This window comes from Falsiroseomonas sp. HW251, from assembly GCF_050563545.1.
Classification (GTDB): domain Bacteria; phylum Pseudomonadota; class Alphaproteobacteria; order Acetobacterales; family Acetobacteraceae; genus Falsiroseomonas.
This window is the reverse complement of the sequence record NZ_JBNXUM010000033.1, coordinates 1-56,396: the sequence shown is the minus strand read 5'-3', so window position 1 is coordinate 56,396 and position 56,396 is coordinate 1. Positions and strand designations below refer to the sequence as shown.

Annotated in this window: 49 protein-coding genes and 1 tRNA gene (1 of these 50 running past the window's edge); 31 read left to right on the top strand and 19 right to left on the bottom strand. The window is 70.9% G+C overall.

The window, feature by feature from the left end:
• Both gltB and ACLF3M_RS28940 read left to right on the top strand, forming a co-directional pair.
• Positions 1–1,179 carry the end of a glutamate synthase large subunit gene (gene gltB / locus ACLF3M_RS28945; protein WP_430660480.1) on the top strand. Its footprint begins 3,360 nt before the window's first position, so the window shows 1,179 of its 4,539 coding nt (coding positions 3,361–4,539); its start codon lies off the left edge, out of view; the stop codon is at positions 1,177–1,179.
• A gap of 98 nt (positions 1,180–1,277) precedes the next feature.
• A complete protein-coding gene (locus ACLF3M_RS28940) occupies positions 1,278–1,946 on the top strand; it encodes a glutathione S-transferase family protein (protein WP_430660501.1) in 669 nt (222 codons plus the stop codon).
• A gap of 16 nt (positions 1,947–1,962) precedes the next feature.
• Here the strand turns inward: ACLF3M_RS28940 and ACLF3M_RS28935 are convergent, their stop codons facing one another.
• Positions 1,963–2,796, bottom strand: a complete 834-nt coding sequence (locus ACLF3M_RS28935; protein ID WP_430660479.1) for a tetratricopeptide repeat protein — start codon at positions 2,794–2,796, stop codon at positions 1,963–1,965.
• An 83-nt stretch (positions 2,797–2,879) separates the two neighbouring features.
• On the opposite strand from ACLF3M_RS28935, the gene ACLF3M_RS28930 reads away from it, so the two are divergent.
• Positions 2,880–3,743, top strand: a complete 864-nt coding sequence (locus ACLF3M_RS28930; RefSeq protein WP_430660478.1) for an SDR family oxidoreductase — start codon at positions 2,880–2,882, stop codon at positions 3,741–3,743.
• Here ACLF3M_RS28930 and ACLF3M_RS28925 read toward each other — a convergent pair.
• The gene (locus ACLF3M_RS28925; protein ID WP_430660477.1) at positions 3,733–4,500 is read right to left on the bottom strand and encodes an alpha/beta hydrolase; all 768 of its coding nucleotides are present in this window, start codon (positions 4,498–4,500) and stop codon (positions 3,733–3,735) included. The genes ACLF3M_RS28930 and ACLF3M_RS28925 overlap by 11 nt on opposite strands.
• A 22-nt stretch (positions 4,501–4,522) precedes the next feature.
• Entirely contained in the window at positions 4,523–5,674 is a 1,152-nt protein-coding gene (locus ACLF3M_RS28920; RefSeq protein WP_430660476.1) for a fumarylacetoacetate hydrolase family protein, read from the bottom strand.
• A gap of 153 nt (positions 5,675–5,827) precedes the next feature.
• Between ACLF3M_RS28920 and ACLF3M_RS28915 the strand changes: the two genes are divergently transcribed.
• The 9 genes from ACLF3M_RS28915 to infC all read left to right on the top strand — a co-directional run bounded on the left by ACLF3M_RS28915 (position 5,828) and on the right by infC (position 15,169).
• The gene (locus ACLF3M_RS28915; protein ID WP_430660475.1) at positions 5,828–7,156 is read left to right on the top strand and encodes an ABC transporter substrate-binding protein; all 1,329 of its coding nucleotides are present in this window, start codon (positions 5,828–5,830) and stop codon (positions 7,154–7,156) included.
• A 143-nt stretch (positions 7,157–7,299) separates the two neighbouring features.
• Complete coding sequence (locus tag ACLF3M_RS28910) at positions 7,300–8,217, top strand: carbohydrate ABC transporter permease (protein ID WP_430660474.1); 918 nt, start codon at positions 7,300–7,302, stop codon at positions 8,215–8,217.
• A complete protein-coding gene (locus ACLF3M_RS28905; RefSeq protein ID WP_430660473.1) occupies positions 8,217–9,044 on the top strand; it encodes a carbohydrate ABC transporter permease in 828 nt (275 codons plus the stop codon). Before ACLF3M_RS28910 ends, ACLF3M_RS28905 begins: the two co-directional genes overlap by 1 nt.
• On the top strand, positions 9,044–9,454 hold the full coding sequence (locus ACLF3M_RS28900) for a GFA family protein (protein WP_430660472.1): 411 nt from the start codon (positions 9,044–9,046) through the stop codon (positions 9,452–9,454). The genes ACLF3M_RS28905 and ACLF3M_RS28900 overlap by 1 nt, the downstream gene beginning before the upstream one ends.
• A gap of 31 nt (positions 9,455–9,485) precedes the next feature.
• Positions 9,486–10,442 (top strand): isopenicillin N synthase family dioxygenase, encoded by a 957-nt coding sequence (locus ACLF3M_RS28895; protein ID WP_430660471.1) that lies wholly within the window; start codon positions 9,486–9,488, stop codon positions 10,440–10,442.
• 33 nt (positions 10,443–10,475) lie between these two features.
• Positions 10,476–11,597 carry a glycosyltransferase family 4 protein gene (locus tag ACLF3M_RS28890; protein ID WP_430660470.1) on the top strand — a complete coding sequence of 374 codons (1,122 nt, stop codon included), beginning with the start codon at positions 10,476–10,478 and terminating at the stop codon, positions 11,595–11,597.
• A complete protein-coding gene (locus ACLF3M_RS28885) occupies positions 11,594–12,499 on the top strand; it encodes a glycosyltransferase family 9 protein (RefSeq protein WP_430660469.1) in 906 nt (301 codons plus the stop codon). Before ACLF3M_RS28890 ends, ACLF3M_RS28885 begins: the two co-directional genes overlap by 4 nt.
• A gap of 65 nt (positions 12,500–12,564) precedes the next feature.
• Positions 12,565–14,505 (top strand): threonine--tRNA ligase, encoded by a 1,941-nt coding sequence (thrS, locus tag ACLF3M_RS28880; RefSeq protein ID WP_430660468.1) that lies wholly within the window; start codon positions 12,565–12,567, stop codon positions 14,503–14,505.
• A gap of 151 nt (positions 14,506–14,656) precedes the next feature.
• A complete protein-coding gene (infC, locus tag ACLF3M_RS28875; RefSeq protein ID WP_430660467.1) occupies positions 14,657–15,169 on the top strand; it encodes a translation initiation factor IF-3 in 513 nt (170 codons plus the stop codon).
• A gap of 50 nt (positions 15,170–15,219) precedes the next feature.
• Here the strand turns inward: infC and ACLF3M_RS28870 are convergent, their stop codons facing one another.
• Genes ACLF3M_RS28870 through ACLF3M_RS28855 form a run of 4 tightly spaced genes read right to left on the bottom strand, consistent with a single transcriptional unit; the run spans position 15,220 to position 18,919 of the window.
• Positions 15,220–16,011 (bottom strand): ABC transporter permease, encoded by a 792-nt coding sequence (locus ACLF3M_RS28870; RefSeq protein WP_430660466.1) that lies wholly within the window; start codon positions 16,009–16,011, stop codon positions 15,220–15,222.
• Positions 16,011–16,832 carry an ABC transporter permease gene (locus ACLF3M_RS28865; RefSeq protein WP_430660465.1) on the bottom strand — a complete coding sequence of 274 codons (822 nt, stop codon included), beginning with the start codon at positions 16,830–16,832 and terminating at the stop codon, positions 16,011–16,013. Before ACLF3M_RS28865 ends, ACLF3M_RS28870 begins: the two co-directional genes overlap by 1 nt.
• The gene (locus ACLF3M_RS28860; RefSeq protein WP_430660464.1) at positions 16,829–17,893 is read right to left on the bottom strand and encodes an ABC transporter ATP-binding protein; all 1,065 of its coding nucleotides are present in this window, start codon (positions 17,891–17,893) and stop codon (positions 16,829–16,831) included. The genes ACLF3M_RS28865 and ACLF3M_RS28860 overlap by 4 nt, the downstream gene beginning before the upstream one ends.
• Positions 17,894–18,919, bottom strand: coding sequence for an ABC transporter substrate-binding protein (locus ACLF3M_RS28855; protein WP_430660463.1), 1,026 nt, complete (start codon positions 18,917–18,919; stop codon positions 17,894–17,896).
• A gap of 315 nt (positions 18,920–19,234) precedes the next feature.
• Here ACLF3M_RS28855 and ffh point away from each other — a divergent pair, with 315 nt between their 5' ends.
• The 15 genes from ffh to ACLF3M_RS28780 all read left to right on the top strand — a co-directional run bounded on the left by ffh (position 19,235) and on the right by ACLF3M_RS28780 (position 30,777).
• Positions 19,235–20,620, top strand: coding sequence for a signal recognition particle protein (ffh, locus tag ACLF3M_RS28850; RefSeq protein WP_430660462.1), 1,386 nt, complete (start codon positions 19,235–19,237; stop codon positions 20,618–20,620).
• Positions 20,621–20,638: 18 nt separating this feature from the next.
• Positions 20,639–20,980 (top strand): 30S ribosomal protein S16, encoded by a 342-nt coding sequence (gene rpsP, locus ACLF3M_RS28845; RefSeq protein ID WP_430660461.1) that lies wholly within the window; start codon positions 20,639–20,641, stop codon positions 20,978–20,980.
• Between the two features lie 23 nt (positions 20,981–21,003).
• The gene (rimM, locus tag ACLF3M_RS28840) at positions 21,004–21,522 is read left to right on the top strand and encodes a ribosome maturation factor RimM (RefSeq protein WP_430660460.1); all 519 of its coding nucleotides are present in this window, start codon (positions 21,004–21,006) and stop codon (positions 21,520–21,522) included.
• Between the two features lie 107 nt (positions 21,523–21,629).
• Entirely contained in the window at positions 21,630–22,334 is a 705-nt protein-coding gene (trmD, locus tag ACLF3M_RS28835; protein ID WP_430660500.1) for a tRNA (guanosine(37)-N1)-methyltransferase TrmD, read from the top strand.
• A 25-nt stretch (positions 22,335–22,359) separates the two neighbouring features.
• The gene (gene rplS / locus ACLF3M_RS28830; RefSeq protein WP_430660459.1) at positions 22,360–22,740 is read left to right on the top strand and encodes a 50S ribosomal protein L19; all 381 of its coding nucleotides are present in this window, start codon (positions 22,360–22,362) and stop codon (positions 22,738–22,740) included.
• Positions 22,741–22,868: 128 nt separating this feature from the next.
• On the top strand, positions 22,869–24,296 hold the full coding sequence (gene leuC / locus ACLF3M_RS28825) for a 3-isopropylmalate dehydratase large subunit (protein WP_430660458.1): 1,428 nt from the start codon (positions 22,869–22,871) through the stop codon (positions 24,294–24,296).
• 3 nt (positions 24,297–24,299) lie between these two features.
• Positions 24,300–24,911, top strand: coding sequence for a 3-isopropylmalate dehydratase small subunit (leuD, locus tag ACLF3M_RS28820; RefSeq protein ID WP_430660457.1), 612 nt, complete (start codon positions 24,300–24,302; stop codon positions 24,909–24,911).
• Positions 24,912–24,927: 16 nt separating this feature from the next.
• Positions 24,928–26,040: a 3-isopropylmalate dehydrogenase gene (leuB, locus tag ACLF3M_RS28815; RefSeq protein WP_430660456.1), complete on the top strand. Its 1,113-nt coding sequence runs from the start codon at positions 24,928–24,930 to the stop codon at positions 26,038–26,040.
• Between the two features lie 60 nt (positions 26,041–26,100).
• Positions 26,101–26,177 (top strand) — tRNA-Arg (locus ACLF3M_RS28810).
• Positions 26,178–26,281: 104 nt separating this feature from the next.
• Complete coding sequence (locus ACLF3M_RS28805) at positions 26,282–26,722, top strand: septal ring lytic transglycosylase RlpA family protein (protein ID WP_430660455.1); 441 nt, start codon at positions 26,282–26,284, stop codon at positions 26,720–26,722.
• 388 nt (positions 26,723–27,110) lie between these two features.
• A complete protein-coding gene (locus ACLF3M_RS28800) occupies positions 27,111–28,004 on the top strand; it encodes an amidohydrolase family protein (protein WP_430660454.1) in 894 nt (297 codons plus the stop codon).
• A gap of 120 nt (positions 28,005–28,124) precedes the next feature.
• On the top strand, positions 28,125–29,576 hold the full coding sequence (locus ACLF3M_RS28795; RefSeq protein ID WP_430660453.1) for a class I adenylate-forming enzyme family protein: 1,452 nt from the start codon (positions 28,125–28,127) through the stop codon (positions 29,574–29,576).
• The gene (locus ACLF3M_RS28790) at positions 29,566–29,841 is read left to right on the top strand and encodes an acyl-CoA dehydrogenase family protein (RefSeq protein WP_430660452.1); all 276 of its coding nucleotides are present in this window, start codon (positions 29,566–29,568) and stop codon (positions 29,839–29,841) included. Before ACLF3M_RS28795 ends, ACLF3M_RS28790 begins: the two co-directional genes overlap by 11 nt.
• Positions 29,814–29,942, top strand: coding sequence for a hypothetical protein (locus ACLF3M_RS28785; RefSeq protein WP_430660502.1), 129 nt, complete (start codon positions 29,814–29,816; stop codon positions 29,940–29,942). The genes ACLF3M_RS28790 and ACLF3M_RS28785 overlap by 28 nt, the downstream gene beginning before the upstream one ends.
• A 139-nt stretch (positions 29,943–30,081) precedes the next feature.
• Entirely contained in the window at positions 30,082–30,777 is a 696-nt protein-coding gene (locus ACLF3M_RS28780) for a GntR family transcriptional regulator (protein ID WP_430660451.1), read from the top strand.
• 17 nt (positions 30,778–30,794) lie between these two features.
• On the opposite strand, the gene ACLF3M_RS28775 is transcribed toward ACLF3M_RS28780, so the two are convergent.
• Positions 30,795–31,151, bottom strand: coding sequence for a PilZ domain-containing protein (locus tag ACLF3M_RS28775; protein ID WP_430660450.1), 357 nt, complete (start codon positions 31,149–31,151; stop codon positions 30,795–30,797).
• A 152-nt stretch (positions 31,152–31,303) separates the two neighbouring features.
• Between ACLF3M_RS28775 and ACLF3M_RS28770 the strand changes: the two genes are divergently transcribed.
• Positions 31,304–32,326 carry a GGDEF domain-containing protein gene (locus tag ACLF3M_RS28770; protein WP_430660449.1) on the top strand — a complete coding sequence of 341 codons (1,023 nt, stop codon included), beginning with the start codon at positions 31,304–31,306 and terminating at the stop codon, positions 32,324–32,326.
• Between the two features lie 13 nt (positions 32,327–32,339).
• On the opposite strand, the gene ACLF3M_RS28765 is transcribed toward ACLF3M_RS28770, so the two are convergent.
• The 10 genes from ACLF3M_RS28765 to ACLF3M_RS28720 all read right to left on the bottom strand — a co-directional run bounded on the left by ACLF3M_RS28765 (position 32,340) and on the right by ACLF3M_RS28720 (position 48,142).
• Entirely contained in the window at positions 32,340–33,446 is a 1,107-nt protein-coding gene (locus ACLF3M_RS28765) for an alpha-hydroxy acid oxidase (protein ID WP_430660448.1), read from the bottom strand.
• A gap of 83 nt (positions 33,447–33,529) precedes the next feature.
• Entirely contained in the window at positions 33,530–37,594 is a 4,065-nt protein-coding gene (glgX, locus tag ACLF3M_RS28760) for a glycogen debranching protein GlgX (RefSeq protein ID WP_430660447.1), read from the bottom strand.
• A complete protein-coding gene (gene glgA / locus ACLF3M_RS28755) occupies positions 37,584–39,008 on the bottom strand; it encodes a glycogen synthase GlgA (protein WP_430660499.1) in 1,425 nt (474 codons plus the stop codon). Before glgA ends, glgX begins: the two co-directional genes overlap by 11 nt.
• A 2-nt stretch (positions 39,009–39,010) precedes the next feature.
• A complete protein-coding gene (gene glgC / locus ACLF3M_RS28750) occupies positions 39,011–40,276 on the bottom strand; it encodes a glucose-1-phosphate adenylyltransferase (RefSeq protein ID WP_430660446.1) in 1,266 nt (421 codons plus the stop codon).
• Positions 40,266–42,527: a 1,4-alpha-glucan branching protein GlgB gene (gene glgB, locus ACLF3M_RS28745; protein ID WP_430660445.1), complete on the bottom strand. Its 2,262-nt coding sequence runs from the start codon at positions 42,525–42,527 to the stop codon at positions 40,266–40,268. Before glgB ends, glgC begins: the two co-directional genes overlap by 11 nt.
• Positions 42,524–44,980: a glycogen/starch/alpha-glucan phosphorylase gene (locus tag ACLF3M_RS28740; protein WP_430660444.1), complete on the bottom strand. Its 2,457-nt coding sequence runs from the start codon at positions 44,978–44,980 to the stop codon at positions 42,524–42,526. The genes glgB and ACLF3M_RS28740 overlap by 4 nt, the downstream gene beginning before the upstream one ends.
• Before the next feature lie 111 nt (positions 44,981–45,091).
• Positions 45,092–46,003: a glucokinase gene (locus ACLF3M_RS28735; protein ID WP_430660443.1), complete on the bottom strand. Its 912-nt coding sequence runs from the start codon at positions 46,001–46,003 to the stop codon at positions 45,092–45,094.
• Between the two features lie 171 nt (positions 46,004–46,174).
• Positions 46,175–46,477: a c-type cytochrome gene (locus ACLF3M_RS28730; protein ID WP_430660442.1), complete on the bottom strand. Its 303-nt coding sequence runs from the start codon at positions 46,475–46,477 to the stop codon at positions 46,175–46,177.
• Positions 46,478–46,488: 11 nt separating this feature from the next.
• The gene (locus ACLF3M_RS28725; protein WP_430660441.1) at positions 46,489–47,241 is read right to left on the bottom strand and encodes an SDR family NAD(P)-dependent oxidoreductase; all 753 of its coding nucleotides are present in this window, start codon (positions 47,239–47,241) and stop codon (positions 46,489–46,491) included.
• 154 nt (positions 47,242–47,395) lie between these two features.
• On the bottom strand, positions 47,396–48,142 hold the full coding sequence (locus tag ACLF3M_RS28720) for an SDR family oxidoreductase (protein WP_430660440.1): 747 nt from the start codon (positions 48,140–48,142) through the stop codon (positions 47,396–47,398).
• A gap of 203 nt (positions 48,143–48,345) precedes the next feature.
• Here ACLF3M_RS28720 and ACLF3M_RS28715 point away from each other — a divergent pair, with 203 nt between their 5' ends.
• The 3 genes from ACLF3M_RS28715 to ACLF3M_RS28705 all read left to right on the top strand — a co-directional run bounded on the left by ACLF3M_RS28715 (position 48,346) and on the right by ACLF3M_RS28705 (position 55,166).
• Positions 48,346–51,627, top strand: a complete 3,282-nt coding sequence (locus ACLF3M_RS28715) for a DUF2126 domain-containing protein (RefSeq protein ID WP_430660439.1) — start codon at positions 48,346–48,348, stop codon at positions 51,625–51,627.
• Between the two features lie 115 nt (positions 51,628–51,742).
• The gene (locus ACLF3M_RS28710) at positions 51,743–54,178 is read left to right on the top strand and encodes a circularly permuted type 2 ATP-grasp protein (RefSeq protein ID WP_430660438.1); all 2,436 of its coding nucleotides are present in this window, start codon (positions 51,743–51,745) and stop codon (positions 54,176–54,178) included.
• 118 nt (positions 54,179–54,296) lie between these two features.
• Positions 54,297–55,166 carry a transglutaminase family protein gene (locus tag ACLF3M_RS28705; protein ID WP_430660437.1) on the top strand — a complete coding sequence of 290 codons (870 nt, stop codon included), beginning with the start codon at positions 54,297–54,299 and terminating at the stop codon, positions 55,164–55,166.
• Positions 55,167–55,378: 212 nt separating this feature from the next.
• Here ACLF3M_RS28705 and ACLF3M_RS28700 read toward each other — a convergent pair whose 3' ends face one another.
• Positions 55,379–56,077, bottom strand: a complete 699-nt coding sequence (locus tag ACLF3M_RS28700) for a Bax inhibitor-1/YccA family protein (RefSeq protein WP_430660436.1) — start codon at positions 56,075–56,077, stop codon at positions 55,379–55,381.
• Positions 56,078–56,396 lie beyond the last annotated feature (319 nt).

Genomic DNA, 56,396 nt, shown 5'->3' with positions numbered 1-56,396 from the left:
GAATTCGGCATCGGGACGGCGAGCCTCGTCGCGATGGGCTGCATCATGGTCCGCCAGTGCCACTCCAACACCTGCCCCGTCGGCGTCTGCACGCAGGACGAGGCTCTGCGCGCCAAGTTCGTGGGCAGCCCCGAGAAGGTGATCAACCTCTTCTCCTTCGTCGCGGAGGAAGTGCGGGAGATCCTGGCCTCGCTCGGCTTCCGCAAGCTGACCGACGTGATCGGGCGGACCGACCTGCTGCGCCAGGTGTCGCGCGGGTCGGAGGACCTGGACGACCTCGACCTCAACCCGCTGCTGGTGAAGGCCGATGCCGGCCCCCATTCCTCGTATTGCGACATGGAAGGCCGCAACGAGGTGCCGGAGACGCTGGACGCCGACATGATCCGCGACGCCGCGGCGCTGTTCCAGCGCGGCGAGAAGATGCAGCTCGCCTACAACATCCGGAACACCCATCGCGCGATCGGGACGAAGATCAGCTCGAAGATCGTGCGCAAGTTCGGGATGAACGGGCTGCAGCGCGGGCACCTCACCGTGCGTCTGCGCGGCTCCGCCGGCCAGTCGCTCGGCGCCTTCGCCGTGCGGGGCCTGAAGCTCGAGGTCTTCGGCGACGCCAACGATTATGTCGGCAAGGGCCTGTCGGGCGGCACCATCGTCGTCCGGCCGGCGCCGTCGTCCAAGCTCGTGTGGAACGAGAACACCATCATTGGCAACACCGTGCTCTACGGCGCGACCGGCGGGGCGCTCTTCGCCGCCGGACAGGCCGGGGAGCGCTTCGCCGTCCGCAACTCCGGGGCGCTCGCCGTGGTCGAGGGCTGCGGCGCCAATGGCTGCGAATATATGACTGGTGGTTGCGTCGTGATCCTGGGCGCGGTCGGCGACAATTTCGGCGCCGGCTTCACCGGCGGCATGGCCTTCGTCCACGACGCCGATGACACCTTCGAGAAGCGGCTGAACCCCGAGACGCTGCTGTGGAAGCGCCTCGGCGGCAGCGCGCATTGGGAGGACGTGCTGAAGGACCATGTCGGCCGCCACGTGAAGGAGACGGGCAGCCCCTTCGCCGCCCGCCTGCTGAACAACTGGGAGGCCGAGCGGCAGCACTTCTGGCATGTCGTCCCGAAAGACTACGCGAAGTACCTGCCGAAGCCGGTCGAGGACATTCCGGCGGTCGCGGCGGAGTAGCGGCGACTCCGCTGACGGGTTAGCGACAACGCTTCCTCCCCGTTGGCCGCACGGCTTGCGCGTGCCATAGGGAGGAGGCTCGGAGTCGCGCCTTGTCCATGCGGATTCTCTACCACCTCCCTCTCTCGCCCTTCTCGCGGAAGGTCAGGCTTGCCCTGGCCGAGAAGCGGATCCCCTTTGACCTGCGGGTGGAGCGGGTCTGGGAACGGCGCGATGAATTCGTCGCCATGAATCCGGCCTGCGCCGTGCCGGTCCTGCAGGACGCGAACGGCCTGGTGGTCGCCGACAGCGGCGCGATCTGCGAATACCTCGACGAGGCCTATCCCGACGGCCCGCTGCTCGGCCGCACGCTGGCCGAGCGCGCGGAGGTCCGCCGCCTCGTCGCCTGGTTCGACCAGAAGTTCTACCTCGAGGTCACGCGCAACCTGCTGCACGAGAAGCAGATGAAGCGCCTGCTCGGGCAGGGCAGCGCGGATGCCACGGCGCTGCGCGCGGGCTACGCCAACATCAAGCCGCATCTCGACTACATCGGCTGGCTGGCCGAGACGCGGGCCTGGCTGGCCGGCGCGACGCTGTCCGTCGCCGACCTCGCCGCGGCGGCGCATCTCTCGGCGCTCGACTACATCGGCGACGTGGACTGGTCGATGAACGACGCCGCCAAGGACTGGTACGCCCGCATCAAGTCGCGCCCTTCCTTCCGGGGCCTGCTGACGGACCGCATCAGCGGCCTCAGCCCGCCCGCGCATTACGCCGACCTCGATTTCTGATCGACGCAGCCCGGCGTCACCGCCGCGAGGGACCGGCCTCGTTCAGCGCCAGGTTCTGCAACGCCAGGTCCGCCGTCGCCGAATTCGGCGCGAGTTCCACGGCGCGTTCCCAGTCCATCCGTGCGCCTTCGGTGTCGCCGGCGAGCTGGCGCAGGATGCCCCGCTCCAGCAACGCTTCCGGGCTGTCGGGCGTGATCTCCAGCGCGCGTTCCACGTCGCGCCGCGCGGCCTCCGCGCGATCGAGGTGCCGCCAGGCCGCGGCGCGGAAGACCAGTGCATCGGCCCGCGTCGGGTCCATCCGCAGCGCGCGGTCCAGGTCCGCCACCGCCTCCGCGAAGCGCCCGAGTGAACCCAGCGCCACGGCGCGGTCCACCAGCACGTCGGTGTCGTCCGGCGTCAGCGTCAGCGCGAGTGTCGCCGCGGCGAAGGCCCGGTTCATCTCGCCCGCCATGATCCAGGCCTGCGCGGCCTGGGTGAACACCGCCGCCCGCGCCGCGGGGCCGGCGCGGGACGCGACGCCGAGCCGCTCCAGCCGCTCCGCCGCCGGCGCGGGCTCGCCGAGCGCGAGCAGCGCCAGCGCGCCGCATTGCGCCGCGCCTTCGCCGCCCTCCGCCTCGGCCCAGCGCTGGGCGAATTCCCGCGCGCCCTCGGGATCGCCGCGCAGCATGCCGAGGCAGCGCTCCATCTCGGGACCGTCGGCAAGCCGCGGCGGCTCGGGCGGCAGGGGCAGGGCCTCCTCCGCCTCGATCTCGAGCGGGCTGGGGCCGAAGGCCAGCCAGGCGCCGCCCGCCAGCGCGGCGAGCGCCACGGCGGCGAAGGCGCCCAGCAGCAGCGGGCTTGTGGGTCGCATCGCGCCGCTATAGCCCCGCCCGCCGCGCCGGCGCCAGTTCGCGGCGCTTCCCCCTTCGGGGCCGGAAATGCCACCCTGCCCGCATGGACAGGCGGATGGTGGTGGCCGGCCTCGGCTACAGCGGCACGGCGATCGCGGCGGAGGCGCGGGAGGCCGGCTTCGCGGTCAGCGGCACCGCGCGCGACCCGTCCCGGGCGCGGCCGCCCGAGGGCGTCGTCGTGCTGAGCTTCGACGAGGCCGGCGACGCGATCCGCGACGCCACCCACCTGGTGGTGACCGCCGCGCCGGGCGAGCAGGGCGACCCCGTGCTGGCCACCTACGGGGAGGCAATCGCCGCCGCGCCGGCGCTGCGCTGGATCGGGTATCTCTCGACGACCGGCGTCTACGGCGACCGCGGCGGGGCGATGGTGGACGAATCGACCCTGCCCGCGCCGATCCAGGACCGGTCCTTCCGCCGGCTCGAGGCCGAGGAAGCCTGGCGCAAGGTCGCCGGCGCGCGCCGCGCCGCGCTCGACCTCCTCCGGGTCGGCGGGATCTACGGTCCCGGCCGCAGCGCGATCGAGGAGGTGCGGTCGGGAACCGCACGCCGCGTGATGAAGCCCGGCCATGCCTTCAGCCGCATCCACCGCGACGACATCGCGCTCGCCGTGGTCGCCGCGGCGCAGCGGCCGCCGGGGCGCGTGCGCGTCCTCCACCTCGTGGACGACGAGCCCGCGCCGAGCGCCGACGTCGTCGCCGAAGCCGCGGAGCTGCTCGGCGTCGCGCCGCCGGAACAGCTGCCCTTCCATGTCGCGCGGCTGCGCATGTCGCCGATGGCGCTGTCCTTCTGGGCGGAGAACAGGCGCGTGACCAACGACGCGACAAAGCGCGAGCTCGGCATCGCCTGGCGCTACCCGACCTATCGCGAGGGCCTGCGGCAGATCCTGGCGGAGAGCGTCACGCGCTGAGCGGCGCGGCGAGGCCCTCCACCATCTGCACCAGCAGCGCCAGGTCCTCCGGCCGCGAGAGCCGGTGGTCGCCGTCCTTGATCAGGTGCAGGCGGACATCGTCGCCCGCGATCGCGTCCACGACCCGCAGCGCGTGACGCCAGGGCACGTCGGGGTCGCGCATCCCCTGCAGGATGCGGACCGGCGCGCGCAGCGGGATCTGCGCATCCAGCACGTTGCGCGTCTTTCCGTCCTCGATCAGCTTGCGCGTGATCGGCGTGGGATCGCCATACTGGCTCGGGATGCGCAGCACGCCGTGCTCCATGATCTCGGCGCGCTGCGCGGGATCGAGCGCGGGCCAGAGCAGCGTCTCCGTGAAGTCGGGCGCCGGCGCGATGCCGACGAGGCCGGCGATGCGGCCGAGGCGCGCCTTCGCCAGCAGCAGCGCGATCCAGCCGCCCATGGAGGATCCCACCAGGATCTGCGGCCCGTCCGTCAGCGCGTCGAAGGCGGCGATGGCGTCGTCGGCCCATTGGCCGATGGTGCCGTCCTCGAAATCGCCGGCGCTTGCGCCGTGGCCTGAATAGTCGAAGCGCAGCAGCGCGCGGCCCGTGGCCAGGCAATGCTCGCGCAGCGCCAGCGCCTTCGACCCCTGCATGTCGGACCGGAAGCCCGGCAGGAAGACGATGCCGGGCGCCCGGCCGGGGAGCCGGGCATAGGCCAGGCGCCCTTCGAGCCGCCCGGTCTCCTCCGCCGCCGCGGCAAGCCGCGTGTCCATCAGCGCGGCAAGCCTCGATCCATCAGCGCGGCAAGCCGCGACGGGCCAAGTTCGCCATCAGCGCGCCGATGCCCAAGGTCCAGGGCGGGCATTCGTCGGTGCGGTCCACCTCGTTTGCCAGCGCGCCGAGCCGCGCGCTGGCGATCCGCACCACGTCGCCCTCCTTGTGTGTGAAGCCCATCCCCGGCGCGCCACGGTCCTTGGCCGGGGAGAAGGGCGTGCCGAGGAACAGCACCGCGCCATCGGGATACTGGTGGTGGGCGCCGATCATCTGGCCCACGACATCGGCGGGATCGCGCGCGATGGCGCCGACCAGGCCGCGCTCATCCAGCTCGAACCCGTCCTTGCCCGTGATCGTCACGCGCAGCTCGGCGCGGCGCACGTCCTCCAGCGTGAAGCCCTCGTCGAAGAGCCGGATCAGCGGGCCCAGCGCGCAGGACGCGTTGTTGTCCTTGGCGCGGCCGAGCAGCAGGGCGCTGCGGCCCTCGACGTCGCGGAGGTTCACGTCGTTGCCGAGCGTCGCGCCGAGGATCTTCCCGCGCGCGTTCACCACCATCACCGCCTCGGGCTCGGGGTTCGACCAGTGGCTCATGGGGTGGACGCCGACCTTGGCGCCGGTGCCGACGGCCGACAGCACCGGGGCCTTGGTGAAGACCTCCGCGTCCGGGCCGATGCCGACCTCGAGGTACTGGCTCCACCAGCCCTTGGCGACCAGCGCCTCCTTCACCTTCGCGGCCTGCGGGCTGCCGGGGACGAGGTTCGCCAGGTCGTCGCCGATGATCGAGCGGACCTCGGCGCGCACGGCCTCGGCCTGGGACGCGTCGCCGCGGCAGCGTTCCTCGATCACGCGTTCCAGCATGGACCGCACATAGGTCACGCCGGCGGCCTTGATGACCTGCAGGTCCACGGGCGCCAGCAGCCAGGGCCGGGACGCGTCGCGCGCGGCGTGGTGCGCATTGGCCAGCGCGGCCGCGACGTCGAGCGTCGCCGGCACGCCCTGGCGGCGGATCGCCGCGACGGGGTCCTCGGCGTTCAGCCAGGCCGCGCAGGTGCCGAAGGCCGGCGTCATGTCGAAGGCCGCGCCGCCCTGCAGCGCGAAGACCGAGGGTCCGTCGGGCGTCATCGCCCGGCATGCGAAGACGCCCTTGTCCAGGTCTTCCGGCAGCGCGCCCATCGGTTCCTCCCCCGGCTTCGGCACCAGCCTAGCGGCATCGCGGCGGCGGGGAAGGGGGAGGGGGCCTTCACACCAGCGCGCAAGGCTTGCGAACCGCCTGCGTTTCGGCAAAGCATGCCATCCGCGCCCGGACGGGGCAGGGGAGGAAAGCTCATGAACAACTTCACGCGCCGCGGCGCGCTCCTGGCCGGCGTCGCCGCGCTGGCCGCCCCGCCCCTCGTGCGGGACGCCAACGCCCAGTCCGCCTTCGGCTGGCGCCGCTTCGCTGGCGAGCGGATCGAGGTCAGCCTGACCAAGTCCCCGCGCAGCGACGTGCTGGAGCGCTACCACCGCGAGTTTGAGGAGCTCACCGGCATCCGCGTCGGCTCCGAGGCCATCCCGGAACAGCAGCACCGCCAGAAGGTCGCGATCGAATTCGCCTCCGGCCGGCCGTCCTTCGACGTGGTGACGATCGCGCTGCATGTGCAGAAGCGCCTCGTCGCGCGCGGCCGCTGGCTGACCGACCTCCGCCCGATGCTGGCCGATGCGAACCTGACCGCGCCGGACTACGACTGGGCCGGCATCTCCGAAGGCGGCAAGCGCTATGTCACGCAGGCCGATGGCCGGATCGACAGCCTGCCGCTGAACATCGACTTCTGGATCCTCTACTGGAACAAGGACATGTTCCGCGAGAGGGGCCTGGCCTATCCCGCGACGATGAACGACCTGGTGACCGCCGCGCGCGCGCTGACCGATCGCGGGCGCAACCGCTTCGGCTTCGTGGGCCGCGGGCTCCGCAACGCCAATGTCCCGGTCTGGACGTCCTGGCTGCTCGGCCAGGACCAGGAGACGGTGGACGCCCAGGGCCGGCTGCTCACCGACAACGACAACGCCATCTGGGCCGGCGAGATGTATAAGACGCTCCTGCGCGAGACCGCCCCGCCCGGCGTCGTCGGCTTCAACTGGAACGAGTGCCAGACCAGTTTCATGCAGGGCACGGTCGGCATGTGGCTCGACGGCGTCGGCTTCGCGCTGCCGCTACTGGAGCCCGGGCGGTCCCGGGTGGCGACCTCCGTCGGCTTCGGCGCGACGCCGCGCGGGCCGAAGGCGCATCACAGCGCGATCTTCGGGGATGGCGTGGGCATCGCGGCCAACAGCCGCAAGCAGGGCCCGGCCTACCTGTATGCGCAGTGGGCGACGAGCAAGACGATGATGCAGCGCCTGCTGGCCGCCGGCGGCGGCACGCCGCCGCGCGACGCGCTCTACACCGATGCGTCGGCGATGCAGGGCAGCCGCTTCGGCACCGAGTGGTTCCAGTGCGTGCTGGAAAGCCAGCGCATCGGCCGCCCGGGCCTGCCGGAGATCGTGCCGGTCACGGAGTTCCGCGACACCATGGGCATCGCGCTGACCAACACGATCGGCGGCGCCGATGTCGCGAGCGAGCTCCGCAAGGCGACCGAGGCCTTCAAGCCCGTGCTCGAGCAGTCCGAGCGCGCGACCTGAGTTGCTTTTCCCCTCCTCCGCTTGCGGGGGGCCGCGGCACGGCCGCGGCGTCGAAGCGGTGGCGGCATGAGCCGCCACCGGCTTAGGCTGGATGCGGTGGGGGCTGCGATGACCGACGCTTCTACCGGACACGAGGCCACGCCATGCCATCCGGACTGACCGACACGGCACCGATCGCGGCGGCGGGCACCACCCGGCGCCGCAACTACGCCCGCCACTACTGGTGGTTCGTCGTGCCCTGCGCGGTGGTCGTGCTGGCGACCATCCTCTTCCCCTGGACCTTCACGCTCTACATGTCCGTCCATGAGTGGAAGCTCGGCGGCGGGCACAGCTGGGTGGGCTTCGCGAACTACCAGAAGCTCTTCACGGACGAGCGCTTCCTGAACGCGATCTGGCGGACGATGTACTACACCGTCCTCGCGGTGGTCTTCCCGATGGTCCTCGGGCTGCTCGCCGCGCTGGCCTTCCATCGTAAGTTCCCGCTGCGCGGCCTGGCGCGCACGGTCTTCATCCTGCCGATGATGGCGACCCCGGTCGCCGTCGCGCTTGTCTGGACCATGATGTTCCACCCGCAGCTCGGCGTGCTGAACTGGATCCTGACCTCGGTCGGCCTGCCGCCGAGCTCCTGGGTCTACGACGCCGACACCGTCATCCCGACGCTGGTGATGGTCGAGGTCTGGCACTGGACGCCGCTGGTGATGCTGATCCTGCTGGGCGGCCTGGCGTCGCTGCCGGTCGATCCCTACGAGGCCGCGAAGATCGACGGTGCGACGCCCTTCCAGGCCTTCTGGCACATCACCCTGCCGCTGCTCGCACCCTTCCTGGTGGTCGCGCTGGTGATCCGCACCATCGACGCGCTGAAGGCCTTCGACACGATCTACGTCATCACCCAGGGCGGGCCGGGCACGGCCAGCGAGACAATCAACATCTTCCTCTACCTCCAGGGCTTCGCCTACTACAACATGGGCTACGCCAGCGCCGTGGTGGTGGTGTTCTTCATCATCATCATTGCGCTGGCCTCGCTGCTGCTGTGGACGCGGGCGCGGGCGAAGGCGATCTGATGCGCAAGGCGAAGAAGCTCATCGCCGACATCGGCTTCGGCTTCGGTGTGATCGTGCTGGTCTCGCCGGCGGCGCTGGTGTTCCTCTGGATGCTGTCGCTGTCGCTGAAGAACGAGCTCGACAACACGGCCTATCCGCCGGTCTTCATCCCGGACCCGCCGATCCTCGACAACTTCGTCGCGGTGTTCGAGCGCAACAACTTCCTGCAATACGCCATCAACTCCATCATTGTGTCCTTCAGTGCGACGGGGCTCGCGATCCTGTTCGGCGTGCCTGCGGGCTACGGCATCGCCAAGATGAAGGCGACCAAGGCGGCCGTCGTCATCCTCCTTGCGCGCATCACGCCCGGCCTGTCCTACCTCATCCCGCTGTTCCTGCTGTTCCAGTGGCTGGAGCTGACGGGCACGCTGGTGCCGATCGTCATCACCCACCTCGTCATCACGGTGCCCATCGTGGTCTGGATCATGATGGGCTTCTTCGAGGGGCTGCCCGGCGAGCTCGAGGAAGCCGCGCTGGTGGACGGCGCGACGATCTGGCAGGCCTTCCGCCATGTCGCCATGCCGCTCGCGCGGCCCGGGATCACGGTCGCCACGATCCTCGCCTTCATCTTCTCCTGGAACAACTTCGTCTTCGCCATGGTGCTGGCGGGGCGCGAGACGCGGACGCTGCCGGTCGCCGTCAACAACATGCTGACCTTCGAGCAGATCTCCTGGGGCCCGCTCTCGGCCGCGGCGCTGCTGGTCACGCTGCCCGTGCTGGTGCTGACTCTGATCGCGCAGAAGCAGATCGTGACCGGCCTGACCCAGGGCGGCGTCAAGGGCGGGTGATGCGGATCGACGGCGCATGCCATTGCGGGCGCATCACCTACGAGGCCGAGATCGCGTCCGACCGCGTGATGGTGTGCCACTGCACGGATTGCCAGACGCTGTCCGGCAGCGCCTTCCGCACCGTCGCGCTGACCCCGCCGGGCGGCTTCCGCCTGCTCTCGGGTGAGCCCAGGATCTACGTCAAGACCGCCGAGAGCGGCCGGCGCCGCCAGCAGGCCTTCTGCGGGGATTGCGGCTCCCCACTCTACGCGACGTCGGAGGAGCCGGAGCCCAGGGTCTACAGCGTGCGCGTGGGCACCTGCCGCCAGCGCGCGGAGCTGCGGCCGCAGGCGCAGATCTGGCACCGCTCGGCGCTGCCCTGGCTGGCGGAGCTGCCCGGCGCCACCTGCCGGGAAGAGGACTGGTCCTGACAGGACCACGCCGGCGCGCCATCATCGCGCGATGAGCGCGGTTCCCGTCATAGACGTCTCCGGCCTGTCCAGCGCCGATCCCGCCGACCGCCGGCGCGTCGCCGCGGAACTCGGCGCGGCCTGCCGCGGTCCCGGTTTCTTCCTCGTCACCGGCCATGGCATCCCGCCGGCGACCGTGGCCGGCATGTTCGCCGCGGCCCGCGCGCTGTTCGGCCAGCCGGACGCCGTGAAGGACGCGCTGTCGATCAGGCGTTCGTCCCACAACCGCGGCTATGTCGCGCTCAACGAGGAACAGCTGGACCCCGGCAAGCCCGCCGACCGGAAGGAGGCCTTCAACATCGGCCTCGACCTGCCGCCCGACGACGCCGAAATCCTCGCCGGCAAGCCCTTCCGCGGAGTGAACCTCTGGCCCGATCTGCCGGGTTTCCGCGAGGCCATGCTTGCGCATTTCGACGCGGCCTGGTCCCTGGGGCGGCTGCTGCACCGCGGCTTCGCCATCGACCTCGGCCTGGAAGAGGATTGGTTCGAGGACAAGCTCGACCGCCCCATCGCCACGCTCCGCGTCCTCCATCACCCCGCCGCCGGCGCGCCCGCCGCCCCGCTAGGCGCCGGCGCGCACACGGACTACGGCAATGTCACGGTGCTCGCCACCGACGGCGTGCCCGGCCTGCAGGTGCAGCGGCGCGGCGGCGACTGGGAAGACGTGCCGCATGTCCCCGGCGCCTTCATCTGCAACATCGGGGATTGCCTGATGCGCTGGACCAACGGGGTCTATGCGTCCACCCCTCACCGCGTCCGCGCCCCGGAAGCCGAGCGCTACTCCGCCGCCTTCTTCCTCGACGCCAACCCGGAAGCCGTCGTGGCCGCGCTGCCGTCCTGCACCGCACCCGCCAACCCGCCGCCATGGCCCGCCATCACCTGCGCCGACTACCTCCGGGAGAAGCTGGACGCGACCTATGCCCACAGGCGCGCGGGGCAGGGGGGATAGCCTCGTCCCGCCGGCGCCTGTAGTCCCGCGCCGATGTCCCGCCCGCCCGCCATCCTGCAGGTGCTGCCGGCCCTCGTCTCGGGCGGGGTGGAGCGCGGCACGATCGAGATCGCGGAAGCCACCGCGGCCGCTGGGATGCGCGCCTATGTCGCCTCGGCCGGCGGGCCCCTGGTGCCGCAGCTCGAAGCCGTCGGCGCCACGCATGTCGCGCTGCCGCTCGACACCAAGTCGCCGCTCGCGATCTGGCGCAACGCCGGTGCGCTCGCCGATCTGGCGCGGCGGGAGGAGATCGCGATCCTTCACGCCCGCTCCCGCGGCCCCGCCTGGTCGGCCTTCATCGCGGCCCGCCGCACCGGGGCGCGCTTCGTCACGACCTGGCACGGCGCCTACAACGAGAACGTGCCGGGCAAGCGGCTCTATAATTCCGTCATGGTGCGCGGCGACCGCGTCATCGCGATCAGCCGCTTCATCGCCGACCACATCCTCGCCCGCCATCCCGACGCGGCCGGGCGCATCCGCGTCATCCTGCGCGGCGTCGATCCCCGCCGCTTCGACCCTGCCGCCGTGCCCGCTTCCCGCATCCTTGCGCAGCGCGAGGCCTGGGGCGCCGCGCCCGGCCAGCGCCTGGTCCTGCTGCCCGGCCGCATGACGCGCTGGAAGGGCCAGATGACGCTGGTGGAGGCGCTGCCGCGCCTGCCAGGCGTGCGGGCGGTGCTGGTCGGTGCCGGGAGCGCTTCCTTCGCCGGCGACCTCCGCGACCGCGCCGCGGCGCTCGGCGTCGCGGACCGCCTGGTCCTCGCCGGCCATGTGGACGCGATGGATGTCGCGTTGCTGGCCGCCGACGTCGTGGTCCATGCCAGCACCGACGCCGAGGCCTTCGGCCGCACCGTGACCGAGGCGCAGAGCATGGGCCGCCCCGTCATCGCGTCGGACCTCGGCGGCCCGCGGGAGACGGTGGAGGAAGGCGTCACGGGCTGGCGTGTCCCGCCCGGCGATCCCGCCGTGCTCGCCGATGCGCTGGCGCGCGTGCTGGCCATGCCGGAGGCCGAGCGCGAGGCGATCGGCGCCGCGGCCCGCGCTGTTGTCCTGCGCGACCTCACGACCGAGGCGATGCAGCGCAAGACGCTCGACGTCTATCGCGAGCTTCTGCAGTGAGGCGCATCCTGGTCATCCGCCTCGGCGCGCTCGGCGACTTCGTGCAGTCCTTCGGGCCCTTCGCCGCGATCCGTGCGCATCACCCCGGCGCCCGCATCACCCTGCTGACGACGAAGCCCTTCGCCGATCTGGCGCGGCGTTCGCCCTGGTTCGACGAGGTGTGGGAGGACGGGCGGCCTTCCTGGTCCGACCCCCGCGGCCTGGTCTCGTTGGCGCGGCGGCTGCGCGGGGCGCGGTTCGACCGGGTCTACGACCTCCAGACCTCCGCGCGATCCTCGCGCTACCGCTGGCTGGTTGGGCACGGGGCGGAGTGGTCCGGCATCGCCCCCGGCGCCTCCCACCCCCATGCCAATCCGCGGCGCGACGCCTTGCACACGGTGGACCGGCAGCGCGACCAGCTGGAGATGGCGGGTATCCACGACTTCCCGGCGCCGGCGCTGGACTGGCTCGATGCCGATCTCTCCCGTTTCGGCCTGCCCGACCGCTTCGGCCTGCTGATCCCCGGGGCGTCGCCGCTGCGGCCGCTGAAGCGCTGGCCGGCCGAGCGCTTCGCGGAACTGGCGGCCGGGCTCGACCTGCCCGTCGCCATCATCGGCGGCCTTGCCGAGCGCGACATTGCTGCGACCATCCTGACCGCCTCGCCGAAGGCAATCGACCTGACCGGCAGGACCAGCTTCGCCGAGATCGCCGCCATTGCCCGCAAGGCGCTCTGGGCGGTGGGAAACGACACCGGGCCGACCCATATCGTGGCGGCGGCGGGCTGCCCGACGCTCGCCCTGTTCGGCGGGGACAGCGACCCCGCCCTCTGCGCCCCGCGCGGCGCCGCGGCGCAGGTGATCCGCCACGTCCCGCTCGCCGCCCTGCCCGTGGCGCAGGTCCGCGCCGCCATCCCCGCGCCTTGACGCGGCGGGGCGGGGCTGGCCATGTCCCGTCCCCCATCCACCCCCGGGAGCCCGGAAACCCTTCCATGCCCGCCATCACCTTGCCCGACGGCTCGTTGCGCGTCTTCGACGGGCCCGTGACCGGCACGACGGTGGCGGCCTCGATCGGGCCGGGCCTGGCGAAGGCCGCGCTCGCCATGGAAGTGGACGGCAAGCTCATGGACCTCGGCCGCGAGATCGAGGCCGATGCGTCGCTGCGCTTCATCACCCGCAAGGACGACGCGGCGCTCGGGCTCATCCGCCACGACGCGGCCCATGTCCTGGCGGAAGCCGTGCAGGCGCTGTTCCCCGGCACCCAGGTCACCATCGGCCCGGCGATCGAGAACGGCTTCTACTACGACTTCGCCCGCAACGAGCCCTTTACCCCCGAGGACTTCCCCGCCATCGAGGCGAAGATGCGCGAGATCGTCGCGCGCAACGCCGCGTTCGAGCGCATCGTGACCACCCGGCACGAGGCGATCGCCCTCTTCGAGGCGAAGGGCGAGAAGTACAAGGTCGAGCTGATCCAGGACCTGCCGCGCGGCGAGACCATCACCCTGTACAGGCAGGGCGACTGGATCGACCTCTGCCGCGGCCCGCACATGCGCGGCACCGGCGATGTCGGCGACGCCTTCAAGCTGATGAAGGTGGCCGGCGCCTACTGGCGCGGCGACCACCGCAACGCCATGCTGTCCCGCATCTACGGGACCGCCTGGCGGGACCGCAAGGAGCTCGACGCCTATCTCCTCCAGCTGGAGGAGGCGGAGAAGCGCGACCACCGCAAGATCGGCAAGGAGATGAACCTCTTCCACCTGCAGGAGGAAGCGGTCGGCTCCGTCTTCTGGCACCCCAAGGGCTGGAAGCTGTATCGCGTGGTCGAGGACTTCATGCGCCGCCGGCTGGACGCGGCCGATTATCTCGAGGTGAAGACCCCGCAGCTGGTGGACCGCAAGCTCTGGATCGAGAGCGGCCACTGGGAGAACTACCGCCCGCACATGTTCATCGCGACCGTCGAGGACGAGTCGGAGAAGGACCGCGTGCTGGCGGTGAAGCCGATGAACTGCCCCTGCCACGTCCAGATCTTCAACCAGGGCGTCCGCAGCTACCGCGAGCTGCCGATGCGGCTCGCGGAATTCGGCGCCTGCCACCGCTATGAGCCCTCGGGCGCGCTGCACGGCATCATGCGGGTGCGCGCCTTCACCCAGGACGACGCGCACATCTTCTGCACCGAGGAGCAGATCGCGCCGGAGACCGTGCGCTTCGTCGAGCTGCTGTCCGGGATCTACCGCGACCTCGGCTTCGCCGATTTCCGCGTGAAGTTCTCCGACCGCCCTGCCAGGCGGGCGGGCAGCGACGCCGTATGGGACCAGGCGGAAGGCGCGCTGAAGGAGGCGTGCCGCATCGCCGGCGTGGAATACGTGCTGAACCCCGGCGAGGGCGCCTTCTACGGGCCGAAGCTGGAATTCGTCCTGCGCGACGCGATCGGGCGGGACTGGCAGTGCGGCACGCTGCAGGTGGATTTCGTGCTGCCGGAACGGCTCGGCTCGGAATACGTGGCAGAGGACGGCAGCCGAAAGCGCCCGGTGATGCTGCACCGCGCGATCCTCGGGTCCTTCGAGCGCTTCCTCGGCATCCTGATCGAGCAGCATGCAGGCCGCTTCCCGCTCTGGCTGGCGCCGGTCCAGGTGGTGGTGGCAACCATCGTGTCGGATGCCGACGAGTATGCGCGTCGTGCCGTCGCCGCCCTGCAGGCCGGCGGGATCCGGGCGGAACTCGACCTGCGGAACGAGAAGATCAACCGCAAGGTCGTGGACCATATCGACCAGCGGGTGCCGGTGCTCGCCGTCGTCGGCCGGAAGGAGGCGGAGGAGGGGACCCTTGTCCTGCGTCGCCTACCCGGCCGCGAGCAGGAAACGGTGACGCTCGCCGAGGCCGTGGCCCGCCTGGCCGCCGAGGCCACCCCGCCCGACTTGCGGGCGGCCTCATAGACCGCCTGCTCGGCCTCCCGCGAGGGGGCCTCCGTGACCTTCGGGTTGCAACGCGACGGCCGGATCGCCATAACTTCCGGCCGAATCCACGCAACTTGCCCAGAAACAACGACAGGAGTGCGCCATACCCCGAGGACCAATGCCCGCCCAGATGCCGACACGTGACGGCCCGCGGGTGAATGAGGAGATCCGGGTTCCCCAGGTCCGCCTTATCGACCAGGACGGCGAGATGCAGGGCGTGATGAGCGCCCGGGAGGCGTTGTTGCGCGCCTATGAGGTCGGCCTCGACCTTCTCGAGATCAGCCCGAATGCCGTGCCGCCGGTGGTCAAGATCCTGGACTACGGCAAGTACAAATACGAGCAGCAGAAGAAGGCCAACGAGGCCCGCAAGCGCCAGAAGGTCGTGGAGATCAAGGAGATCAAGGTCCGTCCGAACATCGACGACCACGACTACGACGTGAAGATGCGCCAGATGAAGGAATTCATCGGCGAGGGCGACAAGGTGAAGGTCACGCTCCGCTTCCGCGGCCGCGAGATGGCGCACCAGGACCTCGGCCTGAAGGTGCTGGACCGCATCCGGACGGAGCTGGCGGAGACCACCAAGGTGGAATCCATGCCCCGCCTGGAGAACCGCCAGATGATCATGGTGCTCGCGCCGAAGTAGGCGCCGATAGGGGGCCCCCACGGAGGCGCGAAGCGACTTCGTGGGGAGTTCTATACGCCCGCCATCCGGTCCAGCCCCACCAGCCGATCCCCGATCACCAGCACCACCGCCGTCAGCGCGATGATCAGCGTGGACACCGCCGCGACCGTCGGGTCCGGCGATTCCCCGAGATACTGCAGCAACTGGATCGGCAGCGTCCGGTGGTAGACGTCGGTCAGGAAGATCGAGATCGGGTAGTTGTCGAGCGAGGCGAGGAAGCCGAACAGCCCGCCCGTGATGAAGGACGGCGACAGCACCGGCACCATCACCTTCAGCACCGCCGCGGGATAGCTCAGCCCGAGCGTCCGCGCCGCGTCGATCAGCGCGAAGTCGAACAGCGACAGACCCGCCGTCAGCGTGCGCACCACGAAGGGCAGCACGATGACGACATGCGCGATCAGCAGCGCCGCCGTCGGGTCCCGCAGCCCCACGGCGCGGAAGGACTGCAGCATCGCGATGCCGATCACCAGGCCCGGCAGCATCAGCGGCGAGACCAGGAAGGTCGCGATCGCCTCGCGCCCCGGGAAGGTCCCGCGCACCACCGCGATTGCCGCCATGGTGCCGAGAACGAGCGACACCGCCGTCGCGATCGCCGCGACCTGGAAGCTCAGGATCACCGACTCCCAGAGGCCGTCCAGGCGCGGGATCCGCTCGTACCACCGCCAGGAGATCGCGCCCTCCGGCAGTTCGAAGACCCGCGACGGCGACAGCGACACGCCGGCGGTCACCACCAGCGGCGCCAGGAGGAACACCACCGCCGCGCCCAGCGCGATCCAGGCGACGGCAAGACCGAGCCGTCGCATTACGCCCGCCTCAGCCGCTTCGCCAGCACCGCGCTGCCCACCACCACAACGAGCGACATCGCGAGCAGCACGACGCCCGCCACCGATCCACGCTGCGGCGCCTGGAGATAGAGGAAGGACGTCGCGATGGTCGTGGACAGCGTCTGGTAGCGGTCGCCCATCAGCAGCGTCGGGATGACATAGGCCGCGATCGCCATGGAGAAGACGAGCGTCACCCCCGCCGCGACGCCTGGCATGGTCAGCGGCACGGTGACGCGGGTGAAGACATGGAACGGCCCACCACCGAGCGTCGCCGCGGCATCCGTCAGCCGCCCGTCGATCTGCCGCACGACGCTGAAGATCGGCAGCACCATGAAGGGCAGGAAGATGTTGGTGATGCCGATGAGAAGCCCGGCCTCGGTGAAGATCAGGCGGATCGGCTCCTCGACGATGCCGCTCCAGACGAGCAGGTCGTTCACCACGCCGTTGCGGCGCAGCAGCACGGTCCAGCCGAAGGCCTTCACGATGACGCTGAGCGAGAGCGGCAGCAGCATCGCGGCCACCAGCAGTGACTGCGCGATCCCACGCGTGCGCGCCATCGCGAAGGCCGCGGGGTAGCCGAGGAGGAGGCAGATCAGCGTGGTCAGCGTCGCGAGCTTCAGCGTCCGCCCGATCACCGCCCAGGAATAGGCCTCGCCGAGGAAATCGGCGTAGCCCGCCAGCGTCCAGCCCTCCGCGCCGCGCAGGCTGCCGAAGAGCAGCACGCCGAGCGGCAGCGCGAAGACCAGCAGGAAGAAGGCCAGCGCCGGCGCGGCGAGCCAGGCGATGTGCAAGCGCATCACGCCGCCGGCGCCGGATAGACCAGCGTGTCCTCGACCCGCCAGGAGATGGCCAGCGTGTCGCCCGCGACCTCGGCCTCGGCCGGCAGTTCGATGATGGCTCGGTCGCCGGCGCCGACCGCACCATGCACCAGGCGCCGGCTGCCGAGGAAGGTCTGCGCCGCGACCGGCAGGGCAATGCCGGTCCAGCCTTCGTCGGCAGGCGCCTGCGCAGCGATCCGTTCCGGCCGCACCGCGACCATCACGCGCGACCGGGTCGCGAAGTGCCCTGGCGCGCGCAGCGTGCCGGCGGTCGTCTGGACGGTCAGCATGCCGTCCTGTGCCTCGATCACCTCGCCGGTCAACGCGGTGGACTGTCCCACGAAATCCAGCACGAAGGGCGTGGCGGGGCGCGCGTAGATCTCGGCGGGCGTTCCGAGATGCTCGATACGGCCGGTGTTCATCACCGCGATCCGGTCTGACAGCGCCAGCGCCTCCTCCTGGTCGTGGGTGACAAAGATCGCGGTCATGCCGAGCTCCCGAAGCAGCCGCCGCAGCTCGACCTGCATGGTCTCGCGCAGCTTGCGGTCGAGGGCCGAGAGCGGCTCGTCCAGCAGGATCAGCTCGGGGTTCACCGCCAGCGCGCGCGCCATCGCGACCCGCTGCTGCTGCCCGCCCGAGAGCTGCGCGATCGCTCGCGACGCCAGCGAGCCCAGCTGGACCATCTCCAGAAGCGTCGCCACGCGCGGCCCGATCTCGGCCTTCGGCGCGCGGCGCGCCTTCAGCCCGAAGGCAACGTTCTCCGCGACCGTCAAATGCGGGAAGAGCGCGTAGTTCTGGAAGACCACGCCCACGTTGCGCCGGTGCGGCGGCAGGCGGCCCATGTCCTGGCCGGCCAGGCGCACGGTGCCGCCATCGGGCTCCAGCAGCCCCGCCAGGATGCGCAGCAGCGTCGTCTTCCCGCAGCCCGAGGGTCCGAGCAGCGACACGAACTCCCCCTTGCCGACGGCGAGGGAGAGGTCGTCCAGGACGGTGGTGCTACGGAACCGCTTGCTGACACCGTTTACTACGAGGTGGGCACTCAACTAACCCATCACCTCGTTCCAGCGGCGGATCCAGGCGTCGCGGTTGCGGTTCACGTTGGCCCAGTCCGGCGCGAAGGGCACGCCGGGTGGCACCAACATGCCGGCCGGCACGCGCGCATCGGTGTTGGTCGGCAGGACGAAGGATTTCTCGGCCAGGATCTGCTGCACCTCGGCGCCGAGGAAGGCGTCGATGAAGGCGTTGGCGAGTTCCTCGTTTGGCCCGCCCTTCACCTTGCAGATCCCCGATGGCATTGCGAAGACGCCTTCCTTCGGCGCCGACAGCCCGACCGGCGCCCCGTCCGCCGCGCGCACCAGCGTGTAGGACGAGAACTGGCCGGACATGATCCGCGCCTCCCCTGACTCCAGCAGGTTCTGCGCCTGGGGCTGATTGGTGTAGATCGTCAGCAGGTTCGGCTTCAGCGTCGCCAGCTTCCGGAAGGCCGCGTCGGCGTCGTATTGCGCCTCGGCGAAGGGCTTGCCCGTTTCCAGGTGCGCCGCGATGATCATCGTCCAGAGCCCCTCGGTGTTCTGCAGCGAGGGCAGGATGACGCGGCCGCGGTTCGCCGGCGCCCACAGCGCCTCGTAGCTGTCCACGCCGTTGCGCAGCGCGCGCGTGTTGTAGGCGATGCCGACCCAGGGGATCTGGTAGTTCGCCCAGGCGCCGTCCATCTGGATCGCGGTCGGGCGGATCTTCGCCAGGTTCGGCATGGCGGACGTCGCCAGCGGCGCCAGAAGTCCCTCGCCCTGCGCGATCGCCATGATGGGGTCGTCCATCAGCACCACGGACATGCGCGGGCTGGCCCGGTCGGCGCGCATCTTCTCGAGGTTCACCAGCGACCGGGTCCCGTCGAAGACGACGCGGAGGTTGTTCTTCCGCTCGATCACGGGGAAGACGAATTCCCGCATGTAGCCCGCCATGCCGGCCGCGCCGCCCACCACGAGGTCGCGGGTCTGGGCGCGGACGAGGGAGGGAAAGCCGGCAAGGGCGCCGGCGGCGAGCAGGGCGCGGCGGGAAGCTCGGGTCATCGGGGAGGGCCTTCCTTCGGGAACTGCCCACGCGGTGTGCAAGCGCGATGCCATGCGGTACGGGCGTCCCGGCCCAGGCGAGGGGGCCGGCCCTGCCTCCGGCCTGGCCAAAGCTTGCTCACGGAAGCGTCACCCCGCGGCCCGGTAGCGCCCGGAACTTGACGCGCAAGGCCCCGAGGGCCTATCTCGCCGGCTCCCTGGTCCGCCCTGGACCTTTCGCCGGCCCCGATGGAGGGGCGGGCGCCGCCGCTCCGCGAAGGCTCGCGCAGCGGCGCGATACCGTTTGGGGCGGCCGCAACGGAAGGACTTCCCGCCTTGTTCGAGGCGCTGGGCAACAGGCTGACCGGGGTCTTCGACAAGCTGCGCCGCCGCGGCGCGCTGTCGGAAGCCGACGTCCAGGAAGCGCTGCGCGAGGTCCGCGTCGCGCTGCTGGAGGCCGACGTCGCGCTGCCCGTGGTCCGCGACCTCATCAACAAGGTGCGCGAACGCGCGGTCGGGGTGGAGGTCATCCGCTCGGTCTCGCCAGCGCAGCAGGTCGTCAAGATCGTCAACGATGCGCTGGTCGAGGCGCTGGGCGGCGGCGCGGCCGACGACGGCAGGCGCGGCATCGACCTGAACGCGCCCTCGCCGGTGCCGATCCTGATGGTCGGCCTGCAGGGCTCGGGCAAGACCACGACCTCCGGCAAGATCGCGCTGCGTCTGCGCATGCGCGACCGCAAGAAGGTCCTGCTGGCCTCGCTCGACGTGCACCGCCCCGCGGCGCAGCTGCAGCTGCAGACGCTGGCGCAGCAGGCCGAGGTCACGTCGCTCCCGATCGTCGCCGGCGAGAGCCCGCTGCAGATCGCGAACCGCGCGATGGATGTGGCTCGGCGCGAGCTCTACGACGTCGTCGTGCTCGACACCGCTGGTCGCCTGGCGATCGACGACGCGCTGATGGCGGAAGTGGCGGAGGTGAAGGCCTTCGCGAAGCCGCACGAGACGCTGCTGGTCGTGGACGCCATGACCGGCCAGGACGCCGTCAACACCGCGCGCGCCTTCCAGGACAAGGTCGGCGTGACGGGCGTGGTGATGACGCGGGTGGACGGCGACGCGCGCGGTGGCGCTGCGCTGTCGATGCGCGCGGTGACCGGCGCGCCGATCAAGCTGCTCGGCGCCGGCGAGAAGCTGGATGCGCTGGAGGACTTCCACCCCGACCGCATCGCCAACCGCATCCTCGGCATGGGCGACATCGTCAGCCTGGTCGAGAAGGCCGCGGAGAACATCGACCAGGCCGAGGCCGAGAAGCTCGCGAAGAAGATCCAGAAGGGGACCTTCGACCTCGAGGACTACGCGTCCCAGCTGAAGCAGATCAACAAGATGGGCTCGCTGAGCGGCATGCTCGGCATGCTGCCCGGCATCGGCAAGATCAAGTCGCAGATCGAGAACGCGAACCTCGATCAGACCATGCTGAAGCGCCAGGCCGCGATCATCGGATCGATGACGCCGCGGGAACGCCGTAACCCCGACATCCTGAAGGCGAGCCGCAAGAAGCGCATCGCCGCGGGCAGCGGCACCTCCGTTCAGGAGGTGAACAAGCTTCTCAAGAATTTCGACGACATGTCCGCGATGATGAAGCGGATGAACAAGCTCGGCCAGAAGGGAATGATGCGCGGGGGCCTCTCCTCGCTGATCCCCGGCCTTGGAAACCGCAGACCGTTCTGAACAGGAGAGCGTAGACTTATGGGCCTCAAGATCCGCCTCGCCCGCGCCGGCGCGAAGAAGCGTCCCTACTACCACATCGTGGTGGCCGACAGCCGCTCGCCCCGCGACGGCCGCTTCATCGAGAAGCTCGGCTCCTACAACCCCATGCTGCCCGCCGAGCATCCCGACCGCGTGCGGCTCTATGCCGAGCGCATCAACCACTGGAAGTCGCAGGGCGCGCTGCCGACGGAGCGCGTGGCGAAGTTCCTCGGCCATGCCGGCCTGGCGCCGATGCCGACCTTCCCCGAGCAGCCCAAGAAGTCCGCGCCCAAGAAGAAGGCGCAGGAGCGGGCTGCCGCGGCCGCGGCTGCGGCGGGCTGAAAACCTTCGCCTGAGGGCTGGTTGTGACGAAGCGTGTGCTACTTGGCGAGATCGGGAGGCCGCACGGGGTACGGGGCCTGGTGCGCCTGCACGCCTTCACGGCCGACCCGAAGGCGATCGGCGCCTATGGGCCGCTGACCGACGCCGACGGCACGAAGCGCTACGCCGTCACCGCGATGCCGGGCGGCCTCGGCCGCATCGAGGGCATCGCCGACCGTGATGCCGCAGCGCGGCTGACCGGCACGAAGCTCTACATCGAGCGCGACCGCTTGCCGCCGCCCGCCGACCCCGATGAGTTCCTGCTGTGCGACCTCGAGGGCCTTCACGCCGTTGCGGAAGACGGCAGTGAGCTCGGCACGGTGAAGGCAGTGGAGGAATACGGCGCCGGCCCCTTCCTGGTGATCCAGGGCGGGGCAGGGGAGAGGCTCGTGCCCTTCACCAAGGCCGCCGTGCCGGTGGTGGATGTCGCGGGCGGGCGCGTGGTCGTCGTGCCGCCGGCGGAAGTCGTGGTGGAACCTCGTGACGAGGAGGATGCGGCATGACGCCGTCGGATCGCCAGAGGGCGCAGGGGCCGCAGGCCCCGAGCACCGTCGGCGTGAATCCGCCGGCCAATCTGTGGCGCGCCTCGGTCCTCACGCTGTTCCCCGAGATGTTCCCCGGGCCGCTCGGCCTCTCGCTCGCCGGCAAGGCGCTGCGGGACGGGCGGTGGTCGATGGACGCGATCGACATCAGGGGCTTCGCGACCGACAGGCACCGCAGCGTGGACGACACGCCCTTTGGGGGCGGGGCGGGGATGGTCATGCGCCCGGACGTGGTGGATGCGGCAGTGGCGTCGGCTCTCGCCGCGAACCCTGGCGCGCCGCTGGTCTACCTCACGCCGCGCGGCAGGCTGCTCGAGCAGGCGATGGTGCGCGACCTCTCCGCGGGTCCCGGCGTCACGCTGGTCTGCGGCCGCTACGAGGGCCTCGACCAGCGCGTGATCGAGGCCCGCGGCATGATCGAGGTCTCCGTCGGCGACGTCGTGCTCTCCGGCGGCGAGGTCGGGGCGATCCTGCTGCTCGACGCCTGCGTACGCCTGCTGCCGGGCGTGATGGGTGCGTCCGACAGCGCCGCCGAGGAAAGCCACGGCCCCGAGGGCCTGCTGGAATACCCGCACTACACCCGGCCCGCCGAGTGGCAGGGCCGCAAGGTGCCGGATGTGCTGCTGTCCGGCCATCACGCCGAGGTCGCGAAGTGGCGGCGCGAGCAGGCCGAGCAGGCCACGCGCAGCCGCCGCCCCGACCTCTGGGCCAAGCATCTGAACAACCTCAGCCATGACGGCGGGCGGCTGGACGGCCATCCGGCTGCCGCCTAGATCCATCACGAAGGGAACCACTCCGATGAACCTGCTCCAGCAGTTCGAGGCCGCCCAGCAGGCCCGCCTCTCCTCCGCCCGGGCGACGCCCGAATTCGCGCCGGGCGACACCGTTCGCGTGATGGTGAAGGTGGTCGAGGGCGAGCGCACCCGCACCCAGGCCTATGAGGGCGTGGTGATCGCGCGGTCCAACCGCGGCGTGAACAGCAACTTCACGGTCCGCAAGCTCTCCTACGGCGAGGGCGTAGAGCGCGTCTTCCCGCTGTATTCGCCGAACGTGGCGGAGATCCAGGTGGTGCGCCGCGGCCGCGTCCGCCGCGCGAAGCTCTATTACCTGCGCGGCCGCACCGGCAAGTCGGCCCGCATCCAGGAAAAGGCCCGCGAGACCACGCAGGCCGAGGGCTGAGATCACACGCCGCGCGGCTCCGAGAGGGCCGCGCGGTTTCGTCTGCGGTCGTCGCAGGGCGCGGGCCCGGAACGGGCCAGGCACCGGAGGCGTGAATCGCAGGCGCAAGGTGAGTGATGGAAGAACGAATGTCAGGTACACGTCCGCGCACGCTGTTCGACAAGATCTGGGACGCCCATGTCGTCGAGACGCTCCCGGACGGCACCGTCGTTCTCTACATCGACAAGCACCTCACCCATGAGGTGACCAGCCCACAGGCCTTCGAGGGGCTGCGCCTCGCCGGTCGCAAGGTGCGCCGGCCCGACGCGACCATCGCGGTGGTGGACCACAACATCGCCACCGATGCGTCCCGCTACGGCAGGATCGAGGACCCCGAGAGCCGACAGCAGGTCGAGACGCTGGAGAGGAACGTCAAGGAATTCGGCGTCCCCTACATCCCGCTGACGGACAAGCGACAGGGCATCGTCCACATCATCGGGCCCGAGCTCGGGCTGAGCCTGCCCGGCATGACGCTGGTCTGCGGCGACAGCCACACCTCGACGCATGGCGCGATGGGCGCGCTGGCCTTCGGCATCGGCACGTCGGAAGTCGAGCACGTCATGGCAACGCAGACGCTGCTGCAGAAGCCGGCGAAGAACATGCGCGTGACCGTGGACGGCACGCTGCCGTTGGGCTGCTCGGCCAAGGACATCGTGCTGGCGATCATCGGGAAGATCGGCACCGCCGGCGGCACCGGCCACGTCATCGAATACGCGGGGGAGGCGATCCGCGCGCTCGACATGGCGGGCCGCATGACGGTCTGCAACATGTCGATCGAGGCCGGCGCGCGCGCCGGCATGGTCGCCCCCGACCAGACCACCTTCGACTACGTCAAGGGCCGCCCCTTCGCGCCGAAGGGCGAGGCCTATGACCGCGCCGTCGCCTGGTGGAAGACGCTGCCCTCCGATCCGGGCGCGGTCTTCGACAGGGAAGTGCGCCTTGACGCCGGCGAGATCATCCCGCAGCTGACCTGGGGCACCTCGCCCGAGGACGTGCTGCCCATCACCGGCGTGATCCCGGACCCCGCGGACTACGCGGACGAGGCCCGCCGCGCGCAGGTACAGCGCATGATCGACTACATGGGCCTCACGCCGGGACAGCGGCTGCAGGACCTGAAGGTCGACGTGGTCTTCATCGGCTCCTGCACCAACAGCCGGATCGAGGACATCCGCGCCGCCGCCGCCATCGCGAAGGGCCGCAAGGTCGCGGATGGCGTGCGCGCGCTGGTCGTGCCGGGCTCGGGCCTCGTGAAGGAGCAGGCGGAGCAGGAGGGCCTCGACCGCATCCTGAAGGAAGCGGGCTTCGAATGGCGCGAGGCCGGCTGCTCCATGTGCCTCGGCATGAACCCGGACAAGCTGAAGCCGGGCCAGCGCTGCGCCAGCACGTCCAACCGCAACTTCGAAGGCCGCCAGGGCCCGGGCGGGCGGACGCATCTGCTTTCGCCCGCCATGGCCGCATCCGCCGCCATCGCCGGCCACCTCGCCGATGTGCGCGACTTCCAGCCCAGGGGAGCCTGAGGGATGAAGGCCTTCACCACGCTGACTGGCATCGCGGCCCCGCTGCCGCAGGCCAATGTCGACACCGACAAGATCATCCCCGCGCGCTTCCTCAAGACCATCGCGCGCACCGGCCTCGGCAAGAACCTCTTCGCCAACGTCCGCTATCGCGAGGACGGCAGCGAGAATCCCGACTTCATCCTGAACACCGAGCCCTACCGCAAGGCGGAGATCCTCGTCGCGCACGAGAATTTCGGCTGCGGCTCCTCGCGCGAGCACGCGCCCTGGGCGCTGCTGGATTTCGGCATCCGCTGCGTCATCGCCCCGTCCTTCGGCGACATCTTCCACAACAACAGCTTCAAGAACGGCATCCTGCCTATCCGCCTTCCGCGCGAGATCTGCGACAGGCTGATCGAGGACGCGAAGATGGGCGCCAATGCCCGCCTGACCGTGGACCTCGCGCGCCAGGTCGTCGTCCGCCCGAATGGCGAGGAGATCCCCTTCGACGTCGATCCCTTCCGCAAGCACCTGCTGCTGAATGGCCTCGACGACATCGGCCAGACCATGCAGCACGCCCCCGCCATCGACAGCTACGAGTCGAAGCAGAAGGCGTCCCAGCCCTGGCTCTACGCGTAAGCAGGACGACAGACCGATGCCCGCCAACAAGAAGCTCCTGATCCTGCCGGGCGACGGCATCGGCCCCGAGGTGATGCGCGAGACCCGCCGCATCATCGACTGGATGGAACGCCGTCGCGCCGTCTCGTTCGAGATGGAGGAAGGGCTGGTCGGCGGCGCGGCGATCGACGCGACGGGCTCGCCCTGCCCGGATGCGACGGTGGAGGCCGCGAGGCGCGCCGACGCCGTGCTGTTCGGCTCTGTCGGCGGCCCGAAATGGGACAGCCTGCCCTTCGAGCAGCGGCCGGAACTCGGCATCCTGCGGCTGCGCAAGGATCTCGGCCTGTTCGCCAACCTTCGCCCCGCCGTCGTGCTCGACCCGCTGGTGGACGCCTCCGCGCTGCGCCCGGACCTCGTGCGCGGCCTCGACATCATGATCGTCCGCGAGACCACGGGCGGCGTCTATTTCGGCGAGCCGCGCGGCGTGACGACCGGCCCCGACGGCAAGCGCACCGGCCTCGACACCCAGATCTACCACGAGGACGAGATCGCCCGCGTCGCGCGCGTCGCCTTCGAGCTCGCGCGCAAGCGCCGCAACAAGGTCACCAGCGTCGAGAAGGCGAACGTCATGCAGTCCGGCCGCCTCTGGCGCGCCGTGGTGAGCGAGGTCCACAAGGCCGAGTTCGTCGATGTCGAGCTGCAGCACATGTACGCCGACAACTGCGCGATGCAGCTCGCATCGAAGCCCAAGCAGTTCGACGTCGTGCTTGGCGACAATCTCTTCGGCGACGTGCTGTCCGACCTGGCGGCGGCGCTGACGGGGTCGCTCGGCATGCTGCCCTCGGCGACGCTCGGCGCGCTGCAGCCATCGGGCAAGCGGCATGCATTGTACGAGCCGATCCACGGCTCGGCGCCGGACATCGCGGGGAAGGGGATCGCGAACCCCTGCGCGCAGATCCTCTCCTTCGCGATGCTGCTGCGCCTGTCCTTCGGGATGGAGGAGGACGCCGCGATGCTCGAGAAGGCGGTGGAGAAGGTGCTGGCCGGCGGCCTCCGCACCGCCGACATCATGGCGACCGGCATGGCGCGCGTCGGCACCTCCGTGATGGGCGAGGCGGTGCTGCGGGAACTCGACAAGCTCTCGGCCTGAAAAGGCGCGCCACGGGGGTTGCGCGCCCCCGCCACCTTCGCTACATCGCGGCTCCCGGTTGGACCCGTAGCTCAATTGGATAGAGCACCAGACTACGGATCTGGGGGTTAGGGGTTCGAATCCTCTCGGGTCCGCCAGGAAGCCAGGTTTTCTGCGGGGCTTTCCCGCTTGGGGCGCAACCTTCCGCGCGCGACCGCGTAATCGCGGGCCGGGACCGACGTAGCACGTCGGAGGCAGTGAAGTGCGCCACCATCAGCCCATTGGTTCTTTTGCAAGTGCGGCGATCCTCGCCGTCGCCTTGGGCGCATGCTCGCAGCCCTCAGGCGATGTGTCAGAGCAGCCGGCCGGGCCACAGCAGCGCGGAACCGCGTCGTACTACGGGCCAGGGTTCCAGGGCCGCCCGACCGCAAGCGGGGAGCGCTTCGACAGGAACGCACCAACCGCCGCGCACCGGTCGCTGCCGCTCGGCTCCGTCGCGCGAGTGACCAATCTGGAGACTGGGCAATCGGAGACGGTCACGATCAACGATCGCGGGCCGTACGCACGCGGGCGGATCATCGACGTGAGCGAAGGCACTGCACAGCGGATCGGCATGAAGGAAGACGGCACAGCGCCAGTAGAGGTTACTCCGTTGGCGGTGCCCGGCCAGCAGGCGGCGCAGAGCACACCACGGGGGCGCTAGCCCGCGATCGCACTGAGTGCGCGCGCCGCAGGCGGGCATACGAAAAGCGTTAATCGCCGGGCCGGAGAAAGCTGGACCCGCATTGCCCTGACACAGGGCAATGCGGGTCCAGCAGCGCCTCGGCTCGCGCCGGCAATGCGCGCCTCAAGCTCCGCGACCTCGAGCGTGCGCCGGCGCGCCGGGGCATGCGAACGGCCACGCCGCGACCTGGTGGCGCGGCCTTCCGGACCGAGATGATCCCGGGAGCACCGCCGGAGGCCGCTGCATGCGACGGCGCCTTCAACTGGGATACAAGCGGTGTCCTTCCGGCATTGCTTTTCCCGCGGAGTGATGCCTGGATGGCGCACGTCATCAACAGTCCCGGCGGATCATTGCCGGAGGAGGATGCATGACAAGCTTCGCACCCGGGGCCATCGATGCCGTCGTGAACTACGAGTTCGCCGATCCCGACACCGAGCGGAAGGGATGGCAGGAGAGCTTCATACGAGGGAAGATCGGTGCCGAGGAAGGCCGCATCAAAGGCCTGACGCCCGAGGCCTTCCTGGCGAAGATGGATCGCGCCGGCGTCGAGCATTGCTTCCTGCTCGCGGTCAAGGCGGGCAGCGCGCAGCACACGATCAACCGCCGCATTCCGTACGAGAAGGTGGCCGATCTCTGCCGGCGCTACCCCGGCCGCTTCAGCGGTCTTGCCGGCGTGGATCCCACCGAGGGCATGCGGGGCCTGCGCGAGCTGGAGCGGGCGGTGAAGGAGCTGGGCTTCATCGGCGCGCATCTCTATCCCCACTGGTTCGAGATGGCGCCCGACCATGCCCGCTACTACCCGATCTATGCGAAGTGCTGCGAGCTCGACATCCCGATCCAGATGCAGGTCGGCCACTGCCTCCGCTACTCCGACGAGCGCCCGTTGAAGAGCGTCGGCCGCCCGATCACGCTCGACACCGTCGCCTGCGATTTCCCCGAGCTGAAGCTCGTCGGCATCCATATCGGCTGGCCCTGGACCGAGGAGATGATCGCGGTCTCCTACAAGCATCGCAACGTGTTCATCGGCACCGACGCCTATGCACCCAAGCACTGGGACGAGAAGTTCGTGCGCTACATGAACAGCTTCGGCCAGGACAAGGTCATCTTCGGGACCGACTACCCCGTCATCGACCTCGAGCGTGCAAGGGCGGAGTTCGAGGAGCTCGGTCTTCGCGACGCGCCGAAAAGGAAGGTGCTGCGCGACAACGTCATCAGGCTGTACGGGCTCCGGATGTCGCTGTCGGCGGAGATTGCTTCCTAGGCTCGCCAGCTGCGACCAATTCCGATCGGGCCTTGCGGCCGGCGCACCGGAGAACCAGGATCCCAGGCGGATGCAAGTGGACGCCGCGGCATCAAGCGAAACCTAAGCGAGGCCTCGTCAATGTCTCTCGACAGCGTGCTGCGCCTCCATGCCCGCCACCGCCCGTGCAAGACGGCCATCCTGGACGGCGAGCGGCGTGTCCACTACGCGGCGCTGGACCGCCTGGTAGACGGTGCCGCGCATCGCCTCGCCGCCGAAGGCGTGATGCGCGGCATGCTGGTCGGCGTCGCCCTGGCCGACACCGCCGACCACGTCATTGCCCTCTACGCCCTGGCCCGGATGGGCGCCGTGATCCTGCCGATGGATTGCCGGTTGTCACTGGCGGAGAAGCGCGCCCTCGCCGCCCATTTCCGGCCCGGGCGGGTGCTGCTCGGGCCCGGCGAGGATGCGGCCGAGCCGGGCTGGACGGTGCTTCCCGCGGGCTGGGCGCAGGAGAGCGCCGTCCCCTGGCATGACCCGGAGGTGACGGACGACAGCCCTCTGGTCCTCTCGCTCTCCTCCGGAACGACCGGCCTGCCGAAAGGCCCGCGCGCGACGCACCGACAGTTCGAAAGCCGGTTCATGGTCTACTGGCTGAACCTCGGCATGAACGCGCAGGACGTCTATGTCTCCGTCACGCCGCTCTACTTCGGCGGCGGGCGCGCCTTCACCATGGCGATGCTGTTCGCGGGCGCCACCGTCTCGATCCTGTCGCCGCGGACGCGGATGCCCGACCTCGCCGCCCATGTGCGGGAGGTCGGCGGCACAGTCCTCTTCATGGTGCCGACGATGATCCGCCGCCTGCTGGACGAGAACATGCCCGGGCTCGCCCTGCCGACATTGCGCGTGCTGATCTCGAGCGGATCGGCGCTGCACCCGGAGGAGCGGGCGGCGATCCGGTCGCGCCTGACGCCGAACCTGTTCGAAATCTACTCCTCCACCGAGGGAGGCGGCGTGTCCGTGCTGACGCCCGCCGATTGCGACCTGCATCCGGACAGCGTCGGCCGCCCGGTCTTCCGCGTGGAAGTCGAGATCGTCGGCGAGGACCATCGGCCGCTGCCGCCCGACAGCGTCGGCCGGTTGCGCTACCGCAGTCCCGCCTCGGCACGCAGCTACTGGAACGCCGATGGAGCGGACGCCTTCCGCGACGGCTGGTTCTATCCGGGCGACCTCGCGCGCCTCGACGCCGAGGGCTTCCTGTACCTGCACGGCCGCGCCAAGGACATGATCATCCGCGGCGGGGTCAACATCTACCCGCAGGATGTCGAGCGCATCATCGCGGAGATCCCCGGCGTGCGGGACGTCGCCGTCGCCGGCGCGCCCTCGCGCGAGCTGGGCGAGGAGATCGCCGCCTTCGTGGTCGCGGACGCCGCCCTGTCCGCGGAGATCGTGGTGGCGCATTGCCGCGGCCGGCTCGCGCCGTACAAGGTGCCGAGCATCATCCGCTTCCTGCCGGAGTTGCCGCGCAATGCGGGTGGCAAGGTCGTGAAGAAGGATCTGGTCGCCGGGCTGGAGGCCGGCGATGCGCATTGAGCCCTCCGCCGCCCTGGCCGAGCTCCGGGGCAGCCTTCGCGCCTTCGTCGAGGCGGAGCTGTTCCCGGTTGCGGCGGAGATCGACCGCAGCGGGACCGTCCCGCGTCGCGCATGGGACCTCCTGCGGCAGCAAGGCCTTCTTGGGCTGCTCCTGCCGGAAGAGCATGGCGGGGCGGCTGCGGACCTGCCGACCTACTGCCTGGCCATGGAAGAGGTCGCGAGGGCGCACGGGGCGACATGCTGTTCGAGTACTTCGACAGGGTGAAGGCGCTCATGCCAAATGCGAGGCCGTTGGTGACCGCTGGTGTCGGATCGTTGTCGGCGCTGCTGGAGACGGTAGCGGCGTTCGCAGAATTCCTCGACTAGCCCTCGACATGTCGCGAACAGCATTCCTGCGCGCAGCCGCTGGCGGAGACACAGGGTTGTCGCTCCAGGCGCACTGGTATACAGCTTGTTTGTGGATCCGCCGTGGCGCGGGTTGCGTGGAACTGGCGCGGAAGCGGAGATGGCGGGGAAGGTGACACGCAAGCGCGGCGCTCCGCTGAGCCTCCGGGAGCAGGCGCTCGCCTCCATCAAGAAGGGAATCCTCGACTCCCTGTATCCTCCGGGCAGTCTGCTGTCCGAAGGCCAGCTCGCGGAGGAACTGAGGATCAGCCGCACGCCGATACGGGAGGCGATGCGTGAGCTCGCGGCCGGCGGCCTGGTGCGCGTCCTGCCCCAGCGCGGCATCATCGTCACCGAGCTGGCGGCCCGTGACGTCATCGAGGTCTATCAGATCAGGGAGCAGCTGGAGTGCTTCGCGGTTCGCGTGGCGGCGGAGCTTGCCACACCGGCGGATCTGAAGGCCCTCGAAGGCGATCATCGGGAAGCCATCGAGCACATCAAGGCAGCGAGGCTGCGGCCGGCCTACGACGCCTCGGTCCGGCTGCACACCCGGGTGATCAGCCTCGCTGGAAACGGCCGGCTGTCGCAGATCATGACGCTCCTCGGCGACCAGGTGCATCGCTTCGGACTGCTGACCTTGCGTCATGGCCGTGCCGATTCGGCCCTGAGCGAGCATGGCGAGATCATCGCCGCGATCGAGGCTCGGGACGCCGACGCGGCCGAGCGCCTCATGAGGGCTCATCTGCGCGCCGACAGGGACGTCGCGCTGCGCCTCACCTTGCCGGCGGGCATCTCGACACCGGCCCTCGCCGCCTAGACGTCCGGTCCCAGCGCTTACGACAGCCGCGCCCGGTCGCGCTGCGGATCCCAGGACAGATCGGCCAGCCGCTCAACCAGTTCCTCGCGCAGCGCATCCACCGCCTCGAAGCGCAGGCGGAGCGCGTCGTCATCCCGGCCCAGCACGACGCAGGGCAGGGGACCGCACAGCCCCTCCACCGCCACCGCCCCGCGTGCGCCGGGGCCGATCCCGTCCGCCCGCATCGCCAGGCGCATCCCGCCAATGGAGATGTCCACCACCTCCGCCGCCAGGCGTGATCCGTCCGCGCCCAGGAAGGTGGCGGGCAGGCGGACCCGCCGGCGCCGATGGGCGCGGCGCTCCACCCCGGGCCAGGCGGAATCCGATCGTGACATGCGTGCCTCCCAGGACGCCATCGGGCCAAGACGGCCTGTCCTAATTTTCCGCAGTTTCCTGAAGGCTTGGTTGATGGCCGCCGCTGATGCCGATGCTGGACAGGATGCATTCACACTTCGCCGCTAGAACCGAGGACAGGCGGTTCCAATCCATGCGCGACACCAGCGGCAACTCCATCCTCGGCAATGCAGGCAAGGCCGCCCTCGCGGCGGTCGAGACGCTGCGTCAGCTCAACCTGGCCCCCGTGCCGCGGCATCTCGCGGTGCTCTACGCCTATCACGCCGGCGGCGAGCCGATGCTGCGCGCCAGGCTCGATCGCGCGCTGGCCGATCCCGCGCCGATTCGCGGCGGGCTGCTCGACGAGCTCCACGCCGCCTTCATCGCCGCGCAGGCGCCCGAGCATGTCGAGCCGCTGAGCATGGCGGCGGGCGAGCTGATCGACCTCGCCGGCCGCGCCGGCGGCCAGGTCCAGCGGTTCGAGAGCCTCCTGACCGACGCGGCCGGCCGGATCGAGGACCTGGACGGCCCCGACCTGCGGCGCCTCGCCGGCGGCCTCGTCACCCTGACCCGTCAGCTCGCGCAGCAGAGCGCCGAGGTCTCCGCCCGGCTGCACGAGACCGAACGCCGCCTGCACGACCTCAAGCAGCAGATCGGCGACGTGGACCGAGCCGCGCATACCGATGCGCTGACCGGCCTCGGCAACCGCCGCTCCTTCGAGGATGGGCTGGCGACGCTGGTGCGCCAGCGCAGGATCGGCGGCCGGCCTTTCGCCATTGCCCTGCTGCGCGTGGACCAGTACCGGCAGCTCTCGGAGACCTACGGCCACCAGGTCGGCGACGCCATCATCCGCGCCGCCGCGACGCATCTGCTGAACGCGCTGCGGGAAGCCGACCGGCCCGCGCGGATCGGCACGGACGAATTCGCGGTGCTGCTGCCCGGCGCCGGCCTCGACGCCGCGCTGCGCGTCGCCGAACGCGTGCGCGCCGACATCGGCAGCCACGACTACATGATCCGCACCTCGAACGAGCGGATCGGCGCCGTCACCCTGTCCGCCGCCGCGGCCTGCCACCTGCCGGACGAGGCGCCGGACAGGCTGCTGCGCCGTGCCGACGCCGCGCTGGAGGTCGCCACCAGCCTCGGCGGCAACCGGACCGTGCCGGCGCCGGAGGATTGAGGCGCACGGGGCGTCAGTAGCCCCGCTCGAGCTCCGCCAGCAGCGGGAAGGCGGAGTGCACATGCGGCGCCGTCACCGCCGGCGCCGCGACCAGCTGGTTGCGCTCCACCGCGGCCAGGCTCGTCGCACCAAGCAGGCCGAGGCAGGTCTGCACCTCGTCCTCCAGCAGTTCCAGCACGCGCCGCACGCCGTGCTCGCCGGCCGCGGCCAAGCCATAGCAATAGAGCCGCCCGATCCCCACGACCTCCGCACCCAGCGCGATCGCCTTCACGAGGTCCGTGCCGCGACTGATGCCACCGTCCATCCAGACCCGCGCCCGGCCGCCCCCTGGTCCGCCCACCGCCTGCACGACCTCCGGCAGCACCTCGAGCGAGCCGCGGCCGTGGTCCAGCTGCCGCCCCCCGTGGTTCGAGACATAGACGACCTGCACGCCATGCTGGACCGCGATCGCCGCGTCCTCGCCGCAGCCGATGCCCTTGAGGATGAGCGTGACGTCCGGATGCACCTCGCGGAAGCGCGCGACGTCGCGCCAGGACAGCGCGGCCTGGTAGTTCATCCCCACGTTGCGCGCGCGCCAATGCTTGACGAAGCGCTTGGCGATGTCGCGCTCGCGCCGGCTGTAATGCGCGGTGTCCACGGTGATGGCGAAGGCGTCGTAGCCCGCATCCACTGCGCGCCTGACATGGTCGTCGATGAACGCGTCGTCGCCGCGGGTGTAGAGCTGGAAGACCTTCGGCCCCGGCGTCGCGGCGGCGGAGCCTTCCAGGCCGGGCTGCGTCACCGAGGATACCATGATGGGCACGCCGAAGGCGGAGGCCGCGCGGCCCGCCGTCGCCGCGCCGCCGGCCTCGAAGCTGTCGAGCGAGCCGACGGGGGCCAGGAATACCGGCAGCCTGATCCGCCTGCCCAGGAAGTCGCCGCTGCTGTCCACGTTGCTCACGTCGCGCAGCACCCGCGGGCGGAAGGCGATGGAATCCAGCGCCGCGCGGTTGCGCTTCATCGTGGTCTCGGTCTCGGTCGCGCCGACCAGGTAGTCCCAGATATCGGCGTTCAGCCTGAACCGCGCGGCCTTCACGAGCTCGTGCAGCGTCTGGAAGCGTTCCTCGCCCTCGGCCGACATGGCGTCATCCCTAATCTGCAATCACCCGCCCCACTATGCCCTCCCCCGCGCTTGCGGGGGAGGGTCGGGGGGGGCCAATCCAATCAGCGCCCGCGCATCGCCTTCAGCACGTCGAGCACCGCCAGCGCCCGTGGCCGGGACCAGAGCGCCGCGACATCCGCCTTCAGCCGCCGCCGCCAGTTCGGCCTTTCCCGGTCCGTCCCCGGCAGGTTCACCGCGACGCTCTCGCCGGCGAGGTCCTCGAGCTGCGCCAGCATGAGCGAGGACGGCGTCCGCGCAACCAGCGCATGCACCGCGGCCGCCAGCGCATCGGTCATCGCTCTGTCCGCCGAAGCGCCCCCTGGCAGCAGGTGCTCGCGCGCCAGCGCCTCGATCAGCGCGGCGCGGTCCCGCGCGCGTTCCGCCAGCGCCGCGTCGAGGTCGGGCAGCAGGCCGAGTGCGGCGCGCTCCTTCAGATCCGCGCCTTCCCAGAACCCCGCCAGCGTCGGCAGATCGTGCGTGGAGACGCAGGCCGCGGCGCGCGCCGGCCATTGCGGCGGCGGGGTGAAGCCTGACTCGTGCTTCTCGAACCACAGCACGCGATAGGACAGCACCTCGGCCGATTGCAGGGCGTGCCCGATGCCTTCCGGCACGGTGCCGAGGTCCTCGCCCACCACCAGGCAGCGCGCGCGCTGGGATTCCAGCGCGACCTGGCCCAGCATCGCGTCGAAATCGTAGGAGAGATAGGCGCCGTCGCGGCCGGTCGCGCCTTCCGGCACCACGAACAGCCGGCGCAGCCCCATCACATGGTCGATGCGCAGCGCCGCGGCGTGCCGCATGTTGGCGCGCAGCAACCGCGCGAAGGCGGCCTGGCCGGTGGCGCGGGCATGCAGGGGATCGGGCGGCGGCAATCCCCAGACCTGGCCCTGCGCGCTGAACGGGTCGGGCGGGGCGCCGACCGAGAAGCCCGGCAGGAAGCGCGCATCGCCCGACCAGGGCTCCGCGCCGTCCGGCGCGGCGCCGACCGCGAGGTCGCGATACAGCCCCGCGCCGGCGCGCCTGGCCGCTTCGAGCTGCGCGTCGGCCAGCATCTGCTGGAAGGCGACGAAGCCGATCTCGTCGCCATGCTGCCGCACGAAATGGCCGATACCCGCGCCATCGCCGTGCCGCAGCGCCTCCGGCCATCGCCGCGCGTCGCCGTGGCCCTGCCGGCCGGCGATCGCGCCGAAGGCGCAGAATCGTTCCAGCACCGCGCCGCCTTCCACGCGGAACCTTGCCAGCGCGTCCCGCGCGGGATGCGTGTGCGGCAGCGCCGTCCAGGCCGCGCGCAGCACGGCCAGCTTCGCGTCCCACACCTCCGCATGCAGCACCGTGTCGCCCTTGCGCAGCCCGGAAAAGACGGCGTCCTGCCGCACCAGCGCCTCGCGCACCCCCGGCAGATCGCCGACCATCGGCAGCGCCGCCACATCGAGGAAGATCGGATCGAGGAAGCGCCGGTCCGAGGGATGATACGGCGAGGCACGGGACCGGTCCGTCGGGAACAGAGCATGCGGCGGGCTGATCCCCACCAGCGCCGCGCCTTCGGCCTGCGCGCGACACGCGAGTTCCGCGAGCGCCGTGAAGTCGCCGATCCCCTGGTCGCCCGCGCGCCGCAATGCATAGAGCTGCGCCGCCAGCCCGAAGCGCCGCGCGCCCTGCGCGAGATCCTCGGGCAGGAAGGCCCGCGCCGGCGCGATGGTGAGGTGGCAGCGCTGGTCCGGCGCATCCTCGTCGAACAGGAGATGCCGTCCCACCGGCAGCGCGGGCAGCGCGACGCGCCGTCGCCGCGCGACGCCGCCATCGGGCAGCGTGACTTCCTCGGCAGCGCCGAAGCCGGCCGGCACGTCCAGCACCACCTCCTCGTTCACGTCCTGCAACGCGATCCGAAGCCGCCGCGGCCGGTCCGACAGGGGCAGCAGGATCGTCGTCGCGCCCGTGGCGGTGACCGGTTCCGGCAGCGCGCGCGGCGCCGACAGCCGCGCCAGGCTGTCGCGCGCCTCCGCATCGCTGCGCGCGGGCAGGTCCAGCGCGGCCAGCAGCGCGCGCAGCGTGTCCTCCGGCACGTCATGGCGGCGGCCGGAGATCTCGTGCCAATGCGGGGCGATGCCCGCGGCCGCGGCCAGTCGCGCCAGCAGTTCCGGGTCGCCCGTTGCGCCGGCGCGCCGTTCCTCGACCAGGAGCAGCACGGATCGCGCCGGCAGCGTCTCCGGCAGGGCGTCCCGCGCGGGGTCGCTGCTGTCGGCGATCAATGACCAGCGCCGCCCGGGACGCGCCGGCGGCAACATCAGCGGCAGCGCCGCGCCGGCGTTCAGCGCGACCGCACAGCGGTCGGTCGCCGTGGTGAACACCGCGATCAGCGCGCGGCGTTCGGGATCATGCCAGTCGCCTTCCGTCATCGCGCCGCCGTCCGGGCGCAGCCATGCGACATCGGGCGGATCGCCGGCGCCGGTCAGCCGCGCATCGCCGGTCAGCGCGGGATGGGCGAGGCGGGCCGCGATCAGCCGGCGCGTGAACGCCACCAGCCCCGGGTCCAGCCCTTCCCAGTCCAGCCAGGACGTCGCGTTGTCCTGGGCGTAGGCGTTGTTGTTGCCGCCCTGCGTCCGGCCGCCTTCGTCGCCCATCGCCAGCATCGGCGTGCCGCGGGCGACGAACAGCGTCGCGAGCAGCGCGCGGATGTCGGCCTGGCGGCGCGCGAGAATCGCGGGATCGTCGGTCGAGCCCTCCACGCCGTTGTTCCAGGACAGGTTGTCGCTCGTGCCGTCGCGGTTCTCCTCGCCATTGGCGTGGTTGCGCTTGGCGGTGAAGCTGACAAGGTCGGCCAGCGTGAAGCCGTCATGCGCGGCGACGAAGTTGACGCTGTCGCGGAGCGGCCGGTCGCGAAAGGCGTCGGCGGAACCGGCGAGCCGCGTCGCCATGGCGCCGACCATGCCGCGATCCCCGCGCCAGAAGCGCCTGGTGTCGTCGCGGAAGCGGTCGTTCCACTCGCCCCAGCCCGCAGGGAAATCGCCGAGGCGATAGCCGCCCGCGCCGATGTCCCAGGGCTCCGCGACGATCAGGCGTTCGCGCAGCACGGGGTCCTGGCGCATCGCCTGGATCAGCGGCGCGTCGGGATCGAAGCCGGCGTCGCGCCGCGCCAGCGTCGTCGCGAGGTCGAGCCGGAAGCCGTCGAAGCCGGACGCCGCCCAGTGCCGCAGCGCGTCCATCGCGAGCCGTAGCCCCCAGGGCCGGTCCAGCGCGAGCGCATTACCGCAGCCCGCATCATCCACGTAGTTGCCCGCGCGCAGCCGGTAGAAGGCCGCGTTGCCGAGGCCCTTGAGCGACAGCGTCGGCCCCAGCGCATCGCCTTCGCCGCTGTGGTTCAGCACGATGTCGAGGATCACCTCGAGGCCCGCCGCATGCAGCGCGGCGATGGCGTCCCGCACTTCCGCCATGCCGCCGGGCGCCAGGCGCGGATCGGGGCAGAGGAAGGCGACGGGGTTGTAGCCCCAGTAATTGGCGAGGCCGAGCGGCGGCAGGTGCCGTTCGTCCACCCAGGCGGCGGCCGGCATGATCTCCACCGTCGTGACGCCGAGCGCCGTCAGATGCGCGATCGCCGCGGGGTGCGCGAGGCCCGCGAAGGTGCCGCGGATCGCGTCGGGGATGCAGGGGTGGCGCGCGGTGAAGCCCTTCACATGCAGCTCGTAGATCACCCGAGGCCCGCCGCGGCGCAGCGGGCCGAGAGGCGGCAGGGCAGGGGCCACCACTGCCTTGGGCATGGCGGGCGCGCTGTCCACCGGGCTCGGCGCGGCGCCGGGGTCGAACAGCGCGGGATGCAGCGCGAAGCGGCGATCGAGCGCTCGGGCCCAGGGGTCGGCCAGCAGCTTCGCGGGGTTGAAGCGCTGTCCCGCAGCCGGGGCCCAGGGGCCCTCCACGCGCAGGCCATAGCGCGCGCCGGCGGCGATACCCTCGATCTCGCCGTGATGCACGTCGCCGGTGCGGCCGGGCAGGCGGTGCTGCGCGACCTCCCGATCATCCGCGTCAAACAGGCAGAGATGGACCGCCGTCGCTCCCGGCGCGGGGAAGGCGAAACGCGCGCCGGTCGGGGTCAGCCAGGCGCCGATCGGCTCCGGCGCCCCGGCCTCAAGGCGCATCAGCGATCATGCCGCGATAGAGCTCGGCATAGCGCGCGGCCGATCGCGTCCAGGACACGTCGGTCGCGAGCGCATTCCGCTGCAGCGCCCGCCAGGTCGCCTGGTCGCGCCAGAGCCGCGCAACGCGCAGGACGGTCGCCTGCAGCATCTCCTGGTTCACGGGCGAGAAGTGGAAGCCGGTGCCGACACCCTGCGCGATCGCCATCTCGTTCGCGTCCACCACGCTGTCCGCGAGACCGCCGACATGGGCGACCAGCGGCAGTGCGCCGTAGCGAAGTGCTGCGAGCTGCGCCAGGCCGCAGGGCTCGAAGCGGCTCGGCACCAGGATGACGTCGCAGCCGCCATAGATCAGGCGCGCGAGCCCCTCGTCGAAGCCGATATGCGCGGCGACGCGGCCGGGGAACCAGGCCGCGACGCTGCGGCAGCCTTCCTCCAGCCCCCATTCGCCGGTGCCGAGAATCGCGAGCTGCGCGCCCTCCGCCATCATGGAGCCGACGGCGCCGAGCAGGATGTCCACGCCCTTCTGCCAGGCGAGCCTGCCGACGAAGCCGAAGAGGAGCTTGTCGGGGTTCGGCTCCAGCCCCATGCGCGTCTGCAGCGCCGCCTTGTTCGCGGCCCGCAGGCGCGGGTCCTTCGCGTCGAAGTTCGCGGCCAGGCGCTTGTCGCGCGCGGGATCGAAATCAGCGGTGTCGAGCCCGTTCAGGATCCCCGAGACATGCCCGCCGCGCCCGCGCAGCAGCCCGTCCAGCCCCATGCCAAGCGCGGGCGTCGAGATCTCCGCGGCGTAGGTCGGCGAGACCGTGCTGATCCGGTCGGCATACCACAGCCCCGCCTTCAGGAAGCCGACCGTGCCATAGTATTCGACACCCTGAACCGACATCGCTTCCGGCGGCAATCCGAGCATCGGGAAGAGCGAGGTCGGGAATTTCCCCTGGAAGGCCAGGTTGTGGACGGTGAAGAGCGATGGCACGCGCCTGCCCGCCGCGAAGCGCAAATAGGCCGGCACCAGCCCGGCCTGCCAGTCATGCGCGTGCACCGCGTCGAAGTCGGGTGCGGCTTGCGCGGCCGCGACGGCGAGTGCGGCGAAGCGCACGCCGTTGTCGCCCCACTCGCCGCCATAGGGTCCGAGATACGGATTGCCCGGCCGGTCGAACAGGTGCGGCGCGTCCAGCACCAGCAGATCGAGCCCCGCGGCCTGCGCGCGGATCAGCGTCGCCGGGCCGCCGAAGAGGTCGTCGAACTGGCGCGCCACGCGCCCCGCGACCTGGCGCATCACCTGCGGGTAGCCCGGGATCAGCGTCGTGACCTGCACCCCGTGCTGCGCCAGCGCATGAGGCAGCGCGCCGGCGACGTCGGCCAGCCCCCCGGTCTTGATGAGCGGAGCGCATTCCGAGGCGACGCCGAGAACGCGCAGGCTCATCCGAGGCGGTCGAGCATGGCCTGGGTGATCAGGCAGATGCCCTTCTCCGTGCGGCGGAAGCGCTGCGCGTCGAGCACGGGATCCTCGCCCACCACCAGCCCTTCCGGAATGCGCACGCCGCGGTCCACCACGACATTGGTGAGCCGCGCGCCGCGTGCGACGTCGACATAGGGCAGTAGCACCGCGCCTTCGACCTTCGCATAGGAATGCATGTGCACGCCCGTGAAGAGCAGGCTGCGCTTCGCTGCGGCGCCAGACAGGATGCAGCCGCCGGAGACGAGGGAGGAGACGGCCTCGCCGCGGCGGCCGTCCATGTCGTGCACGAACTTCGCGGGCGGGGTGATCTCGGCATAGGTCCAGATCGGCCAGTCGCGGTCGAAGAGATCGAGCTCTGGCACAATGTCCGTGAGGTCGATGTTGGCTTCCCAGTATGCGTCCACCGTGCCGACGTCGCGCCAATAGGGCCGCGCCTCCGCGCTCGACCGCACGCAGGAATCCTCGAAGCGGTGCGCGACCGCCTTCCCGTTCCTCACGAGGTACGGGATGATGTCGCGCCCGAAGTCGCGCTGGCTGCTCGGCGTCGCGACGTCGCGCCTGAGCTGGTCGAAGAGCAGCTTCGTCTCGAAGACATAGATGCCCATCGAGGCCAGCGCCACGTCCGGCCGGCCGGGGATGGACGGGGGATCCGCGGGCTTCTCCACGAACTCCACGATGCGGTCCTGCTCGTCCACATGCATCACGCCGAAGCCGCGGGCCTCCATGCGGGGGACGACGATGCAGCCGACCGTCACGTCGGCGCCGGAGGCGACGTGCTGCGCCAGCATCACCTCGTAGTCCATCTTGTAGATGTGGTCGCCCGCCAGGATGACCATGTGCTTCGGCGCGTGGTCGGCGATGATGTCGATGTTCTGGTAGACCGCATCCGCAGTGCCTTCGTACCAGGCGGTCTCGCTGGTGCGCTGGCTCGCGGGCAGGATGTCGAAGCTCTCGTTGCGCTCGTGCCTCAGGAAGTTCCAGCCGCGCTGCAGGTGTCGGATCAGGCTGTGCGCCTTGTACTGCGTCGCGACCGCGATGCGGCGGATGCCGGAATTGGACGCGTTCGACAGCGCGAAGTCGATGATGCGCGACTTGCCGCCGAAGAACACCGCGGGCTTGGCGCGGCGGTCCGTCAGCTCCATCAGCCGCGACCCGCGGCCGCCCGCGAGCACGAAGGCCATGGCGCCGCGGGCGAGCGGCGCGGCGGTCTCGGTACTACGTGGCATCCTCCGCCTCCCCAGGCTTTTCGTCATTCTCCGCCACGAGCCACAGGGTTGCCAATGGCGGCAGCAGCACCTCGGCCGAGGCGGGGAAGCCGCCTTCCGGCACGGCCTCTGCGACGATCCGCCCGAGATTGCCCATCCCCGACCCTCCATAGGCGGCGGCGTCGGTGTTCAGCACCTCCCGCCAGACGCCCGCGCGCGGCAGGCCGATGCGGCGCGTGCGCGGGATCGGCGTGAAGTTCGACAGCACCGCCACGGGCGGATCCTCCGCGGCGCCGAAGCGGAGCCAGGCGAAGGTCGAGTTTTCGGCATCGTCCGCGTCGATCCAGCGGAAGCCGTCCCAGGACGCGTCGAGCCGGTGCAGCGCGGGTTGGCCGCGATACAGCGCGTTGAGGTCGCGCACCAGCCCTTGCACGCCCTGGTGCGGCCCGAACGCCAGCAGCCACCAGTCGAGCTCGCGTTCCTCCGACCATTCGCGCCATTGCGCGATCTCGTCGCCCATGAAGATCAGCTTCTTCCCGGGATGGCCCCACATGAAGCCGTAATAGGCGCGCAGCGTCGCGAAGCGTTCCCAGTCATCGACGCTGCGCCCCTTCGGCAGGCGGCCCAGCAGCGATCCCTTGCCATGCACGACCTCGTCGTGGCTGAGCGGCAGCACGAAATTCTCGCTGAAGGCATAGGTGATGCCGAAGGTGATGAGGTTGTGGTGGAAGCGCCGATGGATGGGATCGAGCGCGACATAGCGCAGCGTGTCGTTCATCCAGCCCATGTTCCACTTGAAGCGGAAGCCGAGGCCGTCGTCCCTGGTGGCGCGCGTCACGCCAGGCCACGACGTCGCTTCCTCCGCGATCATCGCGGCACCCGGATGCTCCTCCGCGACCAGGTCGTTGACGCCGCGGAGGAACGCGATCGCCTCGTTGTTCGTGGTTGTGCCGTCGGGGTTCGGCGCCCAGTCCCCGGGCTGGCGGCCATGGTCGAGCCAGACCATGGAGCTCACCGCATCCACGCGAAGCCCGTCCACATGGAATCGCTCGATCCAGTGCAGCGCGGAGGCGTTCAGGAAGGCCGCGACCTCCCGCCGGCCGTAGTCGAAGACCGCCGTTCCCCATTCCCGATGGCTGCCGCGGCGGGGGTCCGCGTGCTCATAGAGCGGCTGGCCGTCGAAGCGGATCAGCCCATGCGCGTCGCGGGGGAAATGCGCGGGGACCCAGTCCAGCAGCACGCCGATCCCCGCGCGATGAGCGGCATCCACGAAGCGCATCAGCCCCCGCGCATCGCCGAGCCGCGCGGTCGGCGCGAACATGCCGATGGGCTGGTAGCCCCAGCTCGCATCCAGCGGGTGCTCCATGACCGGCATCAGCTCGAGATGCGTGAAGCCGAGATCGGCGGCGTAGGGGATCAGGCTGTCCGCCAGCTCGTCCCAATCGTACATCCGCCCGTCCGGGTGGCGGCGCCAGGACATGGCGTGGACTTCGTAGATCGAGACCGGCGCATCGGGCGCCTGGCGCGACTGGCGCTGGGACAGCCAGCGCGCATCGGCCCAGGGCTGCGCGGCCTCCTGCACGACGACGGACGCGGTGGAAGGCCGGAGTTCCGCCGCCAGGCCATAGGGGTCGGCCTTGAGCGGCTGTTCCTCGCCGTCGCGCGACAGGATTGCGAATTTGTAGGGCTGGCCGGCGCCGATGCCGGGGATGAAGATCTCCCACAGGCCGGAATCCAGCCGCTTGCGCATGGGGTGGCGGCGGACGTCCCAGTCGTTGAAGCCCGCGACGAGCGAGACGCGCGCCGCGTTCGGCGCCCAGACCGCGAAGCGCACGCCGTCGGTGCCTTCATGCGTGACGGCATGCGCGCCGAGGCGCTCATGCAGGCGGCGATGCGTGCCCTCGACCAGCAGGTGGTCGTCCAGCGGACCGAGGGAAGGGCCGAAGCGGTAGGGATCGTCGAGGATCCATGCGCCGCCGGCGTTGCGCGGGGCAAGGCGGTAGGAGAGGGGCAGGGCGCCCGGGATCAGGCCTTCGAAGAAGCCGGCATCGTGGCGGCGCTGCAGCGGATGGCGCGTGCCGTCGTCGGTCAGGACGTCGAGATGCTCGGCGTGGGGAATGAAGGCGCGGACGACGAGGGTTGCGCCGCCCCCACCCCGACCCTCCCCCGCACGGCGGGGGAGGGAGTGGGGCCCCATCAGCGCGAACGGATCCCCGCAGCGCGCCGCCAGGAACGCGTCGATCTCGCCCTGGGCAGCGCGCCAGTCGCTCATCCCCGGCTCACCGGCACGTTCCAGATCTCCTCGGCATATTCGCTGATCGTCCGGTCCGATGAGAACCAGCCGACACCCGCCGTGTTCAGCACCGCCGAGCGCCACCACCGCGCGGGATCGCGCCAGCGCGTCGCGACCTGGCGCTGCGCCTCATAGTAGCTGTCGAAATCGGCGGCGACCATGAACCAGTCGCTGCCGCGCAGGTCGGCCACCAGCTCGCGATACCGCCCGGGATCGTCGGGCGAGAAGACGCCGGCGCCGACCTGGTCGAGCGCTTCCTCGAGCCGCCGGGACTGCTCGACCGCGATCTCGCCACGCCAGCCCTCGCGCCGGCGCTTCTCCACCTGCTCGGTCGTCAGGCCGAAGATGAAGATGTTCTCGTCGCCGACATGCTCCTTGATCTCGACATTGGCGCCGTCGAGCGTGCCGATGGTCAGCGCGCCGTTCAGCGCGAACTTCATGTTGCCGGTGCCGGACGCCTCCATCCCCGCGGTGCTGATCTGCTCCGACAGGTCGGCCGCCGGCACGATCACCTCGGCCAGCGACACGTTGTAGTTCGGCAGGAAGACCAGCTTCAGCAGGTTTCGCGCCGTGGGATCGCTGTTGACCACGCGCGCGACGTCGTGCGCGAGCTTGATGATGAGCTTCGCGCGGTGATAGCTCGCCGCCGCCTTGCCCGCGAGGATCTTGACGCGCGGCACCCAGTCCCGCGTCGGCTGGCTGCGGATCTCGTCATACAGCGCGACGGCTTCCAGGATGTTCAGGAGCTGGCGCTTGTATTCGTGGATGCGCTTGATCTGCACGTCGAAGATGGCGTTGGGGTCGAGGCGGAGCTGGAGGCGGTCCTTCACCAGCTCCGCCAGCGCCAGCTTGTTCTGCCGCTTCACCGCCGCGAATTTCTCGCGGAAGGCGGCGTCCTGCGCGAAGGGGCGCAGCCTCTCCAGCGCGCGCTCGTCGTCCAGCACCGCCGGCCCGACGGCCTCGACCAGCAGGCTCGTCAGCCCCGGATTCGCCTGCTGCAGCCAGCGGCGGAAGGTGATGCCGTTGGTCTTGTTGACGATGCGCGTGGGATCGAGCCGGTGGAAATCCGCGAAGACCGTCTTCGTCAGCAGGTCCGAATGCAGGGCCGAGACGCCGTTGACCTTGTGCGATCCCACGAAGGCCAGATGCCCCATGCGCACGCGCCGGCCATGCCCTTCCTCGATCAGCGACACCGAGGACAGCAGCCCGCTGTCGTTCGGAAAGCGCGTGCGCACCTCGTCCAGGTGGAAGGCGTTGATGAGGTAGATCAGCTGCATGTGCCGCGGCAGCATCCGTTCCAGCAGCGGCACCGGCCAGCTCTCCAGCGCCTCCGGCAGCAGGGTGTGGTTGGTGTAGCTGATCGTGGCCCGCGTGATCGCCCAGGCATCCTCCCAGGGGATGTCATGGAGATCTAGGAGAATGCGCATCAGCTCCGCCACCGCGATGGCGGGATGCGTGTCGTTCAGCTGCACCGCGGCGCGGTCGGGCAGCGACCGCAGGTCGCCGAAGACCCGGAGGTGCCGCCTCACCAGGTCCTGCAGCGCGGCGGAGGTGAAGAAGTATTCCTGCCGCAGCCGCAGCTCCTGCCCCGCCGGCGTCTCGTCCGAGGGGTAGAGCAGCTTGGAGATGCTCTCGGCCTTCACGCTGTCGGCCATCGCGCCCATGAAGTCGCCGCGGTTGAAGGCGTCGAGCCGCAGCGGATCGGATGCCCGCGCCGACCACAGCCGCAGCGTGTTCACGTGCCGGCCGCGCCAGCCCACGATCGGCGTGTCGTAGGCGACCGCCTGGATCGTCTCCGCGGGCTTCCAGACATGGCGCACGCGGGCCTCGCTGACCGTCACGGCCTCCACCGTGCCGCCGAAGCCGATGTCATGCGCGATCTCGGGCCTGGCGAATTCCCAGGGGTTGCCGTTGGCCAGCCAATCCTCGGGGTACTCGCGCTGCCAGCCGTCGCGCACGATCTGGCGGAACAGCCCGTTCTCGTAGCGGATGCCGTAGCCGAAGGCGGGGATCGCGAGCGTCGCCATGCTTTCCATGAAACAGGCGGCGAGCCGCCCGAGCCCGCCATTGCCGAGCGCGGCGTCGGGCTCGCTCTCGCGCAGCTTCTCGAATTCGACGCCGAGCCCCTCCAGCGCCTCCTTCAGCGGCGCCAGCAGCCCGAGGTTGGAGATGTTGTCGCGGAACAGGCGCCCGATCAGGAATTCGAGGCTGAGGTAGTAGACCTGCTTCTGCCCGACGCCGTAGCTCGCGCGCGACAGGTCGATCCAGCGTTCGACGATGTGGTCGCGCACCGCCAGCGCGGCGGCCATGAACCAGTCGCGGTCGCGCGCGCCGAGGCGGCTCTTGCCGAGGTCGTAGGTCAGCTTCTGGACGATGGCGTCGCGCAGCGAGGCCGCATCAATGGGCAGGGCCTTGGCAGGCGTGGTGTCCATCAGGCGCTCGTTCCTTATGCGGAGGTGTCCGGGCGTCTTCTCCCCGCCGGCGTCAACGCGCCGTGAAGGTCCTTTGTGCCCGAGGGCGGCGCGGAAATGAAGCGCGGCGCCTCACGCCAGGGCGGCCAGGCCGAGGAAAGCGGGTGACGGATGCGTGACGATGGAAAGCGGGATGCCGCGCATCCAGTCCTGCATCGGCGCCTTGTCGTCGAAGCGTGTTCGGAACGAAAGGGGTTCGAGCCGGTCCATCAGCCGCGGCAGGACGCCGCCCGACAGGAACACGCCGCCCCGCGCGCCCCAGGCCAGGGCCATGTCGCCGGCAAAGCTGGCGAGGAGGCCGAGGAACAGGTCCACGGCCTCTACCGCGACAGGGCAGTCGCGTGCGGCGACGATGGAAGCGGCGTCGCGCGGCGGGACGGCGATGCCGCGCAATCCCGCCAGCACGGTGTGCAGGTTGACGAGGCCGCGTCCGGACAGCGCTTCCTCCACGCCCGCGCGGCCGCAAAGCCTGCGCAGGCCGGCGACCACCGCGTCCTCGCGCTCGTCGGTCGGCGCGAGGGAGGCATGGCCGCCTTCCGCCGGGATCGCGATTCCCGCGCCTGGGATGAAGCCCGCGACGCCGAGGCCGGTGCCGGCGCCGAGCACGATCATCGGCGCGTCCGGGTCCGGGATGCCGCCCCCGATGGGAAACAGGTCGGCGGGCCGGAGATGGGGCAGGGCATGCGCCTGCACCAGGAAGTCGTTGACCAGGCGCACGCGCCCGAAGCCGAAGCGCGCGGCGAGCGCGGCGGAGGAGACGGACCACGGCGCGTTGGTCAGCTGGACCGGTTCCTTGGTGACCGGCCCCGCCAGTGCCAGCACCGCGCTGTCGCAGGGGCCGAGGGCGGCGAGCGCCGCCTCAATCGCGTGCTCGACCGTGGCGTGGTTCGCGACGGGCAAGGTCACCGGCGCGCAGGTCGCGCCGGCGTCGTGCCGCGCGAAGCGGGCGTTGGTGCCGCCGATGTCGGCGAGCAGCGCGGGCACGGGGCCTACCGGGCAGCGCTGAAAAGCCCTCTCCACCCGCAGGGGGGAGAGGGTTGGGTGAGGGGGGCAGGAAGGACGGTGAAGGCGTTCGGCATCGTGCGTGTCCCCCTCACCCAACCCTCTCCCCCATAAGCGGGGGAGAGGGCCATGGAGCGCGCTGTCCGCAACCCGCTACCGCGTGCCCTGTGTCAGGATATACGCCGCCAGGTCCTGCGACTGCCGCAGCGTGATCCCGAAATCCGGCATGCCATTGTGCGGGTTGCGGATGAAGGTGGAGATCGCATCCGCGTTCCGCCCCGGTCGCGCCGCGATCGCGGCGAAGCTCGGCACCGCATCGCCCGCGGGGCCGGGCCCGTCCGGCGCGATGCGGTGGCAATTGGCGCACCATTGCTCCGCGAGCCGACGTCCATCCGCCGCATCCTGGGCGAGCGCGACCGAAGGCAGCAGCAGCATCGCGGCGAGCAGCCGGGGCATGGCGTGGCTCCTCAGTAGGTCGCGCGGCCGCCCGAGACGTCGAACACCGCGCCGGTGGAGAAACTGCAATCCGGGCTGGCCAGCCAGCAAATCAGGGCGGCGATCTCCTCGACCTCGACGAAGCGGCCCATCGGGATCTTCGACAGCATGAAGGCGATGTGCGCTTCCGTCATCTGGTCGAAGATGTCGGTCTTGGCCGCGGCCGGCGTCACGCAGTTCACGAGCACGTTCCTCTGCGCGAGCTCCTTTGCGAGCGACTTGGTGTAGCCGATCAGCCCTGCCTTGGACGCGCTGTAATGCGCGGCGTTCGGGTTGCCTTCCTTGCCCGCGACGGAGGCCACGTTCACCACGCGCCCCCAGCCGTTGGAGATGAGGTGCGGCACCACCGCCGAGGCCACGATGAAGGGCGCGTTGAGGTTCACGTCCACCACGCGGCGCCATTGCGCGACCGGGATCTCCCAGCTCGGCATGTTGCCGCCGGTGATGCCGGCGTTGTTGACCAGGATGTCGATCTTGCCATGGGCGGCCAGCGTCTTCGTCGCGGCCTCGGCGACCGAGGTCTCGTCCGTCAGGTCCAGCACCTGGGCCGTGACCGTGCCGTCGGCGGCGAGTGCGGCGCGGGATTCCTCCGATTTGGCGGGATCGGCGTCCCAGATCGAGACGGAGGCGCCGGAGGCCACCATCCGCCGCGCCACCGCGAGCCCGATGCCGCGCGCGCCGCCCGTCACGATCGCGACGCGGCCTGCCAGGTCCAGCTTGTTCATGGGTGTGTCCTCATCGCGTCACGCCGCGGCCCCCTCCCGGCCTCCCCCGCAACAGCGGGGGAGGAGAAAGCGGGGGAGGCATGGGGGCTCTCCCTCCCCCGCTGTTGCGGGGGAGGGATAGCGAGGGGGCCGCTATTGCCCGCCCCCGCCACCCTCACCCCCGCCCCGTGAACGGCATCTTCGTCGCCATGATCGTCATGGTCAGCACATTGGTTTCCAGCGGCCAGTCCGCCATCTGCGCCACCGCCTTGCCGACGTGCGCGACATCCATCAGAGGCTCGGGCTTGATGGACCAGTCGGCCTGCGGCACGCCGCGGGCCATGCGCTCGGCCATCGCGGTCATCGCGTTGCCGATGTCGATCTGCCCGACCGCGATGTCGAAGCGCCGCCCGTCGAGGTTCATGGACTTGGTCAGCCCCGTCACCGCGTGCTTCGTCGCGGTATAGGGCGCGCTGCCAGGCCGCGGCGTGTGGGCCGAGATCGAGCCGTTGTTGATGATCCGCCCGCCCTGCGGCGACTGATCCTTCATCATCCGGAAGGCCGCGTTCCCGCAGAGGAACATCCCGTCCAGGTTCACCGCGACAACGGTCCGCCACTGCTGCCACGTCAGCTCCTCGAAGGGCGTGCCGGGGACGTTGGTGCCGGCATTGTTGAACAGCAGGTCGAGCCGGCCGAATTCGGCCTTGAGCGTCCCAAAGGCCGCGTCCACGCTCGCGGGGTCGGCGACATCGGCCGGCAGCACCAGCGTACGCGCGCCGCCACACATCCCCGCGGTCTTCTCCAGCTCCTCCTTGCGGCGGCCGAGCAGCCCGACCGCCCAGCCGGCCTCGGCCAGCGCCACCGCCGCGGCGCGCCCGACGCCCGAGCTCGCCCCCGTCACCAATGCAAAGCGCTGCGCCATGGACCGCTCCCCGGATTGCCTTGTTCGCGGGCAGGAAGGTGCCCGGCGAAGCATCCGCTGTCCAGGCGAGGGCGGTTCCGGGGCGTGCGCAATCCAGTCATGCCCTCGCGCGCCGCTAATCCGGCCTTGCGGCGTGCGGCTTGCTGGTGTGGAAGCAGACCAAGTGCCATAGCGAACCGAACCCCACGGACCCCCTGACCTCGATGAGTATCCACGCCGCCCTGACCCATCGCACGCGCTACAGCTATGACCGCCTGGTCGGGCTGTCGCCGCAGCTGATCCGACTGCGCCCGGCGCCGCACAGCCGCACGCCGATCCTGTCCTACTCGCTGAACATCTCGCCGAAGCCCCACTTCCTGAACTGGGTGCAGGACCCCCAGGGCAATTTCTGCGCCCGCGTCGTCTTCCCCGAGCGCGTGCGCCATTTCGAGGTGACCGTGGACCTCGTCGCCGACATGGCGACGATCAATCCCTTCGACTTCTTCGTCGAACCCCAGGCCGAGACATTTCCCTTCGACTACGACCCCGTCCTGGCGGAGGAACTCGCCCCCTTCCGCCGCCTGCGCGCGCCGGGTCCCCTGCTGGCCGCCTACCTCAAGGACATCCCCGCCAAGGCGCCCAAGACCGTCGATTTCCTCGTCGAGCTCAACCAGCGCCTGGCTGCCGAGATCGGCTACATCGTCCGCCTCGAGCCCGGCGTCTGGACGCCGGAGGAAGTGCTCACCAACCGCAAGGGCTCCTGCCGCGACAGCGGCTGGCTGCTGGTGAACATCCTGCGCCATCTCGGCTTCGCCGCGCGCTTCGTGTCGGGCTACCTGATCCAGCTCGTCCCCGACGTGAAGCCCGTGACCGGCCCCGCCGGCCCGCCCGCCGACTTCACCGACCTGCACGCCTGGTGCGAGGTCTATGTGCCCGGCGCCGGCTGGATCGGCCTCGACCCCACTTCCGGCCTGCTGGCGGGCGAGGGGCATATCCCACTCGCGGCGACGCCCGAGCCCGCCTCGGCCGCGCCGATCACCGGCGCCTCCGACAAGGCCGAGGTCGAGTTCGAGTTCGAGATGCATGTCCGCCGCATCGCCGAGACGCCGCGGGTGACGAAGCCCTACGGCGACGAGCAATGGCAGGCGGTGGATGCGATGGGGCGCGCGGTGGACGCCGCACTTTCCGCCGGCAACATCCGCATGACGATCGGCGGCGAGCCCACCTTCGTCGCCGAGACCGACCGCGACGCGCCGGAGTGGAACACGGATGCGCTCGGCCCCACCAAGCGCGCCTATGCCGGCCGCCTCCTGCGGCGCCTGCAGCCGCTCTGGGCGCCCGGCGCCGCGCTGACCTATGCCCAGGGCAAGTGGTATCCCGGCGAGCAGCTGCCGCGCTGGGCGCTGCATTGCCACTGGCGCGCCGATGGCGAGCCCGTCTGGACCGACCCCGCGCTGCTGGCGTCGGACGACGACCGCGACAGCGCGACGCCGCGCGACGCCGCGGAATTCGCGACGCTGCTCGCGGGCAAGCTCGGCGTGGACCCGCGGCTGCGCATCCCGGGCTTCGAGGACATCCACCACTACCTCTGGCGGGAGGGCCGCCTGCCCGCGAACGTGCTGTCGGAAGGCTCGAAGCTGAAGGACGCGATGGAGCGCGAGCGCCTGCGCCGCGTCTTCGGCCAGGGCCTGGCGTCCGAGGTCGGCTCCGTCATCCCGCTGCGCCGCTTCGGCCTCGGCGCCGAGCGCGTCTGGGAAAGCGGGAAATGGGCCTTCCGCGACGGCGAGCTCTTCCTCATCCCCGGCGACAGCCCGATGGGCTACCGCCTGCCGCTCGACAGCCTGCCCTGGGCCAGCGACAGGGCCAACGACGCCGAGCCCGAGCGCGATCCCTTCGCCCGGCGCGAGCCGTTCCGCCCCCGCCGCGACTACCCCGAGGGCCGTGCGCGGATCGTGGAAATGCCGGTGCCCGAGCCCGGCCGCGAGGAACCCGGCGTCGTTCGCACAGCGCTCTGCGTCGAGCCGCGCGACGGCATGCTCCATGTCTTCCTCCCGCCGCTCGCCGTCGCGCAGGACTGGCTGGATCTCGTCGCCGCGATCGAGGCGACGGCGAAGGAGACCGGCCGCAAGGTCTTCCTGGAAGGCTACCTCGCGCCGTCGGATCCGCGCCTGCTGCACTTCTCCGTCACCCCTGACCCCGGCGTGATCGAGGTGAACGTCCACCCCGCCACGACGTGGGAGGAGGTCCGCGACCGCACCACCACGCTCTACGAGGAAGCCCGCCAGGTCGGCCTCGACGCCCAGAAATTCGCGCTCGACGGCAAGCATGTCGGCACCGGCGGCGGCAACCACATGGTCATGGGCGCCGCCGAGCCCGCCGACAGCCCCTTCCTCCGCCGCCCCGACCTGCTGAAGTCGCTGGTCGCCTTCTGGCACAACCACCCCAGCCTCTCGTATCTCTTCAGCGGCCAGTTCATCGGCCCGACCAGCCAGCACCCGCGTGTGGACGAGGCGCGGACCGACGCGGTCTACGAGCTCGAGACTGCGCTCGCCCAGGTGCCGCCGAAGGGCACCTGGTCTCCGCCCTGGCTGGTGGACCGCGTCTTCCGCAACGTGCTCGTCGACATGACGGGCAACACCCACCGCACGGAATTCTGCATCGACAAGCTCTATGACCCCGCCGGCCCCGGCGGACGCCGCGGCCTGGTGGAGGTCCGCGGCTTCGAGATGCCGCCCCATGCCCGCATGTCGCTGGTCCAGCAGCTCCTGCTGCGCGCGCTCGTCGCCGGCTTCTGGGACCGTCCCTATGACCGGAAGCTGATCCACTGGGGCACGCGGCTCGCCGACGACTTCATGCTGCCGCACTACGTCGAGCGCGACTTCGGCGACGTGCTGGACGAGCTGCGCGGGCTCGGCTTCGGCTTCGATCCCGCCTGGTTCGCGCCCCATGTCGAGTTCCGCTTCCCGCGCATCGGCGAGATCACGGTCCGCGACACCAACCTCGAGCTCCGCACCGCGCTCGAGCCCTGGCACGTGCTGGGCGAGGAAGCGACCGCCGGCGGCACCGCGCGCTACGTCGACAGCAGCGTCGAGCGCATCCAGGCCAAGGTCACGGGCTGGACGCCGGAGCGCTTCATCCTCGCCTGCAACGGCGCGGTCGTCCCGCTGCAGCCGACCGACGTCGCGGGCGAATACGTGGCCGGCGTGCGCTTCAAGGCCTGGGACCCGACCTCAGCGCTGCATCCCACGATCAGGTCGCAGTCGCCGCTGGTCTTCGACGTCTACGACAGCTGGTCCGGCCGCAGCCTGGGCGGCGCCACGCATCACGTCGCGCATCCCGGCGGGCGCAACTACCAGACCTTCCCGGTCAACGCGAACGAGGCCGAGGCGCGCCGCATGGCCCGCTTCTTCCCCTTCGGCCACACCCCGGGCGCGATGCCGGAGCCCCGCGCCGTCCCCTCCCGCCAGCACCCTAGGACGCTTGACCTGAGGCGTGCCGCCGGGTGACGTGCACGCGCCCTCCCCGGCAGGGAGGGCGTGCGCCGGCGAGTCCCGGCGCGGGAAGGAAAGGCCTGGGCTGAACGACCATCCGGCGCAAGGCGGCGCCTCCCAGCTCGACGAGATGGTGGATGGCCAGGGCCGCATCCGGGCCTGCTGGCGGCCGTTGCTCGGCGCCTTCTCCGCGCTGGGCTACTCGCAGCTCGCGGAGCGCGCGAAGCGTCTCGACCGCGCCTTCGAGGAGGAATCGGTCGCCACGGTGCTGGAGCCCTCCGCCGGCGGGGAGCGCGGCAAGGCCCGCCGCCCATGGCGCTGCGACCCGGTCCCGCTGGTCCTGCCGGCCGAGGAATTCGCCGCCATCGAAGCGGGCCTGGTGCAGCGCGCGCGGCTCTTCGCCGCCATCCTCGACGACATCTACGGCCCGCAGGAACTGCTGAAGCGCGGCACCGTCCCGGCGAAGCTCGTCTTCGCCAACCCGCACTTCCTCCGGCCCTGCAGCGCGCCGGTGCCGGCCGCCTTCCCGCGCTTGGCCTTCTACGGCGCCGACCTGCTGCGCGGGCCGGACGGCGCCTGGCGCGTGCTCGCGGACCGCTGCGGCGGCGCCAACGGCATCGGCTTCGCCGCCGAGAACCGCGCGCTGCTCGGCCGCATCCTGCCCGAGGCCTTCCGCTCGATGCAGGTGCGCGCGCTCAGGCCCTTCTTCGACGCCTGGCTCGGCGCGCTGCACGCCATCGCGCGGGAGGGCGTGGACAACCCCCGCATCGCGCTGCTGAGCCCCGGCGCGCGGCACGAGACCTGGCTCGAGCATCTCTTCCTCTCGCGGGAGCTCGGCCTGGAGCTGGTCGAGCCCGGCGACCTCACGGTGCGCGGCGGCGAGGTCTTCCTGAAGACCTTGCGCGGCCTGCGGCGGGTGGACGTGATCCTCCGCCGCACCAAGGGCGAGGCCTGTGATCCACTGGAGTTCCAGCACGGCACCGGCGTGGCGGGCCTGATGGGCGCGCTGCGCACCGGCGCCGTGCGCCTGGTGAACTCGCCGGGCTCCATGGCCGCCGAGGCGCCGGGCCTCGCACCCTTCCTCCCCGCCGCCGCGGCGCAGCTGCTGCACGAGACGCTGGCGATGCCGCAGGTCGAGACGCTCTGGCTCGGCGACGCCGCGTCCCGCCAGCGCGTCGCCGCCGCACCCGAGGCCTGGCGCATCCGCTCCGCCTTCGACCCCGGCGAGGCGCCGCTGTCCGTGCCGCCGGACCGGCTGGCCGCGCGGCTGGCCGCCGAGCCCTGGCGCTGCGCCGCCACCGCGCCCGTCCCGCCCTCCGCCGCGCCCTGCCTGGTCGGCGAGCGCCTGGCCCCCGCGCCCGTGGTGCTGCGCGTCTTCCTCGTCCGCGACGCCGCGGGCTCCTGGCGTGCCATGCCCGGCGGCCTTGCTCATGTGCTGGCCGAGAGCGACGGCGCCATCGCCGGCCCCCCCGGCCAGCGCGGCGCGGCCAAGGATGTCTGGGTGCTGGCCGAGGACACCTCCGACATTGTCGGACCGCCGCCGCCGCGGGCCGCGAGCCTGGCCATCCGCCGCTCCTCCGGCGAGTTGCCGAGCCGCGTCGCCGACGAGCTCTACTGGCTCGGCCGCTATCTCGAGCGGCTGGAATCGTCGGCGCGCCTGATGCGCGCGCTGCTGATGCGCCTGCTGCGCGGCGCCGCGCTCCCGCGCGAGGTGGCGGAGATGCGGGCGCTCGCGCGCTGCCTGCAGGCCGCGGGGATCCTCGACGCGCAATCCGCGGCGAGCCCGCCCGATGGCGGGCTGCTGCCGCGCGCCATCGCCGCCGCCGCCGCGCCGGGCGGCGCGCTGCAGGCGCTGGTGGATGCGGTGGAACGCCCGCAGGCCGCGGTGCGCGACCGGCTGACGCACGACATGTGGGCCGCGCTCGCGCAGCTCAGCCAGGAGGGCAGGGGGAAGCTCGCGGCCTCCGTCGGGCTGGATGGGCTGGCCGAGGCCGCGACCTCCATGATCCGGGCCTGCACCAATCTGTCGGGCCTGGCGGCCGAGAACATGGTGCGGGGCGGCGCCTGGATGTTCCTCGACCTCGGCCGCCGGATCGAGCGCGCGCAGGTCACCGCGCGCAATGTCGGCCAGGCGCTGCAGGAACCACCCTCGCGCATCGAGGCGGGGCTGCGCCTCGCGCTCGAGCTCTGCGATTCCGCGCTGACCTATCGCGCGCGCTACCTCGCCTCGGTCCAGCCGGCGCCGGTGCTGGACCTCGTTCTCGCCGATCCGTCCAACCCGCGCGCGCTGGGCTTCCAGCTGAACGCGGTCGCCGAGCGGCTGGCCGAGATCGGCGAGGTCGGCGACAGCCTGGCCGCGACGGCGGCGGTGCTGGCGGCGCGGCCGCAGGTGCTGGTGGACGAGGTGATGATGGCCCCCGACCGCGACGCCGCGGCGGCGGGCCTGCCCGATGCGCTCTTCGCGCTGGAGGACGAGATCGGCGCGCTGTCGAACGCGGTCGCGCGCCGCTACGTCAGCCACGTCCGCGCCCGCGTGCTGGGCGAGGACGAGGGGGAGGCGGCGTGACCACACGGCTCGGCCGGCCGCTTCTTCTTCCCTCTCCCCCTGGAGGGGGGAGAGGGCTGGGTGAGGGGGGCGCGCGCAGCGCTGGTCGGCGCCGTGCGTCTTCGGTCCGGTCAGGCCGATGACCCGGTACGCGCTGCGCCACGTCACGACCTACCGCTACGCCACGCCCGTGGATCTCGCGCAGCACATGCTGCACCTGAGCCCGCGCGCCGTGCCCGGCCAGGCGGTCGAGAGCTTCGCCCTGACCGTCTCCCCCGGCACCGCCCATCGCAGCGAGGGCGAGGACCACTTCGGCAACGGCGTGACCTGGCTTTCCGTCGAGACGCCGCACGTCGCGCTGGAGGTGGTGCTGGACGCCGTCGTGCGCGTCGGCTTTCCCGCCCCGCCCGCGGCCGGCGACACCCCGTCCTGGGAAGCCGTGCGCGACGCCGTGGACGGCATCGCCGGCGTCGAGGCCGCGGAATTCGCCCTGCCCAGCCCGCTCGCCCCCGCCGATCGCGGCGCCGGCGCCTATGCCGCGCAGAGCTTCGCGCGGGGTCGGCCGGTGCTGGCGGGGCTGCTGGAGCTGACCGCCCGCATGAAGCGCGACTTCGTCTTCAAGCCCGGCGTGACCACGATCTCGACGCCGGTGTCGCAGGTGCTGGCGACGCGCGCCGGCGTCTGCCAGGACTTCGCGCATGTCATGATCGCGGGGCTGCGCGCCATCGGCCTGCCCGCGCGCTACATGTCGGGCTACGTCCGCACGCGCCCCCCGCCCGGCCAGGCGCGCCGCCAGGGCGCGGACCAGAGCCATGCCTGGGTGGGCTGCTGGCTCGGGCCGGGCTTGGGCTGGGTGGACCTCGACCCCACCAACGACCTGGTGGTGCAGGACGAGCATGTCCTGCTGGGCTGGGGCAGGGACTACGCGGATATCAGCCCGGTGAAGGGGATCCTGCTCGGCGGGGGGAAGCAGACGCTCGGGGTGAGCGTGGACCTGGTGGAGGCGTAGGGCCGCCTTCGGGCGCCTCGGTGCGTACCTCCCCCGCTCAAGACGTTCCCTCCCCCGCAAGCGGGGGAGGGAGAGGGTGGGGGTGAGAGAATCAGGGCGCGCTGGACGAAGCACCCCCACCCTGACCCTCCCCCGTTTGCGGGGGAGGGAAGCTCTGGTGCGGGGAAGGGAAGCCGCGGGCAGCGCAGAAGTTTCCTGACCGCCCGCTCAGCCTACCGCCGCTGCCCCGTCAGCGAGATCAGCGCCACGAAGATGTTCACCACGTCCAGATACAGGCTCAGCGCGCCCATCGCCGCGACCTGCCCGGGCGCGCCGCCATTCTCGAGGTACATCACGCGCAGCCGCTGCGTGTCCCACGCCGCCAGGCCCGTGAAGACCACCACCGCGATCGCCGAGATCGCGAACTGCATCGCCGTGCTCTGCATGAAGATGTTCACGACGCCCGCGATCACCAGGCCGATCACCGCCATGAACAGGATCCCGCCGAGGCGGGACATGTCCGTGCCCGTGGTGTAGCCGAACAGCGACGCGCCCCCGAAGGTGCAGGCAGTGATCAGAAGCGCGCGCACCACGCTCTCGCCGGTGTAGGCGATCAGGATGGTGGACAGGCTGACGCCCATCACGGCGGCGAAGACGAGCAGCCAGCCCGTCGCCCCGGCCGGCGTCGAGTTCATCATCGCGCGCCCCATGAAGAGCGCCATGACGACGGGGGCGAAGATCACGACCCAGCGCAGCGGCGAGAGGAAGATCGCCTCCAGCATCGCCGGGGAGGACGCGATCACCAGCGCGGTCGCGGCGCTGACGGCCAGTGCCATGCCCATGCGTCCGTAGACGCCGATGAAGAAGGCGCGCAGCCCCTCGTCGCGCTGGGCGGCCAGGCTGCGCGAGGGATCGCGCATGGAATAGGACATCGGGGTTCCTCCTGCGGGCATCGGCGCGCGAGGCGCTGGACGGTCCGACAATGCGCCCGCCGGCATGGAAGGGAACCGCCGCCGGGGTGACAGTCTCGTAAGGATCGGGAAGCAGGTATCGCTGGACCCGGCGGGGCAGCCTGGTCTAGTCTAGGAAAATAAGCCCTTCCGCATGCCCGAGCTCTTTGAATCCGTCCATCAGTCCAGTCGGCAGCTCCCTTCCCGGTTTACGGGAGAGGGCTGGGGTGGGGAGGGCGGCACCCAACCAACCTCCGCCCTTTGTCCGAACGCCCCACCCGTTCTAAGGGCTAAAAGCTTA

What these genes read in the sequence shown, in the direction of transcription:
- leuD (WP_430660457.1), top strand. Translation starts at nt 24,300, where the DNA reads ATGAAGGCCTTCACCACGCTGACTGGCATCGCGGCCCCGCTGCCGCAG.
- ACLF3M_RS28790 (WP_430660452.1), top strand. Translation starts at nt 29,566, where the DNA reads ATGCGCATTGAGCCCTCCGCCGCCCTGGCCGAGCTCCGGGGCAGCCTT.
- ACLF3M_RS28765 (WP_430660448.1), bottom strand. Translation starts at nt 33,446, where the DNA reads ATGTCGGCCGAGGGCGAGGAACGCTTCCAGACGCTGCACGAGCTCGTG.
- ACLF3M_RS28730 (WP_430660442.1), bottom strand. Translation starts at nt 46,477, where the DNA reads ATGCCCCGGCTGCTCGCCGCGATGCTGCTGCTGCCTTCGGTCGCGCTC.
- ACLF3M_RS28715 (WP_430660439.1), top strand. Translation starts at nt 48,346, where the DNA reads ATGAGTATCCACGCCGCCCTGACCCATCGCACGCGCTACAGCTATGAC.
- ACLF3M_RS28895 (WP_430660471.1), top strand. Translation starts at nt 9,486, where the DNA reads ATGAGCGCGGTTCCCGTCATAGACGTCTCCGGCCTGTCCAGCGCCGAT.
- ACLF3M_RS28780 (WP_430660451.1), top strand. Translation starts at nt 30,082, where the DNA reads ATGGCGGGGAAGGTGACACGCAAGCGCGGCGCTCCGCTGAGCCTCCGG.
- ACLF3M_RS28710 (WP_430660438.1), top strand. Translation starts at nt 51,743, where the DNA reads ATGGTGGATGGCCAGGGCCGCATCCGGGCCTGCTGGCGGCCGTTGCTC.
- ACLF3M_RS28800 (WP_430660454.1), top strand. Translation starts at nt 27,111, where the DNA reads ATGACAAGCTTCGCACCCGGGGCCATCGATGCCGTCGTGAACTACGAG.
- ACLF3M_RS28700 (WP_430660436.1), bottom strand. Translation starts at nt 56,077, where the DNA reads ATGTCCTATTCCATGCGCGATCCCTCGCGCAGCCTGGCCGCCCAGCGC.
- ACLF3M_RS28785 (WP_430660502.1), top strand. Translation starts at nt 29,814, where the DNA reads ATGCTGTTCGAGTACTTCGACAGGGTGAAGGCGCTCATGCCAAATGCG.
- ACLF3M_RS28775 (WP_430660450.1), bottom strand. Translation starts at nt 31,151, where the DNA reads ATGTCACGATCGGATTCCGCCTGGCCCGGGGTGGAGCGCCGCGCCCAT.
- ACLF3M_RS28905 (WP_430660473.1), top strand. Translation starts at nt 8,217, where the DNA reads ATGCGCAAGGCGAAGAAGCTCATCGCCGACATCGGCTTCGGCTTCGGT.
- ACLF3M_RS28855 (WP_430660463.1), bottom strand. Translation starts at nt 18,919, where the DNA reads ATGACCCGAGCTTCCCGCCGCGCCCTGCTCGCCGCCGGCGCCCTTGCC.
- ACLF3M_RS28720 (WP_430660440.1), bottom strand. Translation starts at nt 48,142, where the DNA reads ATGGCGCAGCGCTTTGCATTGGTGACGGGGGCGAGCTCGGGCGTCGGG.
- ACLF3M_RS28890 (WP_430660470.1), top strand. Translation starts at nt 10,476, where the DNA reads ATGTCCCGCCCGCCCGCCATCCTGCAGGTGCTGCCGGCCCTCGTCTCG.
- rpsP (WP_430660461.1), top strand. Translation starts at nt 20,639, where the DNA reads ATGGGCCTCAAGATCCGCCTCGCCCGCGCCGGCGCGAAGAAGCGTCCC.
- ACLF3M_RS28795 (WP_430660453.1), top strand. Translation starts at nt 28,125, where the DNA reads ATGTCTCTCGACAGCGTGCTGCGCCTCCATGCCCGCCACCGCCCGTGC.
- ACLF3M_RS28740 (WP_430660444.1), bottom strand. Translation starts at nt 44,980, where the DNA reads ATGGACACCACGCCTGCCAAGGCCCTGCCCATTGATGCGGCCTCGCTG.
- trmD (WP_430660500.1), top strand. Translation starts at nt 21,630, where the DNA reads ATGTTCCCCGGGCCGCTCGGCCTCTCGCTCGCCGGCAAGGCGCTGCGG.
- leuC (WP_430660458.1), top strand. Translation starts at nt 22,869, where the DNA reads ATGTCAGGTACACGTCCGCGCACGCTGTTCGACAAGATCTGGGACGCC.
- ACLF3M_RS28910 (WP_430660474.1), top strand. Translation starts at nt 7,300, where the DNA reads ATGCCATCCGGACTGACCGACACGGCACCGATCGCGGCGGCGGGCACC.
- thrS (WP_430660468.1), top strand. Translation starts at nt 12,565, where the DNA reads ATGCCCGCCATCACCTTGCCCGACGGCTCGTTGCGCGTCTTCGACGGG.
- glgC (WP_430660446.1), bottom strand. Translation starts at nt 40,276, where the DNA reads ATGCCACGTAGTACCGAGACCGCCGCGCCGCTCGCCCGCGGCGCCATG.
- infC (WP_430660467.1), top strand. Translation starts at nt 14,657, where the DNA reads ATGCCGACACGTGACGGCCCGCGGGTGAATGAGGAGATCCGGGTTCCC.
- ACLF3M_RS28770 (WP_430660449.1), top strand. Translation starts at nt 31,304, where the DNA reads ATGCGCGACACCAGCGGCAACTCCATCCTCGGCAATGCAGGCAAGGCC.
- ACLF3M_RS28900 (WP_430660472.1), top strand. Translation starts at nt 9,044, where the DNA reads ATGCGGATCGACGGCGCATGCCATTGCGGGCGCATCACCTACGAGGCC.
- ACLF3M_RS28725 (WP_430660441.1), bottom strand. Translation starts at nt 47,241, where the DNA reads ATGAACAAGCTGGACCTGGCAGGCCGCGTCGCGATCGTGACGGGCGGC.
- glgX (WP_430660447.1), bottom strand. Translation starts at nt 37,594, where the DNA reads ATGCGCCTTGAGGCCGGGGCGCCGGAGCCGATCGGCGCCTGGCTGACC.
- ACLF3M_RS28915 (WP_430660475.1), top strand. Translation starts at nt 5,828, where the DNA reads ATGAACAACTTCACGCGCCGCGGCGCGCTCCTGGCCGGCGTCGCCGCG.
- ACLF3M_RS28925 (WP_430660477.1), bottom strand. Translation starts at nt 4,500, where the DNA reads ATGGACACGCGGCTTGCCGCGGCGGCGGAGGAGACCGGGCGGCTCGAA.
- ACLF3M_RS28930 (WP_430660478.1), top strand. Translation starts at nt 2,880, where the DNA reads ATGGACAGGCGGATGGTGGTGGCCGGCCTCGGCTACAGCGGCACGGCG.
- ACLF3M_RS28940 (WP_430660501.1), top strand. Translation starts at nt 1,278, where the DNA reads ATGCGGATTCTCTACCACCTCCCTCTCTCGCCCTTCTCGCGGAAGGTC.
- ACLF3M_RS28920 (WP_430660476.1), bottom strand. Translation starts at nt 5,674, where the DNA reads ATGGGCGCGCTGCCGGAAGACCTGGACAAGGGCGTCTTCGCATGCCGG.
- rplS (WP_430660459.1), top strand. Translation starts at nt 22,360, where the DNA reads ATGAACCTGCTCCAGCAGTTCGAGGCCGCCCAGCAGGCCCGCCTCTCC.
- ACLF3M_RS28705 (WP_430660437.1), top strand. Translation starts at nt 54,297, where the DNA reads ATGACCCGGTACGCGCTGCGCCACGTCACGACCTACCGCTACGCCACG.
- ACLF3M_RS28870 (WP_430660466.1), bottom strand. Translation starts at nt 16,011, where the DNA reads ATGCGACGGCTCGGTCTTGCCGTCGCCTGGATCGCGCTGGGCGCGGCG.
- leuB (WP_430660456.1), top strand. Translation starts at nt 24,928, where the DNA reads ATGCCCGCCAACAAGAAGCTCCTGATCCTGCCGGGCGACGGCATCGGC.
- ACLF3M_RS28935 (WP_430660479.1), bottom strand. Translation starts at nt 2,796, where the DNA reads ATGCGACCCACAAGCCCGCTGCTGCTGGGCGCCTTCGCCGCCGTGGCG.
- glgB (WP_430660445.1), bottom strand. Translation starts at nt 42,527, where the DNA reads ATGAGCGACTGGCGCGCTGCCCAGGGCGAGATCGACGCGTTCCTGGCG.